The sequence below is a fragment of the Paenibacillus alkalitolerans genome (assembly GCF_016482785.1).
In the GTDB taxonomy this organism is placed as follows: Bacteria; Bacillota; Bacilli; order Paenibacillales; family YIM-B00363; genus Paenibacillus_AE; species Paenibacillus_AE alkalitolerans.
On record NZ_JAEMXM010000003.1, the window covers coordinates 287,305 to 344,975 of the forward strand.

Genomic DNA, 57,671 nt, shown 5'->3' on the forward strand with positions numbered 1-57,671 from the left:
GGCCGTGGGCCAGGAAGAGATTATGATTCCCTGGACGCATTATTCGTTTTCAGAAGGAGTCGAATTCGTGCAAGGTACGGTTATGTCCGTGGATAGTAGGGGAAAACAGATTCGATATGAGGATGCGCAAGGAAATGATGCCCGCATGCATTATGACCTTTTGGTCGTGGCGGTCGGCAGCATCGTTCGGCGACCGGATCCCGATCAGGGCGGCGTCGCCTTGACCGACCTGCAAACCGCGGCGGACATACGGAAGCGCTGGCGCGCCAACCTGCGGAAAGCTGTCGGCGAGACGAACCCTGTGGAACGAAAGCGACTGATGACGATAGCGGTTGCGGGAGCGGGCATCAGCGGCGTTGAGACATCCGCTGAGCTGGCACTTGAGATGCAGAAGGAAGTATCGTCACTAGGACTGAACCCGCCCGATATCTCTGTCTATTTGCTGAGTGGACAGGAACGATTGTTCCTGGAAGGACCCGAGAAAGTTGGACGAAAATTGGATCAGATACTCAGCGAATGTGGAGTGACAGTACTTTACAACCGTAAGGTGATGCGGGAGGAAGCAGGAGTGGTGATGTTCAGCAATGGCGATCGTCTGCCGGTTGGTCTATGTATATGGACGATTGGTCTGATTCCGAATCCGGCCCTTCGCACTATGGGCTTGCCACTTTCTCCTGATGGCCAAGTGCTGGTGGATGAATCTTATCGCGTCCAAGGGGCACCGGGCGTATACAGCATTGGCGACTGTGCCAGAATCGTCGATCCGAGAAACGGCAAGGCAGATCTGATGAGGTGCGCAGAAGGTGGGCTACAGGCAGATCGACTGGGGAAAATCGTGTTGGCCGATCTGGAGGGCCGCCCCGCGCCGGTTCACAAATCCCCCAGCTCGATTATGGATTTATTCTGCATCGGCCTGGGGGAAAATCGCGGATTGGTGTGGGGACGCAAATGGGGACTTAATATGATTGTAACGGGAAAGCCTGCGTGGAAATTCAGGAATCTGGCTTGGGATGCAGGCAGTAAGCTTCGATAGAAACAAGAGACCAAGATTGCAATATGTCTAACAGCCCGGAAAAGGTGGGACAGCGAATGGAGGGACTGTACGATCAATATAGAGCGCTGCTGTTCACGCTGGCTTATCAGTTGACAGGCTCTGCGGCAGACGCGGAAGATGCGGTGCAGGACGTGTTTTTTAAGGCGTGCGACGTACCTATTATCAGGGGAATTATTACTTCGAGTTTGCCCCTCTGAACGGTGAGACAAGTATAGTATTTCGTTCGGGAGACGAAACTCTGGTCGCTATGTTTATACAACTCCACCGCGGAAAGCTTGCCAGAATCTACGCCGTACGAAACCCGAATAAGCTTACCGGGTTGGGTTTAGGTAGTCGACTGCAGATTTTTCATAATGATAAGGAACCGGGAAACTAAGATAAAAGCGTTCCAAGTCCCCTTTAAGTTTGATGAACATTACATCATTGAACTCTAATGGGTACTGATAGTTATAATAAGACGGCGGTCAGGAAGTATGCATCTCCATGACTGCCGTCTGCTTTTTTGAATCGTTTTAGGGTCCGAGATCAAGTTCGACAATCTTCTGCATCTTTAGCTTTTCTTCCATGGCCTTCTCGGCGGAAACCATCACTTTCTGAATCAGGCATTCCTTCTCTCCGTTCAAGCAGCAGTTGAACAAAGAGGCGGTCCCTTCAATCGCATGAATGACATCCAGAAACGATACGTCTTTTCTTTGTGCTCCGAGCGTATACCCGCCGTTAGCCCCGGATACCGAATCGATCAATCCGGATTTCACCAGTTTGGTTAATATTTTGGATAAATAAGCAGGGGAAACCCCCTGCTTCTCCGCTAAATGTTGGACACCTACCGGTTTGTCCGGCGCTTCGGAAATCAAAAAGAGCATGGTATGGAGTGCGTAGTTGGTGGCCTTTGAGAATTTCATTTCTTCTCTCACCTCCATCATAGACTCTATATATCCATGATACAGAGGTGAACCGTTCACGGTCAAGTTGTCCAAACTTAACGGCCAGGTTGGCTAACATGCCCGGCAGATTTGCGGGGCAGCATGCTTGCTACGATCGCAAACAATATGAATAGAACACCAGCAGCTCCGAACGCCCAGGCATAGCCCTGCACCGCATAGGGTTGCGTTGCCGCCACTGCCATAAGCACTGTAAGCCCCACCGTCGGTCCCAACTCCATAGCCATGTTCATAACGCCGCCGGCTAGCCCGGCTTGATGCTGCTCAACGTTCGCCGTCGACTGTACCGCCGATCCGGACAGGACTAACGAGATCCCCGCCGCGAGAAGAATCTGACCAGGTAACAGGATGGCCGCATAAGCCGAATCGCGGCTGATCCAGGCAAGCAGCCCCAGCCCGACAGCCGTGACGAGCCCTCCCGCGGATAAGACGCGTACCACGCCGAACCGAGCGATTAACGGGGCGGAAATTTGGTTTGCCACAATCATTGTGACGGCGAAAGGCAGAAACGAAACAGCCGTTGCCAGTGACGACCATCCCCGAATCTGTTGTAGGTAGAGGGTAAGAACGTATTCGATCAGCATGGAACCCGCAGCGGCCAGGAACATGCCTATAAGCCCGGTGATCCGGCGAGGTTCTGTGATAAACCCGGGCGGAAGCAACGGGTAGCGCACCTTGCGTTCCACGATCAGGAAGACGATCAACAGCACGATGCCGACGATAAACGGTACGTATACAGTGGAGGACGACCATGTATAGTCGCCGCTCGCAATCAAACCATAACTGGTCAACGAGATACCCAATGTGACGAGCACCGCTCCAAGCGGATCGAGCCCCGGCCGGTTGGCGGAAGTCCTGTTATCGTCTGCCGGCAGCAAAGGGCGTGCCACCGCAATGGCAACGGCCGTGACCAGAACCGGAACGACGAACATCCATCGCCACGATATCCAGTTTGTAAGGATGCCCGGCAAAATGAATCCTATGATCGCCCCAAGAAATGGAACCCCACCCCAGACTGCCATCGCCTTGCCGAAATCCGCCGGATTGGGAAACAGCGTTCGCAAAACCGCCATGAGGGCAGGCGCCGTGAGCGCCGCACCAACACCTTGCGAGAAGCGCATGCTGACCAGCATTTCGAAGTTCGGGGCAATTGCTGCAAGGACGGAAGCCGCTCCGAAAATGATCAGCCCCGTTACCAGCATCTGCCGTCCGCGAAAGCGGTCCGCTAGCCGCCCGCCGAACAGCAACAAGCCGCTGAAAGGCAATCCGTAAGCGACCTGCACCAGCAGCAAGTTCGCTGAGCTCAGCGAGAACTCGCTGGCGATCTTGGGTAACGGCACAATGATAAGAGCGATCGTAAAAATCAGGGTCGCCTGCACGAACGCCAAAATGGTGAATGCAGAACGAATTTGTTGCGGCGAGTGCCTCTTGATATCGTCATTCATATTCATTCCCTCCAACTCATCTCGAAGCGGAAAATACATAACGTTCCTTCCCCGGCTGACATTGAATCATGAAGCCCTTGCGGTCACGTCGTAATCTTCGAGTACGGAAGCGAACATTCGGCATGGCAAGCACCAAGATGCCCAGAAGTTGACCAGCGTAAGCCCCTCGCTCCGTAAATCGTGGTTGAATGAGCTGACTGTCGAATGACAAATCATGGAGTTCATCTTCCTTTCCGTACTTTTTCACCGTTTTTGAAATCCAATGATCGCATACTTCATGGATATGTTAAATCTATTATTCGCCGCCACAACCACCACACTTTTTTTAAAAAGGACATAAAAGATATTTAGTGTCTTTGATTTAAGTGAGAAACATTAATTAGAGACATTGTATATCCATAATAGCTACTTAATTTCAATCCGTCAAGCCGAACAGTTGTCAATGTGTGGACCCTCCGGATTCACTCCGCCGTTCCTGGGCACCTCGACGAACTGCCGAATAGTAAGAAATGGTTTTCGAAAAAGCAGAACGATACTATTTACATCTTAAGTAGAACAATAACCCAAGGTAAAAAAGCAGGGATTATGTCGGTAATGGGAATTGCATCTGGGGCGGTATTGCATACTTTAGGAGCGGCTTTAGGTCTTTCTATTATTCTAATGAAATCAGCGATTATCTTTAATCTCATAAACTGGCTTGGCGCTGGTTTATCGGAGGGACCTTCGCAGACCGGAGGAAGCCGAAGCGGACGATGATCTGGTGCGATTTCATGTCGGCGGTCTCCGTGTTCCTCGTGCTTCTGACTGCGCCAGCATGGACCTCCTACGGGACTTAGACTGATAGGATTCGTGAACGAGTAACCTTATGTAGAAGTGACGAAGAACATTTATTTTGGCTGTTTTCTAATAGATTGTTGCTATCAACTATAAAATAAGGGCGTACCCTTATTTATTTAGGTGTACACCGATTTTAATTATAATTTGCTATTTTGTGGTGGAGCTTATTCCATTAAAGCACCTTTTCTGGAATATCGAATACATTCTAATACTTCTCAATTGCGCCCGTTTGCGAAAGATCTTGAAATGCGGCTGTCAACGCATTCATTTATAGATGGATTAAAATATTGACAAGTTTCCCGAACGGATCTCTAACGTAAAAACGCCGCACACCCCATGGTTCATTAGCTGGTCCATACTCAATTGGAATTCCTGCTTCTTTTATCCGAGCTAGTGCATTATCAAGATCATCAACTTCAATCGACAAATCAGGTACCGGTGTCCCGGAGCCACCTTCTGAAAGGAAACTAATTTGAATGTCCATTTTCTCATGCGAGCCGTAGGTTGAAATAAATTCCAGATTCATTAATTGATCAAGTCCAAGTACTTCCTCGTAGAAGTACCTTGCTTTGGTAATATCCTGTGTTTCAACATTGGCAACAATTCGTTTAACCTTCATTCTTACCACCTCCCAGTTGCTATTAATTTCTACAATCACTACAAATAACCCTTGTTAAAGGTCTTCCCAGAGTTGACCTTTCACACTATATTGGGTTACGATATAGAAACTACATAAGATCATGATATAGAGGTGAAGCGATTGAGTAAGACGGAACTGGTCAAAGGCAGTACCGAAGTCATTATCTTATCCCTATTATCCGAACATGCTATGTATGGGTACGAATTAGCTCAAAAGGTTGAAAACGAATCCGAAGGATTCCTCCGTTTTCGGGAAGGTACGTTGTACCCTGCGTTAAAAAAATTAGAAACCCAAGGATTGTTGGAAAGCTATTGGCAGGACTCCAGCGAAGGTCCGCGCCGTAAATATTATAAAATCACCAACACGGGCAAAAAAGCATTATCCGATTTAAAAAAAGAATGGAATGTGTTCCAACGGGTGATGAACAAGATCGTAGGTGTGTCCCATGGCTAAGGAAACGGAATTTACGGATTACGTAAGGTCCTTTACCCAGTCATTGCCTATTAATTCACATGAAAAAGACGAACTGCGGGAAGAATTGGAACGGCATTTGGTTGAACTGATGGCCCATTTTATAGAGCAAGGCCATTCCAAAGAGGAAGCAGTAAAACGAGCAATGGGACAATTCGGCGATCCTGAAGAGCTGCAGCCCGAATTTCAAAAAAGCCATATTCCTTCTTGGAAACAACACATGAGTAAAGAAATCCTGATTTGGCTTATTTGTTCGGTGGCAGCGTCCGTTGGCCCTAGCCTGCTCATTAACGCCCATTTTACACCACTTTTCGTGGTTGCCCCTTTAATGTTTCTTATTATTTGCGCCTTGTTGTACCACGGGGTTATCCAAAGAATACGGCACCCTATTTTATGGATCGCCATGTTTCTTCTGTTGTATGGCACTTTCACGTGGGATATGATTCAAGACCACTCGTTCAATCTCTATATGGAAGAACTCGTAACCGTTCGATTAGGCAATGAAGGATTGGCTACCCTCTCCATCTTCCATCTGTTATGGGTTGGCGTTCTCTTACGATTTCAGCATAAGGGATGGCGCGGCCCGGCACGTACCAGCTATGAGTATTGGGCAATGCTTATCATTGCAGTCTATATGGTAAGAGCCGAGTTTTTAACGAATTCGGGGGAAGGGAAAGTATTACTTCTTAACACCTTTTTGCTGTATGTTTTCTTCCAGCAAATGATCGAAAGAGAAATGGTTGTAAAGATAAAAAATAAAATGAAACATTGGCTGGTTCAAGGATGAAGGAAATATCCGCAAAGGCCTAGCTAACGGATTACGATAGTGGAGCAGCGTGCGTACGGCAGCTGCTCTATCGTTTTATTGAATACGAACGGGTAGATTACTGCAGTATCAATGTATTTTCCTCATTATCGATAAAAGCAATTTTATACAAATTCTATGTTATGCATTAATGGGATAATTATGAAAGCATGGTATTGTTTCTTGGCATCGTCTAATAAAAGACGGAGGTGAAACCAAATGAAGGTTGTAGTTACGAACTATAATGTTAAATGGGAACGCATGTTCCGAGAGGAAGCTGAAAAAATTAAAAATGTTTTTGTCTATGAGTTAATTGAAATCCACCATATTGGCAGCACATCTGTTCCTGGATTAAAAGCTAAACCTGTCATTGATATCATGCCGGTTGTAAAAGATATCGAAAAAATTGATTTGTTTAACGAACAAATGACAGGTCTTGGTTACGAATGTATGGGGGAGTTCGGGATAAAAGGAAGAAGATATTTTAGAAAAGGCGGAGATAATAGAACACATCAGGTACATGTATTTCAGGTAGATAACAAGGAAGATATTAATCGGCATTTGGCTGTAAGAGATTACCTCCGAACACATGCTGAAGAAGCAAACTTGTATGCGTATTTAAAGGAGAATCTCGCCAAACAATTCCCTAAGGATATTGTGTCGTATAATAACGGTAAGGATGCGTTTGTGAAAGAACTTGAACGAAAAGCCTTGAACTGGTATGTGAAATGAATAGTTAAGAAATGCGATGATCTTAAAGAAACAGCGAATAAACAGCAATATATATTATGTCATTCCGCTATCGAATTACAAGAGCACAACGACAGAGCACAGCGATGGAGCCAATCCATCGCTTTTCTGCATTGTTTAACAAACGGGAGAATAGTTAAACAAGGATTGAAACCTTGCTGGTGGGTTAATATGTGAAGTGTAGGAGGGAGTTTTATGTCAAACCATATATTTATTGCAACAATGAAGCCGATTGAAGATTTAAAATATGTATTTGAAAGATACAATTTTGGTATTGGTTCAGGTGAGGATTACCGTATTGGTTGTAATTTACCCTTAACATTGCCATATGTTTATGAGATTTATGGATATGAAAAACTCTCCCTTATATCTTTTTTAGAAGAATTTATGGAGTTTGGTGATGTAGTTGAGATTTATGAATACTGGGAGGGTCAAGCATTACCAGAATCGATAAATGTTCCTAAAGAAGCAAGGACAATCAACCTTTTACAACGTACATATAAGGATGAATTCGGTGAATATCAATTTGACAAAAGGAATTGGATGGAGGAGCTTGCAACTCGTACAGTGGTTTCAAATCGAAGCGTCACAACATTTGTAAAATATTAAATTCACCTCTTCAAGTAATGGGTAACGTTAGTGGAGCAGCATGCCACGGCAGCTGCTCCATCGTTTTATTGAACTATCGGGCAGATTTGCACAATAAATCCCATTTCTCTGTAACAAATGGTGGTATAGTGTTCCATGAACATTATACCAGAGAACAATCAGCATGGAATTAGTCATTCAATACAAAAATAATGTAGAAGATACGGATATCGGTAATCGCAAGTTAAAAACTAATCCAACCCAATTAATTGAAATCTCTAAAAGTAATATCCCTGAAAATGCCGTGAACATGATCAGCAAAATAACTATAGAAGAGTTTCAGGACTGACCGATTTTAGTTGGCGCAGCGCCGAACAAGAGGGGCTCCACTTCAGATGCTTGCTCAACTAACGGGGGCGATAGTTTAGGAGCAGCTTGAAGGTGGCCCCTTTTTGCTTTATTGGAGCAACGGAAAGAAAAAAATGAATAGTAAGTTTTAGATAAAATCTGGTAGAGTTGGCGTTGTGTACTATTGTGGAAGAAAGGGCGTGGTGGCGTTGATAAAAGGCGACATTACACTTGAAGGAAAACGAGTAAGGTTATTACCGGCGTCACATGAACATTTGGATGGGTTGTTCAAGGCAAGTAATCACAGCGAAATATGGAAGTACAGTCCGTCAACAATGAGTAAGCCTGAAGATTTGGTAACGACAATGTATCAGTGGATGAAGTCAAAAGAGCAGGGATTAAGGTATCCGTTCGTGATTTTTGACAAAAGTACAAGTGAGATTGTTGGCAGTACCAGTTACTTTGATATCTCACCGCAAAACAGAAAACTCGAAATAGGTGGAACTTGGTTGGACCCCAAGGTTTGGAGAACCAGGGTTAATACGGAGTGTAAGTATCTATTATTGAAATATGGCTTTGAAGAATTGAACCTCGTTCGAGTGCAATTCCGTACGGATACAAGAAATGAAAGGTCCAATCGCGCAATTCAAAGAATCGGAGCACAGTTCGAAGGAACCTTGCGGCAAGAGTTGATCATGGAAGATGGGCATATTCGGGACTCAAATGTATATAGCATTCTGGATAAAGAATGGGAAGGCGTAAAAGCCAGATTGCTTGGTTATTTGAGAAAAGAATGACTAGACGAAGGGGTCACAAACACTGTTAGATATTGTCTATTATAGTTCAATCAAGGGAGGATTTTTTTAGATTTATCAAGAATGTTATTAGTGAATCAGCTTACTTTGTTTGAGAGGAGAATAGATGGTGGAGCAAATAATAAAGAAAGCAGGACTGACCGGGATAGATGGTGTTTACATCCCTGTTTCCAATCGAAAACAGTCTGAGCATTGGTACATAGAGCATCTTGGGTTGGAGAATGGGGGAGATTATTTACTTGCGGGTAGGCAAGAAGTTTTCCTACGTGAGCGGTTAGATGAGCAGGTTTTAACCTTTCGGACCAACCAATGGCTGGATAGTGGCGAAAACTATGAAATGCCGGTAGTATGCTTTCGAACTTCCGATATTGACGCACTTTATGAGCATGCCCGCTCTAATGGTATTCGTATCGGAGAAATGATTATACATAGCTGGTTCAGAGAATTCGATTTCTATGACCCGGATGGCAACAAGCTCAAAGTATGGCAGCCGAACGAATAGCATTTGAGACTTAAAGTAAGAACGATCAAAAGGCAAAATGATAACATGAGGTCATTTTCACATGACCATTCACCTAACAGAGACGATAATTCAATAAAACAGAAGCGAGGCGGCCGCAGCAAAGATAAAGGTCGCCTCGCTCCGCTAACAGGCACCATAGTTCAATTATAAGTGTTTTCTACTCGTTGCTTGTCTGGAGTAAGTGGTAGACTGGAGTCATTAAGCTTACTATTTGATGCAACGACTGAGCAAGGAGTGCATTGTATGAATTTGTATATTTCAAATGAAACGAAGAGTATGACAAAGATTATGTTATAAACAAGATGATTGAATTTAATTTAATGCATTTTCCCAATGATCTGAAAGGCAGATATCAAGTGATAAATCTTTTTTTAAAAGATGCTGACGGTCGAACTTATGGTGGACTCATTGGTGAAATATGCTGGAATTGGTTGGAGGTACGATATATTTATGTGGACGAAGACCTTAGAAAATTAGGCTATGGAAAAAACCTTCTATTGGAAGCTGAAAAAATTGCAAAAGGAAAAAAATGCGAGTTTATAAAATTAGATACCTTGAGCTTTCAAGCATTAGATTTTTACAAAAAACAAGGTTTTGAAGTGTTTGGAACGATTCAAAATGCAGGTGGGCATACACATTATTATCTGAAAAAGGACCTTTAGAGCCTCGTTGAGAAAATAAGCTAACGGCAGTATAGTTCAGCGTGCAGTTACGCCCACGATTAAAAAATGAAATTGATTAGCGTTCAGAATGACAGAATCGGAAGGTAAAATTTGACGGGTAAAACCTCCTCCGGTAAAATCAAACACAATTTTAGGCCGAGGGAGGCGCGAGTGAAATGGGGGACATTAACGACGGGGAAAAAATGTCGGGCGCATTACCATCAGAAGAGAAATGGTTATGGCTGGCCCAGAGTATTTCTCGATTTTCCAATCCTTTGTATATCGCGCCTCCGTTCTATTTGGTCGTTGCGCTCGCAACTGCTCCGGACTTTATCCTGGGATTATTGTGGTGGGCGCTCATAGGTGCGGGGGTCTCGGCAATTCCGTTTTTGGTCGTCCGGCGGGGAGTGCGTCGCGGTCATTACTCGGACCACCATGTGAGCAAGAGGGAGCAGCGATTGATTCCGTTCTTGATTGCAGTCGGATGTATGGGCATCGTTTTGGCGATTTCGGTACTCTTGAAGGTTTCTAATGAGCTGATTGGAACGATGGCGGCCATGACCATCGCATGTGTTCTTGCTCTTGTGATCACGCACGCTGCACGTTGGAAGATCAGTTTGCACCTCATTGGCATATCCGGAGCGGTTACTTCTCTAGCTCTATTATTTGATCCGTATTTTCTTCTCCTATTTCCATTAATCGTCCTCGTGGGATGGTCGCGTTGGATGGTAAACGCCCACACCCCGCTGCAAATATGCGCAGGTTCTTTGCTTGGCATCGGTGTAACAGCCGTTGTGTACATGTTATTCGGTCTGCTCTAATGTCGAGCCTCGGAGTCTACAGTCAGCCGAGCGTAAAATTGCCGCGAAGCGTGACAACCTCCGTCAAAATCCGTTCCAGACGATCGTCTGTTCCACCGGGAAGCGGGAGGTGGGACGTGCAGGCGCGGCAGCCTTGCCGATTGCGACCAACATGACCGGAACATAACGCGGCGGGACGTTGAACGCCTCGACGAATTGACCGGCGTCGTATCCGCCCATCGGACACGAATCGAGACCTTTCGCCTTCGCCGCGAGCATGAGCTGCATTGCGGCCAGCGATGCGTTGCGAAGCGCTTCATCTCTCGGCACGGCAGGCACGTTGGCGTATGCATTTTCAATTTGACCGATGAGGGCGGACTTGACGTTCTCCGGCATCAGCCCGGCTTGCACGGCGGCTCCATAGACGGCTTCGGCGTTCAGATTAGCCTGAAGGTCTCCCAATATGGCGACGACAACCGAAGCTTCTACGACTTGCTTTTGACCATATGCGATAGGCAGCAGCTTCTCTTTGGCCGCCTGGTCGGTGATGGCGAGAAACTTCCAATGCTGAAGATTCCAGGACGACGGAGCGCCGGCCGCAATCTCCAGAAGCTCTTTGATCTCTTGTTCGCTCAGTTTGTGTGCTGCATCATAATGCTTGACGGAATGACGTTCCCGGACTACAGTGAAAAAATCGGTTTGCGTTACAGGTGGCATTTTGCAATCAGCTCCTTGGAATAATTATCCGTAAAACTTAAATTTTTATCCGACTCATCAAGCCTCGGCCTCGGCGCGGTCTGAATTGAACATTCGCGTCTCCGCTTTCTTTCTCCCCGAAAGGAGATTCGCTCCCGTCACCCCGGCAATAATCAGCACCGAACCGATGATATGGTACGGCATGATTTCTTCTCCGAGGAACATCGCTCCGGCCGCGATGGATACGACTGTAGACAAATTGCCGAACACGCTCATTTTGGAAGCTTCGATTTTAGACAAGGCGTAATTTGCCGTTAACGCCGAGACGAGTGAGGACATGACCCCAAGGTAGAGGACCGATCCGATGAAGGTGCCGCTGCCGATCGGTGTGAGAAGGCGCTCCAGCGTTCCGGCAGTCACATGAGCGGTGAGCGAAGCGGCAAGAAATGCGGCGAATGCGATTCCCAACATCAAATAGGTGATTTCCATGGGAGTATACGTTCTCAATAGTGACCGGGCCAACACGCTGTAACCGGCGATAACAAGACACGACAAGAACAACAGGAAAATTCCCTTCATGTTCGATAAATCGATGCCGCTTCCCTTCATAATAAAAATGAATACAACGCCGCTTACTGAAAGAAATATTGACAGCTTCTGCAGAACGGTTGTCGCTTCCTTCAGAAATATAAAGGCCAGCACCATCGTCAAGACCGGTGTGAAGGCGAACAGGATGCCTCCTTCGGCAGATGTTGCGTGCTGCAACCCGAACGTTTGAAGCGTGAAAAATCCGAGCGGGTACATCGTTGCCAACAGAAGCGCTTTGTACAACGGTTTGCCGCTGTAGTTCAATCGAACCCGGCCGAACATAACCGGAATCGACATAACCGCAAACGCCGCGCCGAAACGGTACATTAACGTATCGATGGGTTGGGCGTGTTCAAGCGCCAGCTTTGTAAACAAAAACGAAAATCCGATGATCGCCGCGTTCAGCACCGCACATAAATAAGCAAATTTCAGTGTTTTTGGTTGTATGACGGTTTTCCCCTCTCTTGTATCCGTTACCTGAATGGTAAAGATAAATGCCGTTGCGTACAATAGCATTTTATCGATACTGTATCGATACAGTTGGCCAGGTTTTATATAATGAGTAAAGAAGAGCGAGGGGAAGCAGCGTGAAAAAATACTTGTCCATACTTTCCGATATGGAACAAAAAATCAATGAAGGACAATACGGCTTCGGAGAAAAGCTGCCTTCCGTCCGAAACGCCGCGAAGCGCTACGGTTGCGGGGTCGGCACGATCATACGGGTATACGCGGAATTGGAGAAACGCCATGCCATATACTCGATTCCTCAAAGCGGATATTACGTAGTCGAAAAACCGGGCGGTCCGGGGGCTGAAGGCAAGGAAAGCAAGTTGATCGATTTCGCTCCGGCGTCGCCGGATATCAACGTGTTTCCGTATTTGGACTTCCAGCATTGTTTGAATAAGGCGATTGATACTTACAAGTACCAACTGTTTACCTACGGCGATTCGAATGGGCTGGACAGTCTTCGTCACACGCTCGCTTCCCATTTGGCCGGCGATCAAGTGTTTGCAAAAGCGGAACGGATTGTAATTACATCGGGAATACAGCAGGCGTTGGAGATATTGGCGAAAATGCCGTTTCCGAACGGGAAGCGGGCCATCTTGGTCGAACAGCCGAGTTACCATATTTTTTTGCGATTTCTTGAGGCGGAGGACATACCGGTATGCGGAATCGCCCGTTCGGCGGCGGGTATAGATTTGTCGGAGCTGGAGGAGAAGTTCAAAACCGGCGGAATTAAATTTTTTTACACCATGCCGCGATATCATAATCCGTTGGGGACCTCTTATAGCGCGGATGTGAGGAAAGCGATCGCCCGATTGGCCGCCAAATACGACGTATACATCGTGGAGGACGATTACATGGCCGACTTAGGCGAAGATAGGGGGTTCGATCCCATATTCGCGTACAGCAGTACCTCGCACGTCGTTTATTTGAAAAGCTTCTCGAAGATTATTTTCCCAGGGCTGCGGTTGGGCGCCGCCGTGCTGCCGGAAAGCTTACTGGAAACGTTCCGGTCATACAAAAGATATGCCGACACCTCGCTATTGTCACAAGCGGCGCTTGAAGTGTATATCAAAAACGGCATGTTCGAGCGGCACAAGCGGAAAATATGCAGTCAATACACGGCGAGGATTCGCGCCTTGAAAGAGGCGGTGCAGCGGTATAACGATGCGGGGTTGATACAAATACCGGATATCGGCTCAGGTATTTACATGCAGTTTAAGCTTCCGCAAACCGCCAACTTGGAAAGTCTTGTAAAGCGGCTTGCGGCGAGGCATGTCACTGTTATGTCCGGGAAAGGGTTTTACTTAACGGACTATCTCGACCGGGAGAAGTTTTTGCGTATCAGCATTTCACGGGCGCAGCCGGAGCAAATAGAGGAGGGGGTAAAGGCGATCGTTGAGGAGCTGAGGCGGGAGTAATCAACCCCCGATCGCAATTGCATTAAAAATGGCGATGTTTATGAATCGGTAAATGTTACGTCCATATTAAGAACAGAGTATACGGCATATCGGCAATAAACTACGCGGCAATCACTGCGATTCGTGTCCGCTAAGTAAAGAAGGCTCTCGCTTATATAAGCTTGAGCCTTCTATTTGGCATATTCATATCAAGGAAGACGATGCAAACGAGCAACTATTAGGCAAAATCAAATTATGGTTGAGCTATTCTCAATACATTCCGGTAAACGCACGGCATTCACGCGCACAGTGCAGACATATGCGTGCACAATGCTGCGATTCGGCGTCCGGGAATCTGGAGCATTCCATGCCGCACGCTTCGCAAATCACTGCGCATAAAGCAGCCGCTTGTCGGGAGAACGCGCTGCCGCGGGCCAAGAAACAAGCCGTGAAATCGCAAACTGTCGCACAATCTCTAAGCAATTGGAATTGCAATTCACGGTTGCGAACATCGTGTGATGAAAGAAGCCGCGTAATCGCGCGCTCGCAGACGGCGGTGCAATCGTTAACGGTTTGAAGCAATGGAGCAAAATCTTTCTTCATTTCAGGTGCGCCGAAAGGCGACACGGCCGATGGCGGCAGGTTTGGCGCAGCAAAAGGCGACACGGCCGACGGCAAGTTGGGCGCGCCGAAAGGCGACACAGCCGACGGCAAGTTAGGAGCTCCGAAAGGCGACACCGCCGACGGCAAGTTGGGAGCGCCGAAAGGCGACACGGCCGACGGCAAGTTAGGCGCACCGAAAGGCGATACGGCCGACGGCAAGTTAGGCGCACCGAAAGGCGACACGGCCGACGGCAAGTTAGGCGCACCGAAAGGCGACACGGCCGACGGCAAGTTAGGCGCACCGAAAGGCGATACGGCCGACGGCAAGTTAGGCGCACCGAAAGGCGACACGGCCGACGGCAAGTTAGGCGCACCGAAAGGCGACACGGCCGACGGCAAGTTAGGCGCACCGAAAGGCGACACGGCCGACGGCAAGTTAGGCGCACCGAAAGGCGATACGGCCGACGGCAAGTTAGGCGCACCGAAAGGCGACACGGCCGACGGCAAGTTAGGCGCACCGAAAGGCGACACGGCCGACGGCAAGTTAGGCGCACCGAAAGGCGATACGGCCGACGGCAAGTTAGGCGCACCGAAAGGCGACACGGCCGACGGCAAGTTAGGCGCACCGAAAGGCGACACGGCCGACGGCAAGTTAGGCGCACCGAAAGGCGACACGGCCGACGGCAAGTTAGGCGCACCGAAAGGCGACACGGCCGACGGCAAGTTAGGCGCACCGAAAGGCGACACGGCCGACGGCAAGTTAGGCGCACCGAAAGGCGATACGGCCGACGGCAAGTTAGGCGCACCGAAAGGCGATACGGCCGACGGCAAGTTAGGCGCACCGAAAGGCGACACGGCCGACGGCAAGTTAGGCGCACCGAAAGGCGACACGGCCGACGGCAAGTTAGGCGCACCGAAAGGCGATACGGCCGACGGAACATTGGGAGCGCCGAAAGGCGACACCGCCGAAGGTACGTTGGGAGCGCCGAAAGGCGACACAGCCGACGGCGTCACGTTCTGTGCGCCAAGTGGGGAAACGGAGGACGGCACGTTCCGCTCTTCAATGGAGGAATCGGCCGAGGCCGTTTTGTCGTTGTTCGCGTTAAAGTCAGACATTCGTTAAAATCTTCCTTCCATGGGTTTTTATTTACATCTTCCGATGACTCTATGCATCATATGCCCACGGCGAATGTCCCGCCCACATAATAAACGCCCAATTTTGCTCAAATCACATCTACACTTCCATCTTTCCCATGCCGCCTCCGGGCATCGCCACGATCATCGAACCGTTGTCTTCGCCGTTGCCCGGAGCCGGGGCAAGCTCCACCGCAGTGCCGAATTTCGGTTTGGCGTACGGAAGATGCGTCCTACCGCGCGCCAAGATATGCAGCGAATTCCCGGACTGCCCCTCGTACGGCTCGCCGTGGCTCCACGGCACCCATGAGCGGGCGTTGCAATAATGGCATACGTACGATCGGCGGAACCGGTCCACGGATTCGTTTCGGTACGACCGATGCAGCAGATGCGAGTGGAAGAAGAGCACGTCCCCCGGCTGCATCACAACGGGCACCGCGAAACCGTATTTGGCGGCGACACCTGACAGGTTGTTGACTGAATCGTCCATGTTGCTTGCATGCTGCGCGTTAAACAATCCTTGAATATGCCGCTCGTCCGCGTGGACGAATCCGCCGCGCGATACCGGAGGGTAGACCGGCTCGTTATGCGAACCCGGCGCCACCCACAGACACCCGTTCTCCTCGTCGGCACGATCGAGCGCCATCCAGGCGCCGATCAATGTATTCGGCTGGGTTTGAATATAGAATGCATCCTGATGCCACCCTTGTCCGCCTTTGCCCGGCGGATTGAAAAACATCATCGATTGAAGCGCCAGTATGTCCGGACCGATGAGCGACTCCAGCACGTCAAGTACGCGCGGGTGCAGCAGTGCCCATTCCGCGATGTCGTTTTGCCGGTGCGGCATGTGCAGCCGCGCGGAAGCAAGCCGTTCGATCTTCTGCCGGTCCGTCATCCAATCGAATACCGGGGACAGATGATCAAGGTCATTGATCCGTCCGTGAAAAATATCGTCCGTCCACTGCTGCATCCGTTCGGTGTCCTCTTTAGACAGAAGCCCCCTTACAACCAAAAACCCGTCTCTCCGGTAACAAGCATATTCGTCAATCGTCACCGGGTATCGTTCTCTTTGCGCTGCGGAAGCCGCCATTTCGCCATCACACCCCTGAAATTTTCTACCTCCATTCTCGGTGAACGGGGACATTTTCACAATGAACACATGCCGAAAAAAGATGGATAAATTTGATATAAAGAGAAAGCGACGACCGGTCCCGATTTAGGGATCGCGATCCGCATCCAGTGCAAAGAAGTGATTGAGCGGATAGAAGCGCCCCCAATCGTCCGGCGGGGCAAGCTCCCGGAACCGGAGGTCCCCATATTTTCGCCGGTGTTCAGTTGCCGTCATTCCCATCCAACGCCGAAACAACCGGTGGAAATAATACTCGTCCCCGAATCCGATCTCGCGCGCGATCTCTTTCACACTGTCGGACCGCTGCAGCAGCAGCTGAGCCGCCCGCTCGATTTTGCGCTTCGTCATCCATGCTTTGGGAGTGTGTCCGACATGCTGCTGGAAGGTGCGGGTAAAATGTTCGTGCGACCATCCGACATGCCGCGCCAATCGCTCGATCTCCATTTTCTCGGCCAAATGGTCTTCCATATATTTCATGGCATGATAAATTTGATGCGGCATCGCCGTTTCTTCCGTGTTCAGCGTCCCGGATTCGGCCTCGCTCTCCAGCTCCTCTAGAACCGACAAGAACAGCATTTCGCACAGAAACCGCCATCTTCCGGGTTGCGTGTGGAAATAATATAGCATCTGCTTCATCATCTGCGGCACAAGTGATTGATTGTGCAGCTGCACTATTGCGGGCGTCCCGCGGCTCAACAGCGGATACCGTTCGTGCAGCGCCTCGTTCCCTACATCGAAATGAATAAAGAGGTGTCTTGTCGGAAGTGCTGGATCGAACGCATATGTGTGAGGCTCCCCAGGGCGGGTAAGCAGCGCGCAAGGCGCATTCAACATATGTTCCATACCGTCAATGTCGTACACCGTCCCGTTCCCGATCGGAAAATAGACTAACTCGAAATCGGCAATCACTCGCGGACCGAGCCTGTGGCCGGCTTTCACGGTAATGTCTCCCGCGTGATGAAACCGTATGAATGAGCAAGCGCTCATCGGGAAGCCTCCTCCATTCAAGTATAAAAGCTATTAAGACTGGCAATCCTGTTGATAGATTACTAGAAAGGGTTGTTCGACATGAAACGTTCTCTTTTCCTTCTTCTGCAAATATTCGTAGTGGTTGCGGCGTTCGCAGGGTGGGCATTCGCCAAACCGTCGTCATCGGTTCCGGTCAACGATCTTCGGCAGCTATCCGCATTGGCGGATGAATTCATCTCTGCGGAAGAGCGGATGCTCGTCGTTACTATTAGAGGAGTAGGGGAGAGGAAAGCGGTGCTCGGGCTTGTCGGCGCGCATCCGGAACACGGCGGCGCATCTTGCGGCGAAATCGGCGGCAAATGCGTATTTGTCCTTCGTCATTCGTCGTTCGGTGCCGGCGCGTTGTCCGAGACGGAAGCTTGGATGGGACGCGCGGCATCCGTTATGGAAGAGTATATGCTGAGCGGAACTTGGAATATAAATGTGCAAGGCTGGCTGCAAGACGGGAAACTGGCTGATTCGGTATGGGAGGTTGTCGAGTCGGCAGCGAGAGCTGCGGAAACGGAGTCGTATGAGGATGCGGCAACGCGCAGTTTGAGTTACTCTTCTCCGCTCTTCCAGTCCTCGATTATAAGCGGAGAAGAACAGATCAACTTGCAGGTTGCGGCGCACCGGGTGACGGACAGCGATCGTTGGCGCGTCACACTCGGGACTCCTGCTATATTAATAGAGTACTAGGAAGAAAAGCGGGCAGGGTGAGTTGTCCAATGACATAAAACTGCAACAATGAATTCCGAATCTCTCCAGCTGTTCGATTGGCCGGAACACTCCCTATTAGGAGGTGTCCGGGCTTTTTATTGTAAAATAAACTTGACATAATGAATACAATTAATTACATTATGTATATCAAACTTAACTTAAGTAAAAAAATGTAAAGTTGGTGTAGTGATGACCTATCAAGAAAAGAAGAGCATCGTATCGTTGATCAGCGCAATAATCATTTTCGGATCTTATTGTGCGTACATGTACCCGCAGTTTCCCAAGGGGGGGCTGGAGTCGACGGAAACCTTTCGTTATTGGGGTTCCTTCGTTCTCATCTTGACTTTGGTTTCAATCGTCGCGCATATCATTATCAGTATTATTTTTAACATTGTCTTTAGGATAACGACCGGAGAAAAGGAACCGACATTTGCGGATGAACTGGATAAACTCATTGACTTGAAAGCGTTCCGAAACTCATTTTTTGTGTTTATCCTCGGCTTTCTTCTTGCCATGGGTTCGCTGGCCATCGATCAGCCGTCACAGGTGATGTTCGTGATCCTGATCGCTTCAGGATTCATTTCCGATGTGACCGGCTCCATAACGAAACTTTACCATTACAGGAAAGGAGTCTAATATGGGCAAAAATCTTGTCGGCAATCACATCCGAAAATTACGGTTCAACCATAATGAAATGACCCAACAGCAACTGGCTGACAAGGTGGGCGTAACAAGACAAACTATTGTGGCCTTGGAAAAGGGTAACTACTCCCCGTCTCTGGAACTGGCTTTCCGCATTGCTCACGCCTTCAACTTACCTTTGGAAGAGGTATTCTTTTACGGGGATAACACAAAGGAGTAAGAACTGCGATTATTTACTTGTACTGACTATGAATTTATGAGATGAAGGAGACAAACAAATGAATTTTTCTATCCAAAAGAGCGCATTCATTGTGGGAGTACTGTTTATACTTGCAGCCGTTACGTCGATTATAGGCGGTCTTATTTTATACAAACCCATCCTTGGTCCCGATTACTTAATTAACGGTTCCGAACACGCCAACCAGGTGATACTGGGAGCGCTTATGGAGTTAATTCTTGTCGTTTCAGCGGTTGGTACTGCAACTACAATGTTTCCAATTTTAAGAAAGTATAATGAAACAATAGCTCTTTGGCATGTTTGCTTTAGGTTTCTTGAAGCGATTATTATTACGGTTGGTGTAATCAGCGTACTGTCCCTAGTGACCTTAAGCCGGGAATTTGTAGCAGCGGGAGCCGTGGATACCGCTTCATTTCAAGCTTCAGGCACTTCGTTGAAAGCACTGCATGACTGGACATTTTTGCTTGGCCCCAATTTCATGCTGGGTATCAATACGATGATGTACAGTTACATATTTTATAAATCCAAGCTCGTACCCAGGTTTATACCCATCTTGGGTATGACAGGGTCAGCATTTATTTTTCTCTGTGCCTTGTTGGTAATGTTCGGTGTAATTGAACAAGTTTCTGTTTGGGGTGCTATTTTGGCGCTGCCAATATTCGCTAATGAAATGATCCTTGCAGTATGGCTCATAATTAAAGGCTTCAACCTAACTGCAGTCAATTACAACATACATCAGGAATTTCCTAAGTCGGATTTCAACAAGTCCCTTTAGTTGCAATACCAATAAGCTTTTGACAAGAGGAATCCTTCTTGGTCATGGCAGCCCTTTCGCTCAACGGGTACGATAGTTAAGGAGTTGGAGAAGAGATCACTTATAGTTTTCAATCAAGTCGCTCATGAAATCGATTGCTTCCTTCTCGTCTTTGCCTTTCGTTCTGATAGTGACAGCCGTGCCCTTGCGGATCGGAAGCAGCATCATGCCAAGTAAGCTCTTTACGTCAATAATGTTAAGACTATCGTCACCTTTATGAAATTCGAGCGTGATGTCGGATGTGAATTGATTGGCTTGCTGAGAAATCGCCTTCAAATCATTAAGCTGAAATTCATATGTAATAGTTAAATGATGGACCCTCATGTTGTACTATTCTCCCCCTATCGAGACTATATCAATATATTATTCCGTTCCGCCGATCATGACCATATATGAGGATAAGTAAGTTCACAATTGAGCATACATCGAAGACGTTCAGGCTGCTGGCGCCGGATATTTGCCACTGTTCGTTAGAGGTATGTCAGTTATCGTACCATTTTTCGCCCCACTGGAACATGAAATCAAACATTGGAACCAATGATTTACCTTTATCAGTAAGGGTATATTCGACTTTTGGCGGCATGACATTATATTGTTCTCTATGGATAATTCCATCTCCCTCCAATTCCTTTAACTGTTGGCTAAGTGTTTTATGTGCGATTGGCGGTAAGAATCCCTTAATTTTTCCATATCTGACCACTTCTTCTTTTGCTATTAAAAATAATATAGCCCATTTCCACTTTCCACCAATCACAGACATGGTGTAAAAAATGGGACAGTTAACTTGTTCGTTATTACAATTATCCATAATTCGCTCCTTTACTAACTTTTTGTTTAGAATATAACAAATATGTGCGTACTATATAATTTTACAACAAAAAGTTATACTCTGCTTAACATCATGAAGGACTACGAAAAATGTTAAGGGAGACGAATTATGGAAACCACAAAAAAGATCATTCTCGTAACAGGCGCTACTGGTCAACAAGGAGGAGCGACAATCCGCAATTTACTTGAAAAGGGCAACTGGTCCATTAGAGCTCTCACCCGTGACCCTAACAAACCTTCAGCGGAAACTTTAAGGAGAGATGGAGTAGAAGTTTTCAAAGGCGATCATAACAATCCAGATTCGTTACTGGAAGCAATGCAAGGAGTATATGGGGTATTCAGTGTTCAACCTACAGAATTCTCCCCAAACATGTCATCGGATTTTGGCTACGAAGACGAAGTTAGATTTGGAAAAAACGTAGCAAATGCGGCGAAGAATGCTGGTGTTCAACATTTTGTTTATTCATCGGTAAGTGGTGCGGATCGATTAATTGGCGGACGAAATTATAGTAAATGGGAAATTGAAGAATACATTCGAAGCCTTGACTTGCCACTGACAATATTACGTCCGGCTTGGTTCATGGATAATTTCTCCGATCCACTCTTTGGACTTCAAACCGGCAAACTTTCTACTGCGATAAAATCAAACATAAAATTGCAACTAATCGCTGTTGAAGATATCGGTGCATTTTCCGCATTAGCTTTTGAGAATCCCGAGAGATACTTAGGCAAAACAATTGAAATCGCCGGGGATTCTTTGACTCCGGTGGCTATATCGAACGCAATATCGCGTGCTATCGGAGGAGATATTCCATATGTAGAGATTCCAATCGATACTATTCGTCAAATAAGTCCAAGTGGAGCGAGAACGTTTGAGTTTATTAATAATGAGGAACTCAAAATTGATATTGCCGAAGTCCGGAGGTTACACCCCGGTTTGTTGACTTTTAATGAATGGTTAGAAAAAATAGGGAAAACAAAAATGGAGTTATTGTTCGCTTCCGGGCATTAAGGGATTCAAATGAAGATCGGAGAGTGCATCGCTGGCAGCGATGAGGTCAGGGGTTTGATCCCCCTTGGCTTCCTAATGCACAAAAAGGACACGATCGGGAAACCTGTTGTGTCCTTTTTGCTGTTTGAGCCGACGAAGGGATTTTCGTTCCGCGTGCAGGAAAAACCGTAAGGCAGACGAATTCGGCCCATCTAATGCAAATGGTTCGATATAAGACTTGTTGGTATTCATCCTCCTTTCATGTATGGATCGACAGACAGAATGGGAATATTGCGAAAGCCAAATGTTTCTCCTGTCGTACACTTTCCGGACTTCTGAATTATTATGTTACGGCCTTTGAATTGTTGTCATAATATAGTCCGAGATTATAAGCTTGTGTCAGGAGCCTTTCGGAAATTTCCGGCCTTGAATCCAAGGTGTCATATAATATCTCAACCTTGCTATTAGAGATTCCGCAGAAACCTGCAATTCCGATGTTCAGGTGATAGTCCATCATCTTATCGTATTGGTATTTCTCATAGTGTTCTTTCGGAGCTGATGCTAGACCGAGCCACAGTACTTTTTTATGATGCAGTTTGTTGGAGCCGTACGCAAAACCATTGTTCCATACACGGTCGATATATCCCTTTAGCATGGCTGGAAAACTGTGCCACCATACGGGGAAAATATAGGCGAGAGCATCGTGTTTCTTCATTCGTTCGATTTCTGTCTCAACTTCAGGCGAATAGATCTTGCTATCAGTTGACGAATCGGGTTCATCTGCCTCCCACAACACAGGGTTAAACCCGCTGCGATGCAGATCAAGCACCTCCGTCTCATGTCCCGCATCAGCGAGTCCCTGTGTAAATCTGGCTGAAACAGAAAAGGTTAAGGAATGCACCCTTGGGTGCGATACAACGGTCAAGATTTTCACAGTCGTCACCTTCCATTTTCTACTTTTCCTTCAAAATGAGGCACGATAAAATTATCTGATATGAAGTGAAAAAAAGGAAGAACGCACTTTTTTGTGCTATAAGAACTAAAAAGTAATATAGGTACCGAAAAGTACCTATTCAAAACAATCTATTAGAGGATGGTTATCCCAAGGAAAGGCAGAAAACACGGACTTATAACATCCCGGTGGAATGTCCGCGCCATTGCTCCCGAGTATAAACTATTCTTTTGCTTATCCTTCTGCATAATGTTTTTTTTCGTGCTACAATGATTAGAACAAATGTTCTAGTTTCTTGAGGGTAGAGGACGGATCGGAATGCGGGATACGGTTCAAATATCCGTAAGAGCGTTGGTTGAATATGCGTTTCGCAGCGGAGACATCGAGTACGGATTCCGACAGATGACACCTCTTGCGGAAGGCATAAAGGCCCATCAAAAAATTCAGCAGCGATATGGCGAACAGGATCGGAAAGAGGTTTTTCTAAAGGCCGATATCGCTTACGGAAATCTCGTGTTCGTGATTGACGGTCGCTGCGACGGCATGCTGGTCACTGAAGAGGGCGGCGTGACGATCGATGAGATCAAATCGACCACCGGCAGGCTACCGAACATAATCGAGGAGACGTACCCCGTTCACTGGGGACAGGTGAAATGCTATGCCTATATGGCGGCGAAGGAGTGCGGGCTCGGCCGGATCGGCGTGCAGCTGACGTATGTACAGGCCGATAGCGGGGAGGAAAAGCGGTTCACCGAGGAGCTCACTTTCAAGGAACTCGAGCGTTTCGTCATGGGCATGTTGGAGAAATACTATCCGTTCGCATCCATTCGGAATAATCATATGCGGTTGCGAAACTCGAGCATTAAGGCGCTGGCGTTCCCATTCCCATCATACCGGGAAGGGCAGCGGAAGCTTGCGGCTACTGCTTACAAGACAATAATGGACGGGAAGAAGCTTTTCGCCAAGGCGCCGACCGGCATCGGGAAGACGATATCGACGATATTTCCGTCAGTCAAGGCAATCGGAGAAGGTTTGCTGCGGCGTATTTTTTACCTGACGGCCAAGACGATTACGAGAACTGCGGCGGTAGAAGCTTTCGCGAAGCTACAGGCGAAAGGGCTGCATCTGCATACGGTGACTCTTACGGCGAAGGAGAAGATTTGTTTCCAGGAGGAAGTCCGTTGCACGAAGGAGAGCTGTGAGTTTGCGGACGGTTATTATGAACGCGTCAACGAGGCACTGCTCGACATGCTTTCCCATGAAACACTGATGACTCGCCATGTGATCGAGCGGTACGCCCGCAAGCACCGGGTATGCCCTTTTGAATTTTCGCTTGACGCCGCGTATGTGTCGGATGCAGTTATTTGCGATTACAATTACGTGTTCGATCCACGCGTCAACTTGAAACGGATGTTCGATGACCAGAAGAGGCAGACAGCGCTGCTGATCGATGAGGCCCATAATCTTGTCGACCGGGCGCGGGAGATGTATTCGAGCGAGCTTAACAAGTCGGATTTTCTGGCGATGCAGCGCGCTTGCAAAGGAGTACGCCCGGAGCTACACGCCGCGGCGAAAGCGGTGAACGAATATTTCATCGCGCTGCGCAAGCGTTACGGCGAATGGGCCGAACAAGTCGAGCACGGGCTGCCGGAGCAATTTGCCGAACTGGTTGAGTCATTCGCCGCCGCAGCTGAGAAAGAGTTAGCCGGAGCAGGTCGCGCCGGAATAGACGATACTTTGCTGGCGGACCTTTATTTCGCATCCCAGCATTTTGTCCGCATCGCCAAGCTCTATGACAAAAGATATGTTACTTATGTCGAATGCCGCAAGAGCGATGTACGCGTCAAGCTGTTTTGCCTCGATCCGTCGCACCTGCTTCGGCATACGAGCAAAGGTTACCGGTCGCAGGTCATCTTTTCCGCTACGTTGTCGCCGCTTTCCTATTATATGGACATGCTGGGAGGTGATGCGCAAGAGAATGGGGATTATGCCGTTTCGGTGCCCTCGCCTTTCGCAAAGGAGCAGCTCGACGTGATCGTTCTGCCGCTTTCGACCCGTTATCAAGTACGGGAGCAGACGGTCGAACCGCTTGTAGGCGTCTTGCATGAGCTTGCAGATAAACAACCGGGGAATATGCTGTTTTTTTTCCCGTCTTATGAATATATGAACCTTATATATGAACGGTTTACTGTCACGGGACCGCAGGTAAGAACGATTATGCAGTCGGCGAATATGACCGAGGAGGAGAGGGAACGATTCCTCGCGGCATTCGATGCGGATAATGAAGAAACTCTTGTCGGCTTTGCCGTCATGGGCGGCATTTTCTCAGAAGGGATCGATTTGGTCGGCGACCGACTGACCGGCGTGGCGGTTATCGGCGTCGGTCTACCACAGCTTGGGCAGGAGCGAAGCGTCATTAAGGATTATTTCGACGCAGAGGGCAAGAACGGTTTCGAATACGCTTATGTGTTTCCCGGAATGAACAAGGTGCTGCAAGCGGGAGGAAGGCTTATCCGTTCGGAGCGGGACCGCGGGACTTTGATGCTGATCGACGACCGGTATTTGCATCCTCAATATAATCGGCTGCTGCCGCCGGAATGGCACCACTATACCGTGCAGCGGATGGGATACCATAAGAATGTATAATTGGGACATGGAGTGCTGCTCCATGGTTGTTATCTATGTCCGGCTTTATTGTGTGTTTTTCACAGGATTAGGCTCACCTCTATGGAATGTATTCTTCCAAGGGAGCTTGTGTCAGAAATTTTAAATCTTTAAGTGGGGAGGAAACGGCAGATGACCACGAAAGAATCCGAATGGCAAATTCCGAAGTCAAACGGGGAGGACATGGCAATGTCGACGACAGGTGGCGGCATCTCTGTTGTGCCCGCGAACGAGGCGTCATGGGAGGACTTAGACGTTGTACTAGGTTCAGCCCGGTGCCACTCAGTACGGTGCTACTGCCAGCGGTTCAAGATCCCAAACTCTCAGTGGAACCAGTTAGAAGACGACGAACGCGCCTTCCTACTGCGCGCCCAGACCGGCTGCGGGAACCCAGAGTCGGGCATAACCAGCGGCCTCGTCGCATACCTCGACCACCAGCCCGTCGGGTGGTGCGCGATCGAGCCCCGGACTGCTTACATAAAGCTGTTAAGCAGCCGGGTCCCGTGGGCGGGACGGAACGAGGTCAAGAACGACGATGGCGTTTGGGCCGTCACCTGCTTCATTATTCGCAACGGCTATCGCCGGCGCGGGATCACCTACGAGCTCACGCGCGCTGCTGTCGAATTCGCTCGGCGGCGGGGCGCCCGCGCTGTTGAGGGGTACCCGATGATCACCGTACCTGGACAGGAGATCACCTGGGGGGAGCTCCACGTCGGCAGTCGCAACGCCTTCGCCGCGGCCGGATTCCGTGAAGTGACCAGACCCACCACGCGCCGAGTCGTGATGCGCCTTGATCTCCAGTAGACTGCCGCGCTAGAATGCGGAGCTTTGGTGACGTCTAGTTTTTCGGGTTTGTAGGTCCAGCAGCAGGTCTTGGTTAAACTGGTCGATTATTGCAGGAGCTGTGTTTCGAGTTCGTCCACCGGGCGCCCATCTTCGACGTCCCAGGCGAACTCCACTTGCTAGTAGAAATGCATTACCTCATTAATCCTCTGGTCGAACTCTAGTAATCATCTACCCCTGAAAAAAAGGAGGCACATGGAATGGTTGAAAAACGCAAGGAAGTTTTACTTAAACTAAGGAACAACAGCTGGGACGAAGAAAGTTGGTTTTTACCGTTGGCGGACGCTCTTGAAAACATCAATGCTGCCCAAGCCGCCTGGCAGCCACCCGGTGGTGGCAACACTATTTGGCAAACCCTCAACCATCTTAATTACTTCAATGAACGCTACCTTGCAGTGATTAAAGGGGAGGTACTCGGTGAGCCATTGGACACCAATGAGGCAACCTTTGGCGCACCTGGAAACGGAGAAGATGAAAGAGGTTGGCGAGCAACCGTTCAGAAAACACGAGACATCATGGACGATTTTAAAGAAACAATAAATCGGCTTAGTGAAGACGATCTGGATAATCGCAACCTCGATGTAAATTTGCCAGACATCATGATGCATGACGCTTATCACATCGGACAAATTGTCCTGATTCGCAAAATGCAAGGTTCATGGACATCAGAGCGAAATATGGGTGAAATGTGGTAAAATAGCGTTGGTCAAAGCTATAGCCTTGAGTTCATAGGGGACTTAAACCGGGGAGAACAGCATCACAAGAAAGTTTGATGTTGACTCATTTAAATACTTATCTAATAACCCAAATGAAACGTACGAATACCTGTAAGGATGTTGGGTTTATGAAGAAAAAAACAAGGAATATTATTGTGGGAGACAAGGAATACGTATATGTGATTAACCAAAAGTACAATCAACATGTAAGCTATATTTCCCTTTCAATATCATTAAAGGGACTAAAGAACATAACATGTTCATTCCACTTTTGTACATGGGATGATCCAGTTACGGGAAGCCCTTTATTAGTTGGTGTTCCCTTAAAGAATATAGCGACGAGAAATATTGAAAATTTTAACTTGCATTATCCAAGAACGGTTAGACAATTTGTTGTGTATGGTTTGGAAAATGGGTGGAATGGAGTAAACAGAATAGAGTTCAATGATGGACTCCAAATAATAAGTAAGCTGGGCTATGACGTTTCATGGCTTAAACCAGAACTCAAACCGCATTAATTATTCGAGGGACGGATACGTTGGCTGAATAAAGAGGGTTTATCGCCGTCATCCTTGACGGCGGTTCTCTTATCTGCCAATTCTAATATACTTTTTCACAAAGGCAATTAAGGTGGTCGGATAATGTCATATTATGATTTGAATAAAACAGGACAGACAAGCCAATTCCTTCAAGTTTTAAAAGATTGTGTTGCCGAAGCCGGAAACACCGGTTTGCTGCATATCGAAAAACAGATCGAGGTCGATTGCAAAGCTTCGCACAAAGAGTTAGTTACGCTTGTTGACCGGCAAAACGAGCAGTTTATCGTGAACCGGATCAAAGAAGCATTCCCTCATCACAAAGTGATGGGAGAAGAAAGCTACACGGGGGAGACGTTCCAATCGGACGATTACGTCTGGATTATCGACCCGATAGACGGCACGACGAATTATGTACACCAGAAGCAATGTTTTGCCGTTTCGGTTGCTTTATACCATCAAGGAGAAGGCATTTGCGGAGCTGTATACAATCCATCCGCTAAAGAACTGTTCTGGGTGGAGAGAGGGGCAGGCGCATATTTGAATGGCCACCGGCTTTTCTTAGACGGACAGCAGTCTCGTTTAGCGGATTCCCTAATCGCAACCTATATTTATTATAATGATGACGAAAAATACGCAGGCTTTGATCAGTTTGTCGACAGAATAGCTCGCACATCCAGAGGCGTCCGAATGATCGGTTGTGGCTCTCTTGAGCTTGCTTATGTGGCCTGTGGGCGGTTTAGTGCGTATTTCAGCTTTGTACAAAAGCCTTGGGATTTTGCGGCAGGTAAATTGCTCATTGAAGAAGCTGGCGGGATCGTGACTGGCTTGAATGGGAAGCCCGTTGATGCTTACAAGTCGGCGAGTATTCTAGCTGGACCCAAAAGTCTTCACGAGGAAATGACGGCGATTTCCAATGCGATATTAGCAATGTGACCCCACCGGAAAGCTCTTCTAATAGTTTGGGGAAGCAGTATGTTTAGCCCTAATCCGTAAAATCAGCCGCGCTTCATTGTTAAATAAATGTTACATGTAATTCAAAGTTTATTCGGCAACTAAACTAACGAGTTACGTTAGTTCAATAAAACAGCGGTAGTTTAGGACCAAAAGCGCGATCCGCCATTAAGCGAACGGTCAGAGATATATTAAAACGTAGAGCTCGTTGAAGCACGACACTTGAGGGGGATGAAAGAAACTATGGAACACTCTGTAGTTATACAAGCAGAACGAATTGCAGGCGATTTTCTTCTGGAACAAGTAAAAACTTCATATCAGATCACAGGTAAAGGCATCACAAATCAGGTTTGCGTAGTCGAAACGGAGAGTCATAAAGTCGTTGTCCGCATGAACGATAAAGATACATTTCCAAGCTTTATCAAAGAAAAATGGTGTATCGAGCAAGCAGCCGCAGTTGGCGTTCCTGGACCTGAGGTGTTGTCCATTGGTATAGTTGATGAAACCGCATATATGATTCAAGTCTTTATTGAGGGAGACAACGGGTTAGACAGTACTGTTCCCAAGTCCGATGTTTGGAGGAAACTGGGCGAATATGCCAAGCTTATTCATTCTATTCAAGTGAAAGGATATGGAGGGAATCTGATTGATCCAGTCCATGGTGAGTTTCAGTCACCTTCTCATGCCGGATCAGACGGCAGTTGGCAAGGGTATGTGCAGTATAATATCAATAGTTTGACTGAGCATGATCGCTTGATTGAGCTTGGAATAATCACTCAGATGGAATCGCAGAGAGTAAGAAAACTGTTTGAAAATTTGAAGAGTGAACCGTTCCGCTTTGGTTTAAACCATGGAGATATCTCTTTAAAGAATACGATTGTCAATCAGGCAAACCAAGTAATATTACTGGATTGGAATGCAGAAGTAAGCGTGGTACCGCATGCAACTGTTGTTCAATTGATGCATTACCAAATCCTAGGACTAGAAGAAAGCGCAAGTGTTGAGGAATTCAAAGCGTTTATGGACGGGTACGGAATAAGAGAAAAAGACCTTTCTGAAATGAGGCATTTGTTGCTATTAAGGGCTTTCGATAACCTCAGGTGGGCTATTGATCAAAGTCCTGATCTGATTGAATCCTATGCTGCGTTCGCGAAACAAGTTGTTGACATGATTATGGATTAGCAGAGATTAGCGATGTTTTTGTATCTCAATCTAACAAGGGTGAAGAAAATGATTGACGGAGACGAGAGCGCAGCGATGGAACCGATCCATCGCTTTTTCTGCATTATCAGACAAATTTACTCAACAAACGGGCACTTTAACGGTGTATCCAGATGAAATCGTTAATTCACTTGAAATTCATCCAAACAGACAAGTATATGTAATTGTTTCAAAACTGTATGGGGAATTTGAGATGAAAAGAGGCAAAGTATTGAATCCTGTAATCTTTTCCCTCTTCGATGCGGAGACAGGTTTTTCGTTTGGTGGAGGATATAGTGGGGAGCCAACCAGATAGCAGAGGAAAATTGTTGAGCTTACGGAGAACGAGAATTACATGAAAGTAGGCTGCCTAATGATCGGGCAGCCCGCTAACCCCTCGTGCAATTCGAAGGTTTAGCGGACATTCGTTTCCGTAAATATGGCGCTGGATGGAACAAGCAGCTAACGGACATCCGGTTCCGTTAGCGCGATAAGGCGCTGCTAACCGGTTGCGCCCGTCGCCGGCGAAGCCGACGCATTTGCGCTTCTTGCGGCAGTTTCCGCCGCCTTGGCTTGCGTCCGCTCCCACAATCGCCGAACGATCGCATACTGTACGATGCCCGCGCAAGCGAGCAAGCCGGCCACTATGGCGAACGTAACGCGCCCGCCCCACAGTTCGTATATGAATCCGAACGCGATCGGTCCAAACCCCCGGGAGAGCTGCCAATTCATGCTGAATACCGAAAAATATCTGCCGCGCATATCGGCGGGAGCGATCATTGAAACGGCCTTCTGCAGATGCGGTCCGCTCAGCATCTCGCCAAGCGTGAATAATAATTCGACGACGATCAACAGGGCGAAGAACGGCGCGAAACCGTAACCGAACGCGACAGCCGCGAACAATCCGTAAGACAGCAGCACCACGCGGTGCGTCGCCCAATTTTCCGTCCAGCGCGCCAACGGAATTTGCAGCAGCATGACGGTGATTCCGTTGATCGTAAGAATCGTGGTAAGGATCGTCTTGTAATCTTCGAATTGGCTTTGCAGATGGAGCGGAAACACCGTCTCCACTTGCGCGTAGAGAATGCTGATCGGAACGGCGAGAGCCGTTATATAAAACAACCATCTGTGCGCGCCGAACGTGAGCCGCGCTTTAGCAACGGCCGGCGACGCCATATCCGATTGCACGTCGCGCTTAGGTAAAGTTTCAGGAATTTTTTTCCACACCAACAATAAATATATTGCAAAAGCTACCGCGGACAGTCCGAAAACGATTTTCGGCTGCCAAGTGAAGAGGAGAAGCCCCAGCACCGGCCCGAAAGCCGCCCCCACGTTCAACGCCGCATGCAGCGCAGCGAACACTTCGGCCCGGCGGTTCTCGGGAACGATATCCGCCACTTGCGCATTCGCGGCGGGGAAGAACAAGCTCATGCCGACTCCGTTCAGTATGGAACAAAGCGCGAACTGCCACACCGATTCCGCGAACACAAATCCGACCATCGCCGCCATGTTAACGGCCAATGCGCCTGCCATCAAGGGCTTACGCCCCCATCGGTCCGAAAGCCCGCCGCCCCACAATCCTACGAGCATTGCGGTGAGCGGCTGCAAACCGACGATCAACATCGGCAGCAGCACCGAGCCTTCCAGCTTATCGTACAAATACAGAACCAAGAACGGCCGAATCATAAACCCTGCGACCGTCGTCAGCGCCGTACCGATGATGCGAATCCATATTGCGGCATCATATCGGGAAAATAACTTGCTCCACACCGTCTCCACCCCGCTGCGTTACCCGTCCATATCTTTGTAGTGCGGGCGTTTTCTACTCATTATATAGAAGAGAGGGGGAAGAAAAAGGGCATATTTTAGTCCTTGCGTTTCACCTTTTTCAGAGACCGCCTATGAATGCTATGACGAACGTAACCGTAACGATGCTAAACAGGGTGGAGGAGAACACTGCTTGGGACGCGAAATCCGGCTCGTTCTCGAACTCGACGGCAAGCAGCACGCTGCTGAGCGACGTCGGCACGGCGCACGAAAGGACGAGCGCTTGCGCGAGTGGACCGTGGTAGCCTAGCAAGAGGACGATTCCGAATCCGATCGCGGGCGATACGAGCAAGCGCAGCGCGTTCGACAGCAGCACATCCGACATGGATATGCTCCATTTCATGTTGCCGAGCTGCGCGCCGAGCGTTACCAGAGCCGTTGCGATGAACCCTTGGGAAATATATTCAAGCGGGATGTAGACCGATTCGGGAACCGGAATTTGCGCAAACTTAAAGAGAAAGGCGAGCGGCACGATGTAGATTACCGGAAACGTTAAAATCGTCCGCAGAATTTGCCGGAGTTCCATCCGATGCGCATTCACGCTGTAAATACCGAATGTGTTCGGTATTACGCTTTGGATCACCATAATGATCAGCTGGACAGACAGCGTGAAAGGGTTGTTCGCAAATACGAGTTGATTCAGGGGAATCGCGAAGTTCGCGCTGTTGTAGAAGATGACGCTGTTTCGCATCGCCCCGCGCATTCCGCCTTGGAAGCCGCGAAGCCGCATCACCGCTTCAACAACAGCAATAAGCGCGGCGTAAAACAATACGAAGAATAAGAGCACTTCAAGCAAAACGGTCACCGTAAACGTGGATTCATAGAGCATGACAAATAGAATCGCGGGAGAAAACAAATAGAAGTTCAGCTTGGACAGCGTGCGGATATCGAGCTTAAACGCGCGCTGCAGCACCGCACCGACGGAGATCATGATCGACAGAGGAATAACGTTGTACAACAGGATGTGTAAAAAATAAGACATTTCGGATTACGCGCCCCCTTAAGCTGAAATCATTATAACTCAAGACGGGTGGAGCGCAATCTGAATGGAAATTAATTCAATTAATATATTTCGTATGGTATAATTTACTAAGTAAAATGTACTAGATTTGGGAGGCTGTCGTACTATGACCAATTTATTTACGATTATTGCTTCACCCGCCAAAACGTTCGAACGTTTGCGGGACAAAGGAGGCTGGGTGCTTCCTTTCGTCGCGTTGACGGTTTTGTCCGTCATACTCATGTATATCCAGTGGCCGTTGCTGCAGCGGTTGATGGAGGAGCAGATTGCGAACTCCCAGCAGCCAATGACGGAAGAGCAGATCAATATGGGGAAAATGTTCGGGCAAATATCGGCGTATGCCGGAGCTGCTATCGCGCCGGCGATTTCCATGTTTCTCGGCGGTTTGCTTCTTCTGCTGGTGAATTTGATCGTACGAGGAGAAGCGACATATATGCAATTAGCGAAAGTTTCGCTTTTCTCAAGCGTTCCGGCGTATATCGGAGGCATCATTACGGCGGTGATGGCGTTGACGCTAAATCCGGACAGCTTATACGACATTATGCTGACAGGGGGAGCGTTTTTCGATGAGAAGAAAGGCTTTCTGTTCGGCGCGGCGAGCAACATTTTGGATCCGTTCGGACTGTGGAGCTTAGCTCTGTTAATCATCGGAACCTCCGTCATGACCCGCCGTTCGAAGGCTGCGGCAGGTATTTGGATCGCGCTCGGTTGGCTTGTCGTGAAATTGGTCTCTTCGTTTACCGTATAGAACGCTGGCGGATTATATACATAGAAAGGTTGAATAAGGTGCGGAGCAAATGGTTGTGGGGAGCGGCGCTTGTTCTGGTAGTAGCCGGGCTTGTGTATGTAAACGTCATGCGGATGGGGATAAGCCAAGAAGTGACGCTGGCGAAGGCGGAGGAAGGTGAAATATCCGAATCCGTATTCGCCAACGGACGCATACAGCCGGCTGACGAGACGGAATTGTACACGAACGTCGACGGCAAAGTAAAGGAAGTGTTTGTGAAAGTCGGCGACACGGTTGCAAGAGGCGATGTCGTTATGTCGTACGACACGTCCGACTGGGAACGGCAAATCGAGCTTGAGCGCAACAGGATCGAAATCGAGAAGCTTCAACGGCAAATCGACAGGAAGCGGAACTACGATGCCGCAAAGCAGGGCGAGAAAGATGCCGAGCAAATACTTGCATTGGAATCGGATGCCCAGAAGCTGCATGAACTGCAAATTCGCGGCACGGAAAATACGATTGCTCAACTGCGGGAGAAAATTGCGCAAAGCGTTGTGAAGGCGGATTCGGACGGCGTCGTTACGAAGCTGAACGTTACTGAAGGACAGACCGTGCCGTCAGGGTTTATGGCGGCGGTATTTGCGGATGTGTCTTCTTTAAAAGTATCCGCGGCGCTGAACGAGCTGGATGCGGGCAAAGTTCAGGCGGGGATGAAGGCGATCGTAACGGGAGACGCGTTCGATGACCGGTTGGACGGAGAACTGACGTACATAGCCCCCGAAGCGGCGCCAGCCGGCCCCGAATCGCAAGATTTCCAAGTCGGAATCGAAGTGACGTTGGCGAAAGGAGATTTGGACATCATACCGGGGTTGGCGGCAATGATAGAATTTGTATTGCCCGGAGAGAAGCGGGTTCTGGTTCCGATCGACGCGGTCGTTTATAGAAATCAAGAAGCTTTCGTATATAAGGCGGAGGACGGTAAGGCTGTCCAAGTCGCTGTCAAGACGGGGAAGGACAACGGGGAGCGGGTTGAAATTCTGGAGGGGCTCAAAGCCGGAGAAGAGGTCATATCCCCGTTGCCTGAAGGGCTTCGCGACGGAAAGAAAGTAAAGGCGGCGCAATCCGAATGATTCGATTGGAAGGCGTAACCAAAACATACCGCAACGGAGCTGTCGAAGTACAAGCGTTGAAAACAATGGACGTAACGATAAACAAAGGCGAGTTCGTCGCCATTATGGGCCCTTCGGGTTCGGGCAAGTCCACTCTGATGAATATATTGGGCTGCCTGGATGTGCCTACGACCGGTACCTACGTGCTTGACGGGGAGCAAGTGGAATCGCTGGACGAGGACCGGCTGGCTGCGATTCGAAACCGCAAAATCGGATTCGTGTTTCAAAACTTCCACCTTCTTCCGCGCCAATCGATACTCCGCAATGTGGAGCTCCCTTGCGTATATGGCGGGGTCAGCCGTCAAGAGCGGATGGAGAGAGCCAAAGACCTTCTTGAGAAGGTGGGGCTTGGCGAGAGGGTTCATCACCGACCGAACGAGCTGTCCGGCGGCCAGCGTCAGCGGGCCGCGATTGCGAGAGCGCTTGTGATGGATCCGGCCATATTGCTTGCCGACGAACCGACGGGAAATTTGGACGCGAAATCGTCGGAAGATATCATGCGACTGTTCGGACAGCTGCATGCGGAAGGGGCGACGATCATTATCGTTACCCACGAACCCGACATTGCGGCTCATGCCAAGCGGGTCATTCGTTTCGGGGACGGGGACATCGTCCAGGACACCGCATCGGAGAGGCGGGAGGCGCTATGACGCTGTGGGAAAACTTGCTCATCGCCCTCGATAATTTGAAGGGCAACAAGATGCGTTCATTGTTGACGATTATCGGGATCGTGGTCGGCATCGCCGCGGTGGTGACGGTCGTATCGATCGGCCAAGCGGGCCAGACGTCGCTTGTGGCGGAGGTCGCTCAGTATGGCGACGGATATTTTGTTTTATACCCGGCTAGCCGGGACGGCAATGTTGATATAAATTTGTACATTACCGACGCCGACTTGCAGCTGCTGCGCAAGATGGAAGGTATCGTTGCGGCGATGGGAAGCATGGAGCGCAGTTTTGTTGCGAAGATCGGCACGAAGGAAGTCAACGTGCGGGTAACCGGCACCGCCTCTTCGTATTCGAAACTTTCCAATATGAAGATGTCTGCGGGGCAGTTTTTTTCTTCGTCGGAGGAACGGTCGCGCCAGCGCGTGTTGGTTGTCGAATCCAAATTCGCGGAAACGTATTTCGGATCGGCCGGCGCGGCTTTGAATCAGAAGGTCAATTTAGGCGGAAGGCTGTTCCGAATTGTAGGTGTGACGAAGACGGAGGAGTCGCTCTTTAGCGGTTTAGGCGGCGAGAGCTATAGAGCGTTCGCTCCGATGAATGCCGTTCCCGGCGCGGACGCAAGCTCCGCCCGGTTCGGCTTCATCGAGGTGAAAGCTTCCGCCGCAAACGAGGATGAGCTGAAAGAAATTGTGCGGCAGGTGAAACAATGGATCGCCAAGCGCCACAATACGGAGCCGGACAAATATATGGCGCAGACGGCGTACGAAGTGCAGGGGCAAGTGAAGCAAGTGTTCTCGATTCTTCAAGTCATTATCGGTTCCATTGCGGGAATATCGCTGTTTGTCGGTGGAATAGGCGTTATGAACATCATGCTCGTTTCCGTAACCGAACGAACGCGAGAGATCGGCATTCGCAAAGCGATCGGCGCGACACCCGGCTTGATCATGGCGCAATTCATCATCGAAGCGGTCATCTTATCGCTAGCCGGGGGTGTCATAGGCGCCGGAATCGGATTGCTGGGCTCGTGGATCTTTTCTATTATAACCCAATGGCCGTTTCTTATTTCGTGGTGGGCGCTGCTGCTTGCCGTCGTGTTTTCTACCGCAGTCGGAGTATTTTTCGGATTGTATCCCGCGAACAAAGCCGCTCGCATGCAGCCGATCGAATCGCTGCGCTACGAGTGACGTCTCCTCCTGTGAGTGACGGCATCTCCGACACGGTGATCAGCAACACTTCTGGTTACTACATACGTTAATTATCGCACCAGCGCCGCCCACTTCTCGAACGTGCGATGCGCTTCCCCCGAGTCGAGCGCCGTTCTCGCCGCGTCGAGTCCTGCTTCAATGCTTCCGGCCGCATTCGCCAGCCAAAGCCGCACTGCGGCATTCAAGACCGTAATTTGCCGGAAAGCGGGCTCGCATTCTCCGCGCAGCACGGCAACCGCCGTTTGCGCTTGCGCCGATGCGGTCCACTCCATGTCCGGTACTTCTTCATATAAATTATACAATTCCGGATCGATCACAAGAAGCTCCGGAACTCCGTCGTCAACTAGGTACGCGCGAGTTCTCTTGTTGACCGGCAAATCCTCGGAGCCTTCCATTCCTTGTGTAATGAGCGCCCGTTTCACTCCAAGCCGCGTCACCAGCTCGGTCATCTTCTCGAACACCGTGCCATGGAACACGCCGAACGCCAAGTATGGGGCATCCGAATAACGAAGCAGCTTCTCCGCGGTGTTGAAGACGGTCCGAAGACCGAGCTCTTCGCGCAATTGCCGCATTGCGGCAAGAGGGGGGCATGCTTCTTCGGCCGGTGTAAACAGTACGCCGGTTTCGGCGGCCGCCTTGTGAAACGTGTCTATATCCGCATGAATGCCCATTTCGAACAAAACGTCGGTTAAAGTGACGCCCCATTTCGGCGGAAGAGACCGGCTTGCGTGCAAAGATACCGGCACTCCGCATGAGGCCAAAACAAACGCGACGGGCAGAGCTGCCATGAACGATTTGGTTCTGCCGTCGTACGGTCCGGCGCAATCCAAGGAACCGGGAAGCGGATGGCGGCGGCTGAACGGACGCAGAACGTCGACGAACGCCATAATTTCATCGGTGCTTTCCATCTTTATCCTCTCGGCGACAAGGAACGCCCCCGCTTGCGCGGGCGTCGCTTCGCCGCCGACGATCATTTCTGCAGCACGAACCGCTTCTTCATAGGTCAGATCCCGGGCGCCCCGTTTTCCTCGGCCGACTTCTTTGAGTAGTTCTTTCATTTAGTGCGCCCCCTAGGGTTTTGTTCTTTTAACAAAGAATACACTTTGACAATGGACACGGCAACGTCGACGAGCCGCCGCCGTTCGTTCATCGCTTGCTTGCGGAGAAACTCATACGCTTCCGCTTCAGAAATATGCTTGATTTCGCTAAGAATAGATTTAGCCCGGTCGATCCACTTGCGGTCCTCCAATTTGGCGAGCAGCTGCTCTCGTTCCTGCTTCCACTGCGTGCGGCGCAAATAATTTTTTGACGCAAGCGAAACATACCAGTGCAATTCGTTCACCGTCAAGCCGGGGGACAAAATGACGTCAATTTCAGTTGCTATATTGCAATTGTGCAGCACCGGCTCATCCTCGCACCACCAAATAGTCGGCAATGACTGAAGATGAGTGAATCTCGCAAGAGCGGAGAACGGAAGATGTAAAATAATTGCGTCAATATTTCTTACGTTAATATGGGTTTCTTCTTTAATTTCTTGTAAAATAATACGGTAACCGGCCGCCGTAAATAATTCGACCGGATCGATATACCGTTCGGCGACTGGCTTCACTTCCGAGTCTTCATCATGCGTGACGGTCGCATTCGCCGGCGGGGCCGGATGTTCCCGCAGGATAAGAAACGTTTGCAGCACAAGTAGTCACATCCTATCCATGACCCCCACATGTTCACAAACCTAACATGTGATAGTATTATATTGCACAAATATAACACAGAAAAGCGAATTTTTGAACCAAAAACTTTTTTGTGTCAGTATTATTGACATAATCCGAGTTTGCTGAATATAATACGGTTAAGAAGAAAACCTCGAACGATGGAAATGCAATGGAGCATGACCGCCACCAATGGAAGGTTTTCTAATAATTAATGAAGAAGAGCGTCTGCCGAAGCACCTTCAATGAAGAGGGTCCTTCGTTAAGAGGAAGCTTTTCTTACATCACTGAAATTGCAAAGCAAATTATGAAGGCGAAGCACAACGTCGTGCTGAGTCTTAGGCAAAGAGGCCGTGTCTCACACCTAGTATACGTGTGGGGTTCGGTCTCTTTTTTACTTTTAAATCTAAAAAAAAAATGTAGAGGAGAGGTTGCGGATGGAAGCCAAAGGATTTTTGCACAGCGGTCATAAGGGGTCTTTATTCAGCTCATTTTTGTACTTTGATGTCAGCTTTATGATTTGGGTGCTGCTCGGCCCGCTGGCGGTCATTATAGCGGGCGAATTCGAAATGGACGCGGCTCAGAAAGCGAACCTTGTCGCTCTTCCTGTGCTCGGCGGCTCGATATTGAGACTTGTGCTCGGTTGGATGACCGATTACATCGGACCGAAGCGGACGGCGCAAATCGGGATGGTGCTTACGATGATCCCGCTCATCTGGGCATGGCAATTCGCGACTAGCCTTAATGAGCTGTACTTCGTCGCGCTGCTGCTCGGTATTGCCGGCGCCAGCTTTGCTGCCGCTCTCCCGCTTGCCAGCCGCTGGTATCCTCCGCAATACCAAGGTCTTGCGATGGGGATCGCCGGCGCGGGCAACAGCGGCACCGTGTTTACGACGCTGTTCGCGAACCGGATTGCGCAGCACTATGGAGATTGGCACATCGTGTTCGGTTTCGCGCTCATCCCGATCGTAATCACTTTCATCGTGTTCTCCATCCTTGCCAAAGACAGCCCTAATCAACCGGCGCCGAAGAAGTTTGCGGATTACGCCGCCGTGTTGAAGATGTCCGATACCTGGTTGTTCTGTATCTTATACAGCGTAACGTTCGGCGGATTTGTAGGCATGGCAAGTTACCTCACTATCTTTTATAACACGCAGTACGGATTGGATGCGGTGCGGGCAGCGGATTTCACGACCATTCTCGTCATCGCCGGCAGCTTCTTCCGTCCGGTAGGCGGATGGCTTGCGGATAAACTGGGCGGCATACGGATGCTTCTGGTGTTATACGGAGTCGTTGCTCTGATGATGGCAGGCATTTCGACGCTTCCGTCGATCGCACTTACAACAGTTATGCTCTTCGTGGCCATGATGTCCCTCGGTATGGGGAACGGTTCGGTGTTCCAGCTCGTGCCTCAACGTTTTAAGAAGGAAATCGGCGTCATTACCGGTATTGTCGGCGCCGCAGGCGGGTTGGGAGGATATTTCCTTCCGAAAATTCTCGGCAACTTAAAGCTATCGACCGGTTCCTTCACGCCGGGCTTCCTTGTCTTAAGCGTGATCGCGCTCACCTGCATCGTCATACTCGCAGTGGCGCAAGGCCGCTGGAAGCGTTCTTGGATCGGCGAAGGCGGGCGCGTGTTGAAGTCGTCTGACGGTACCGCACTGGAGGCTTAATTTTTTAAAATATATAAAAGGGTTGTGAGTGAGTTATGGCAAAACAAAAGCTAGTACTAATCGGTAACGGCATGGCCGGCATGAATGTAATCGAACACTTGAGGAAGCTCGCTCCGGATAAATACGAAATTACGGTGTTCGGCGCGGAGCGTTATCCGAACTATAACCGAATTATGCTTTCCTATGTGCTAGCCGGAGACACGAAGACGGAAGAGATCTACATCAACGACTACGACTGGTATGAGCGTAATGGAGTGAAGCTCTATACCGGGCAGCAAGTGACGGCGATCGATACGTCGGCAAAGACAGTCACAAGCAGCGGCGATGCGGGAGATTTGACGGCAGCATACGACAAGCTCGTGATCGCGACCGGCTCGAACGCGTTCGTGCTTCCGATTCCTGGCGCGAACCTGCCTGGCGTCATTGCATACCGGACGATCCATGATACGAATCTCATGAAGGAAGCCGCGAAGAAATACCGTAAAGCCGTCGTTATCGGCGGCGGCTTGCTCGGGCTTGAGGCGGCGCGCGGACTGCTGAATTTGGGAATGAAAGTGGATGTCGTTCATATCATGGACAGCTTGATGGAGCGGCAGCTGGACCCGACGGCTTCGAAGATGCTGAAAGAAGCGTTGGAGAAGCAGGGTATGAATTTCCTGTTGGAGAAGCAAACGGCGGAAATTCTCGGCGAAGACAGGGCGGTCGGCCTGAAGTTCAAGGACGGCACGTGGACGACGGCGGATTTGGTCGTCATGGCGGTCGGCATCCGTCCGAACGTGCAGCTCGCGAAAGCGGCCGGAATCGAAGTCGTTCAGGGCATCACGGTGAACGACTGGTTGGAAACGAGCGCACCGGACGTATATGCGGTCGGCGAATGCGCGCAGCACCGGGGCGTCGCTTACGGGCTTGTCGCGCCGCTTTACGAGCAAGGCGCCGTACTTGCGAAGCGTCTGGCGGAAGTTGACACGGCTCCATATGAAGGCTCCGTCGTTTACACGAAGCTGAAGGTGTCCGGAGTAGACGTGTTCTCGGGCGGCCAGTTCATGGAGAGCGAGGATACGAAAGCGATTCGGGTGCATGACGACTGGTCCGGCATCTACAAGAAAGTGCTTGTGCGCGACAACAAAGTGGTCGGCGCCGTCCTGTTCGGCGAAACGTCGGAGAGTACGCGCTTGATGCAGCTCATCAAGAGCCAAGCGGATATTACGAAGATGGAGATCACGGCGCTGCTGAAGGAGTCCGGCGAGGCCGGCGCAAGCGGCGGCGGCACCGAAGCGGTCGTCGCTTCGATGGCGGACGATGCCATCATCTGCGGCTGTAACGGCGTCAGCAAAGGGACGATTTGCTCCGCGATCAAAGAGTGCGGGCTTACGACGGTTGAAGGCGTCCGTGACCAAACGACCGCTTCCCGTTCTTGCGGCGGCTGTAAGCCTCTGGTGGCTGCGCTGCTGAAGACGACGCTCGGCGACGAGTTCGACGGAGCGGCGGCGAAGACGACGATTTGCGGATGCACGGACATCTCCCGTGAAGAGCTTGTGGAAGCGATCAAGGAGAAAGGATTGACCCACGTTCGCGAAGTCATGAATGTTCTCGGCTGGAAAAATCCTGAAGGATGCTCCAAGTGCCGTCCGGCCGTCAACTACTATTTGTCCATGATCAATCCGGATACTTATGTCGATGACCGCACTTCCCGCTTCGTAAACGAAAGGATGCACGCCAACATTCAGAAGGACGGCACATACTCGGTCGTTCCGCGCATGTACGGCGGAGTTACAAACCCGTCGGAGCTGAAGCGCATCGCGGAGGTGGCGGAGAAATACAACGTTCCGACCGTGAAATTGACGGGCGGACAGCGGATCGATTTGCTCGGAGTGAAGAAAGAAGATTTGGTGGCGATGTGGGCGGATCTCGACATGCCTTCCGGTTATGCATACGGCAAAGCGATCCGTACGGTAAAGACTTGCGTCGGAGAAGAGTACTGCCGCTTCGGCACCGGGGATTCGATGGGCATGGGCATTGCGATGGAAAAAAGGTTCGAGCGTCTCAACACCCCGGCGAAAGTGAAAATGGCGGTGTCGGGCTGCCCGAGAAACTGCGCGGAATCCGGCATCAAGGATCTGGGCGTCGTCGCCATCGACGGCGGCTGGGAGCTGTATGCCGGCGGCAACGGCGGCGTGAAAGTAAGAGTCGGCGAATTGCTGGCGACCGTTAAGACGGAGGCGGAAGTGATTGAATACACTGAGGCCTACTTGCAGTACTACCGCGAAACCGGAAATTACGGCGAGCGGACGTCCGAATGGGTGGAGCGGGTCGGCATCGGCCATATCCGGGAGGTCATCGGCAATCCGGAACGCAGAGAAGAGCTGTGCAAGCGTATGGATAAGGCGTTGTCCGTCACGAAGGATCCTTGGAAAGAAGCCATTCAGAACGATTCGATCAAGAAGGACTTATACGAAACGATAGAGCGTCAATAGGAGAAGGAGGGTGACGAAACCATGAACACGCGATATGAGTCCGCTGCTGCGGAAACTTTGGAGTTGGCGAAGCTGGACGATCTTCCGGTCGGAATGGGGAAGACGGTTCGGGTGCGCGAGTTGGAGTTGGCCGTGTTCCGTCTGGCGGACGGCACCGTCCGCGTCATCGAAAACCGCTGCCCTCATAAGAACGGCGTACTGGCGGAAGGACTGGTGAGCGGATCGTTCGTCTTCTGCCCGCTGCACGACCGCAAGATCAGCTTGGATGACGGTATGGTGCAAAAGCCGGATACAGGATGCGTGCGCACGTTCCCGATCAGCATTCGCGACGGGGCAGTGTGGTTGGAATGGGATTGATCGAACATTTTGACGGAGAGACGGGGTTGGAGACGCACTGCTGCTTCTGCAGCATGCAGTGCAGAATGGAGCTGCACGTCACGGAAGAGCAACCGGGATGGGCGGTCAAGCCGAGCCAGACGTTTCCCGTAGCGACCGGGAGGCTGTGCCAGAAAGGATTTCACTCCCCCCGGCACGCTTTCCACCCCGACCGCATAACCACGCCCGTTGTTCGCTTAGGGACCGGGGCGGCTCCGATCGAATCGGTGCCTTGGCAGCCGGCGGGCTGGAACGAGGCGTTCGAATCGATCGCCAAGCAAATACAGGAATTGCAGGCGCAGTATGGGCGAGATTCGGTGGCGGTGTACGGCGGAGGGTCGCTCACCAATGAGGTATGCTACCTGCTTGGGAAATTCACACGTGTGGCGCTCGGCTCGCGGTATATCGACTACAACGGGAGATACTGCATGTCCTCCGCGGCTGCGGCCCAAAACCGCGCCTTCGGAGCCGACCGCGGCTTGACGATGCCGCTTTCGGAAATTGTTAACGCGAAATATATTATATTGGCGGGTACGAACATTGCCGAATGCCAGCCGACCATGATGCCGTATTTGCTCGCGGCCAAGAAGAACGGCGCGGTCATTGTGACGATTGACCCGCGCCAAACAATGACGTCGAAGATCGCGGATATTCACGTTAAGCTGCAGCCCGGCTTTGATTCGGTATTCGTTAACGGGCTTCTCAATGTAATTATCAGTGAAAGCTTGTACGATCAACGTTTTGTGGCAGAGCGCACCGTCGGATTCGATTCCGTCGTCGAGGCGGTGCGGGATTTTACGCCGGAGCGCGTATCCGCGATCACGGGCATTTACGAAGAGAAAATTCGTGCGATCGCGAGAGGATTCGCGCGCGCCGAGTCGGGAATCGTGATGACGGCGCGGGGGCTGGAGCAGCAGATCAACGGCGTGGAGCATACGCTCAACTACATCAATCTTGCGCTGCTGTGCGGTAAGATCGGCCGGCCCGGTTGCGGGTTCGGGGCGGTTACCGGCCAGGCGAATGGGCAAGGCGGCCGGGAGCATGGCCAGAAGGCGGATCAGCTGCCGGGGTACAGACTCATCGAGGACCCGGAGGCGCGCCGCCATGTGGCGGAAGTGTGGGGCGTCGAGCCCGACTCTCTCCCCGGCAAAGGCGTATCCGCGTACGAGCTGTTCGACAAAGTGCTGGAAGGCGAAATCAAGGCGATGATCGTATTGGGTTCGAACCCGCTCGTATCGAGCCCGAACAGCGGAAGAGTGGAAGAAGCGCTTCGAAAATTGGACTTATTGGTCGTTATAGATATGTTTGAAACGGAAACCGCGCGTTTCGCGCATTGGCTGCTGCCCGGATCGTCGTTCCTGGAGGCGGAAGGCACACTTACGAACGTCGAGGGACGCGTGTTTCACCGACCGAAAGTTTGCGAGCCTCCGGGGAACGCAAAGCTCGATATGGATATTATTTGCGAGTTGGCTAAGCGGCTTGGGAGCGGTAAATATTTTGCGTACGGTACTCCTGAGCGGGTGTTTGACGAGCTTCGGCGCGCTTCCGCCGGAGGAAAGGCGGACTACTCCGGGATCACGTACGAACGGTTGCAGGAAGAGCAGGGCATATTTTGGCCTTGCCCGTCCGAGGGCCATCCGGGCACGCCGTTGATGTATGCCGAACGGTTCGAGCATGCCGACGGCAAAGCACGCCTTGTCGGCATTAATCCGGGTAAGCCCGCCGAAACGATGAGCCGGGAATACCCTTATTTATTAACGACGGGAAGAGTCGGCAGCCATTATTTGAGCGGCGCGCAAACTCGGCGCACCGAGGCGCTGACGTCGAAGTCTCCGGTGCCGGTCGCCGAAGTGCACCCGACGCTGGCTGCGAGAATCGGATTGCGTCCCGGCGATAACATCAAGCTGACGAGCCGGCGAGGCACGGCGGTGTTTCCGGTGCGAGTGACGGAAGATATTCACCCGACGTCCGTGTTCGTGCCGTTCCATTGGGGCGGCGAACGCTCGGTCAACAGGCTGACGAGCGACGCGCTGCATCCGGTCAGCCGTATGCCTGAATTCAAGATTTGCGCCGTGCGCGTGGAACGAATCGAGGGGAGGGATCGTGAACATGAAGGTGCAGGTGCAGGAGCAGCATCCGAAAGTGGTGGTCGTGCGCGAAAGTAAGGATTGGACGTTGTTAAACGATCTTGACGATGTGGTGGCCGTCGTTGCATACGATTGTCACGCGGACGGGGAGGAAGCATGCGGACTGCCGGTGTTTCATCCGGATGATCTCTCCGAAGCGTTCGAGTACGCAGAGGGGCGTTACGGTTTCTTCGTCGGGGAAGAGGATGCGTGGTAGTTAAAACGGCAGAGCATTCCGCATGAAGCGGAAATGTCTGCCGTTTTTTTGGTGCAATAGCGGTGCCGCTGCGTTTCAGGGCTCGATCGGCCACCCCTTGTTTCACTGCGGCACAACGTGGTTCATCCGTGCATCACCGTGTTTCAATGTGAAACAAACCGGCTCGATCGGCCACCTCTTGTTTCACTGCGGCACAACGTGGTTCATCCGTGCATCACCGTGTTTCAGAGTGAAACAAACCGGCTCGATCGGCCACCTCTTGTTTCACTGCGGCACAACGTGGTTCATCCGTGCATCACGGTGTTTCAATGTGAAACAAACCGGCTCGATCGGCCACCTCTTGTTTCACTGCGGCACAACGTGGTTCATCCGCGCATCACGGTGTTTCAGAGTGAAACAAACCGGCTCGATCGGCCACCTCTTGTTTCACTGCGGCACAACGTGGTTCATCCGTGCATCACCGTGTTTCAATGTGAAACAAACCGGCTCGATCGGCCACCTCTTGTTTCACTGCGGCACAACGTGGTTCATCCGTGCATCACCGTGTTTCAGAGTGAAACAAACCGGCTCGATCGGCCACCTCTTGTTTCACTGCGGCACAACGTGGTTCATCCGTGCATCACGGTGTTTCAATGTGAAACAAACCGGCTCGATCGGCCACCTCTTGTTTCACTGCGGCACAACGTGGTTCATCCGCGCATCACGGTGTTTCAGAGTGAAACAAACCGGCTCGATCGGCCACCTCTTGTTTCACTGCGGCACAACGTGGTTCATCCGTGCATCACCGTGTTTCAATGTGAAACAAACCGGCTCGATCGGCCACCTCTTGTTTCACTGCGGCACAACGTGGTTCATCCGTGCATCACCGTGTTTCAGAGTGAAACAAACCGGCTCGATCGGCCACCTCTTGTTTCACTGCGGCACAACGTGGTTCATCCGTGCATCACGGTGTTTCAATGTGAAACAAGGCCGCGTGTTCGGCCAAACGGCACAACGTGGTTCATCCGTGCGATTGAAGCACCAAATACCCGTACGCCGGCAGCTCGAGCTCGAGCATACCATGGCGACTCGAGACGGCGGCGCCCGGTTCGCCCGTCAGCGCGTCGAGCCATTCGCCTGCACCAATCTCAAGCTCGAACGACGCCGGCTTCTTATTCCGGTTCATCAAAATTACGAACCGGTCCTTCTCGTCCGCGCGTTCGTAAGCGAGGCGCCCTTCGCCCTCCTTCGCCAGAAGGAACCGGAACGTGCCCGTTCGCAGAGCGGCGTGCCTATGCCGAAGCGCGATGGCGCCGCGATAGAACTCGAACAGCTCCCGATCCTGCTCCGCCGGATCCCATACCATGCAGCGCCGGCAATCGGGGTCTCCGCCGCCGGTCATGCCGACTTCGTCGCCGTAATAAATGCAAGGCGCTCCCATGAATGTCAACTGAAACACGACAGCGAGCCGCATCAAACGAACGTCGCCTTCGCATATGGTGAGCAGGCGCGGCGTATCGTGCGAATCAAGCAGGTTGAACATCGCTTCGTTGACCTGACGCGGGTAAGAGGCGAGCTGGCGGCTGAGGGAGTCCGCAAACCCTCTCGCATCGAGCTTGCCGCGAGCGAAGAAATCGAGCACGGTGCCTGTGAACGGGTAGTTCATCGTAGCGTCGAACTGGTCGCCCTGCAGCCACATCATCGCGTCGTGAAACATTTCCCCCAATATATAAACTTCCGGTTTCACAGCCTTGACCACACGCCGGAACTTCCGCCAAAACTCATGATCCACCTCGTTCGCCACATCGAGCCGCCATCCATCGATACCGACCTCTTCGATCCAATAGCGGGCCACTCCGAGCAAATACTCCTGAACTTCCCGATTCGCTGTATTCAGTTTCGGCATATGCTGTTCGAACGCGAACGCGTCGTACGTCGGAACGCCATCCACCTTGTCCAACGGGAACGACCGCACATGGAACCAGTCCGCGTATTTCGATTCCGCGCCTTTCTCCTTCACGTCGAGGAACGGCGCGAACGTGCCTCCCGCATGATTGAATACGGCATCGAGCATAACTCGGATGTCCCGCTTATGGCATTCCTCCACCAGCCGCTTCAACAGGGCGTTGTCGCCGAAGTGAGAGTCCACGCGCAGGTAATCCTCCGTATCGTATTTATGGTTCGTCTGCGCTTGGAAGAGCGGAGTAAAGTATATCGCGTTCACGCCAAGCTCGCTCAAGTGGTCCAGGTGATCGAGCACCCCTTGCAGATCGCCGCCGAAATAGTTGAACCACTCCGGTTTATCGCCCCACGGCTGCACATTTTCCGGATCGTTCGACTTGTCCCCGTTCGCGAACCGCTCCGGGAAAATTTGGTAAAACACCGCGTCTTTCACCCAAGCCGGCGGCCGAAAAACTTCGGACGCATGCAGGAACGGAAACTCGAACATGCCGAAGTGCTCTAAGGGACGTTCCGCCGAAAATCCGCGTTCGCTAAACCATATTTCCTTCTTGCCCGAGAGCAATCGGAACGCATACGCCAAACGGCGGTATTCCGGCCGGACGGAAACTTCCCAGTAGTCAAACAACTCATCCGACAACGAACAAATCATCGCCGCCGATTTCATCTTCTCGAACGGTTCGAACTTATCCCCATAGAACGCTTCAACGCCGTCCAAATCTCCCCGCTTTGCGCGCAGCCGCAGAGCGACGGTCTTCTCGTCGTAAGCAAACGACCAATTGAGCTTCGGACGATGGTAAACCGCTTCTAATAACATTGAAATTACCTCCTTTGCAACATAAAAAGGCACAACGCCCGAGACGGAGATCCCGAGGTTGTACCTTTAAGACAAGGTATCATTGCCTTCCTGTTGCAAAATATTTTAACACAGGCTCCTTAGATTTCAAAACCGGCAAAAGGAGGGCTTTTGTTTTATCGACGTACTGAGGCGCAGGTGCTAAAATAAGGAAACAGATTGAAGCTAAAAACTCAAACTGCAAGGAGGGAATATTAGTGAGCCCGGAGCAATTGCTGATCCAGATCGACCTGATACGTTCCATAACACTGAAGGCGGTGGAAACGGTTACCGACGAGGAAGCCGACATGCAGCCGCCCGGTTTCAACAATACGATCCGCTGGCATTTGGGACATATTTATCTTGTACAGGAACGGTTGGCGTTCCATTTCGCCGGTTTTCCCGTATATGTGCCTCCGGAATATATCGACTTGTTCTCCAACGGCACCAAGCCGTCCGATTGGAAGAAGGAAGCTCCGTCCCTTGCAGAGCTCACGGCCCGGTTGACCGAACAGCCGGAGCGGATCCGGACGCTTCTCGGCGACAAATTGAAGGAAGAGCCGGCTATACCGTGCCCTCTCTTTGACGGAAAGCTGACGACGATCGGAGCGATCATTAATTTCAGCCTGTTCCATGAAGGGATGCACAACTCCGCTTTGCACCGTCTAAAGCGGGCCTTGCATTTATTGCGGGCGTAACGTGAACGCTTCGTAATACGGCAACTTGTGAACGGCATCTGTTTGTGCTACTTATAGAACCATTATACATACTACCGGTCTCGGAAAGGATGTCGTTTTTATGCCGGATAACTGGAAAAAGCTGCTGCATAAGGCGGAGAAGGCTGCGGTGTTGAACTCGCCGGTTACGAACGTTTCGCTCGAAGAGACATGGTCCTCGCTCAGATTCCGCCGGGTATCGGAAATTAAAGTGATGACGCGCAAAAGCATCGTTCCCGGAATCGATCGATAGGATGGAGAGGACAAACGAAATTCCCGCGGAAAAACTGTGGACCCGGGATTTTATTTTGCTTGCGGCCGCAAACGGAATGATGTTCTTCGGGTTTCAGATGCTGCTGACGACATTGCCGGTATATGTGAGGGAGTTCGGCGGCAGCAATGCGGAAGTCGGCTGGATTATCGGCATATTCACATTCGTGGCTTTGTTGGCGAGACCTTTTGCCGGGTGGGCTTTAGATACGGTGCCGAAGAAGAGGGTGCTGCTGTTCGGGCTTGTTTTTTGTTTGATTGCCGTCGGATTGTACGGATGGGCGGGCGCGGTGGTGTTTGTACTGCTGGTGCGCGTAGTTCACGGGTTCGGCTTCGGAATCTCCACGACAACATTCGGAACGATTGTTTCGGATATCGTTCCGCCTTCCCGTCGGGGGGAGGGGGTCGGTTATTTCGGGCTGGCGGCGACATTGGCGATGACCGTAGGCCCGGTCGGCGGATTAACGATTATGGACATGTACGGATTCGATGCGCTATTTGCCGTCTCGTTCGGAAGCACCGCCGCCGCGCTGTTGATGTCGACGCTGCTGCACGGGCCGGGGAAAGCGACGGATGTTCATACCGCACCGGCGGAAACGGCGGCGGCGGTCTCCGCCGATGCCAAACCGGTTAATTGGACGGAGCGCATTGTTGAACGACGCGCGCTGTTCCCTGCGCTGCTCATGCTTCTTATCTGTTCGGCATATGGAGGCGTCGTCACTTTCATTACGCTTTACGGAGAGGAGCGCGCTCTTGAGAACGTGGGCTGGTTTTTTACGACGAATGCGCTGTGCTTGTTCCTCGTACGCCCTGTTGCGGGGCGATTGTTCGACCGGCAAGGCCATATTTGGGTGCTGCTGCCGGGAGCCGTATCCGGTTTCATAGGAATGCTGATACTATCTTATGCGACCTCCACATGGATTTTGATCATGAGCGCTGTGTTTTTCGGCATCGCGTTCGGAGCCATTCAACCGTCTTTACAGGCGTGGGTCATTAACCGGGTGCCGGCTCACCGCAGAGGTACGGCGAATGCCACATTGTTTTCCGCTGTGGACCTCGGATTCGGGGTCGGCTCGGTCGTGCTCGGGCCGGTCGCGGATTTGACCGGAAGCTTTGCCGCGATGTACCGGATCTCGTCTTTGCCGTTCGTCGTCTTCATTGCGGTTTATCTCTTTTATAACTCTAGAATTAATAAGTTATCCCGAAAATAACAGCAATTCTAGAGTTTCAAGAAAAACTTCCTTTAAAGGACGTACCCGCTTCCTCGAATTACGTCGATAGAAGTTTTTCTTATAATATCAGGAAGTATAAGTTTTAGTTAATAAAACTGCCTTGTTGATATTTCAAGAAAAACTTCCTCTAAATCGCGGTCGCTCATCCTTGAATGTACGTCGATAGAAGTTTTTCTTATAATTTTAGGCAAAAAGGACGCTAAGCCGTATCTTTTTTCGATGGTTATCCGTTAATACGGGTGAAAAGTACTTTTCAACAGGAGGACTCCGATGCTCTTATATGGCGCCATAGACAAGGAGCGCGGCGGTCGGCCCGATGATACGTTCGAACGGGCGCTTGTGCCGCTGAAGGACGATCTGGGCAAATACTGCCGTTCCGTAACCGGCAACCGCTGGGACGCGGACGACTTGCTTCAAGAGACTGTGACGAAGGCATACGTTCGGTACGTGCACACCGGACGTGCGGAATTCAATAAAGCGTACCTGTACCGCATCGCGTCGAACGCTTGGATCGACCGGATCCGTAAGGACCGCCGGGAAGTGGCGATGCCGTCCGATTGGTTTGTGCGGGATGAGCAAGACATGCCCGACGGTTCGCAGTTCGAAGATACCATCGACGCCCGTTGGGCGCTGCAGCGAATCGTAGGCTGGCTGCCGGAGAAGCAGCGCACCGTGTTTTTGCTGACGGAAGCGTTCGATCTTTCGCTTTCCGAGACGGCTCGTTACATGGGCGTCACGGAAGGTGCGGTGAAATCGCTGCTCCGGCGGGGCAGGGACCGGCTGGCCCGGTTTCGGGAAGATGAGACCGAGTGCTGCGCTGCGGATGAGGCTCTGGTGCAAGCGTATTTGCGTGCGCTTCGAACCGGGGATGTGGGCGCAGTCGTATCCTTGGGCCGCATTTCTCCGGTTAATCTTGCGGGAGCTGTCCGGCCGGGTTCGGGCGCCTCTGCTCGCGTGAAGCCGGCCATTGCTGCTCGTGCGGGATTAGGCTTCGCCGCCGTGCCGGAAGGAACTTCCACCTTCGCGGTGCTGGACCGGACCGGGGGACGGCCGGTCGTCCGGATCGTGACGGCCCGGGCGGGAGACGCGATCGCGGTGTAGGCGCTTCGATCAGGGGGCTGCACTGTATGGCATACGTGCCGGTGGTAGTGGAACAAACAAACCGCGGAGAGCGGTCGTACGATATTTATTCGCGGCTGCTGAAAGACCGCATTGTGTTCTTGGGGAGCGAAATCGACGACAACGTGGCGAACGCGGTCGTTGCGCAGCTGTTGTTTCTAGCGGCTGAGGATGCCGAGAAGGATATTCATCTGTATATAAATTCGCCGGGCGGGAGCGTTTCTGCGGCCTTCGCCATGCTCGATACGATGAACCATATCGGGCCGGATGTGTCCACGATATGCATCGGAATGGCTGCTTCGGCGGGGGCGTTGATGCTGGTCGGCGGGGCCAAAGGGAAACGGTTCGCGCTGCCGAATTCGGAAGTCATGCTGCATCAGCCGAGCGGGGGCACGCGCGGCCAGGCGTCGGATATGAGAATTCATACCGAGCGCATCCTAAAGACTCGCGAGCAGCTCAACCGAATCATCTCGGAGCGTACCGGCCAGCCGTTCGAGAAGGTGGAGCGGGACACGGACCGCGATTTCTACATGAGCGCGCAAGAAGCGTTGGAGTATGGGATCGTCGATAAAATATTGGTGCGGTAAGATGCGTGAAGAGGGATATTCGGAGTGGTTCGTTCCGGATATCCCTTTTTTGTATATAAAGCTTGGTCGATCCCGCCGTGACATCCGTTTCGAACTCCCTTATGAGCACTGCTATACCCATGGTTCAGGTAAACCGATTGACCGATTTGGCTATGACCTTTATTTCGACCCCTTTTGCAGGTCCTATCCCTATGTTACAACTAAAGCAATTTGGCCGCGGCTCCCTCCCAATACTACCGCTCTTGCGGGCACTATCCCGTTCGTTTAGTAAAATGACAAAGGACGTTCGTTCAGAAAATTGCGAAGGTGGCGGCCGAAGCAGGAAGTGCGACTTTATTCTACAATGTAAATCCCAACAAGATCTATACCGCTAACAATACGGAATATTGAAAGGCATATGAGCGGCGGGTCTGCCCCGACGGAGCGAATGTGAGGGTGCTTTGGATGATAAGCTCAATAATTGACCTTAAACGTAAAAATAAGGTCAACATTTGACCCTATGCTAAATGAATGCGCTTTGTTTTCAAGGGAATACAAAGGAATAAGGTCAAAAATTGACCTTATTCCTCCCTAATTCACTCTACCAACCGGGTCCTAGAGTCAAAAAGTGACCTTATTCACATAAATAGGCTCAATTTTTGACCTTATGGAATGCGCCTGTGCTGTGAAGCTTGCTCACCGCGGCTGACCATTGGCTGACCCGCCGCCCCTACGTGCTTGGCCTGCGGCGCGCCACGCCGCTGTCGACCGCCGCTTGGACGACGGCTTCCCGCACTTTATCCGCCACGTTCTGGTTAAATACGCTCGGAATGATGTAATACTCGTTCAATTCGTCCTCGGTTACGACGGAAGCGATCGCCCGCGCGGCGGCCAGCTTCATCTCTTCCGTAATGTGAGACGCCCTGCAGTCGAGAACGCCCCGGAACAAACCCGGGAAGCACAATACGTTGTTGATTTGGTTCGGATAGTCGGACCGCCCGGTCGCCATGACGCGCACAAACCCTTCCGCTTCCTCGGGAGCGATTTCGGGCGTCGGATTCGCCATCGCGAACACGATCGGATCCCGAGCCATCTTCCGGACGTCTTCAACCTTCAGCACTCCGGGACCCGACACGCCGATAAATATATCCGCGCCGGCAATGACATCGCTCAGTACACCGCTCTCCATGTTCGGGTTCGAATGTTCCGCATACCAATTCCATGCATCGTGCTCGTACTGCAAGCCCCGAACCAATGCGCCGTGACGATCCACGCCGATAATGTTTTTCGCCCCGGCGGCAAGCAATATTTTGGTGCAGGCGATACCGGCGGCGCCGATGCCGCAAAGGACGATTTTACAATCCTCGAGCCGTTTGCCGACCAATTTCAGCGAATTATAAATTCCCGCCAACAAAACAACGGCAGTGCCGTGCTGATCGTCGTGGAACACCGGAATGTCCAGCTCCTCGATCAGCCGCCGCTCGATCTCGAAACAACGGGGGGACGATATATCCTCCAAGTTGATCCCTCCGAACGCGGGAGCGATCAGCTTGATCGTGCGAATGATTTCTTCCGTGTCTTGCGTGTCCAAGCAAATCGGAAACGCGTCGACTCCGGCAAGCTGTTTGAACAGCATCGCTTTGCCTTCCATAACGGGCATAGCCGCTTCCGGTCCGATATTCCCGAGCCCCAATACCGCAGAACCATCCGAGACGACGGCAATTGTGTTGCGTTTGATGGTCAAAGAATATGCGCGGCGGGGCTCCTCATGGATGGCCATGCATACGCGGGCAACTCCCGGCGTATATACGCGCGACAAGTCGTCCCGTGTCTTAATCGTCATCTTCGGCGTTACTTCGATTTTCCCGCCAAGATGGGCAAGGAATGTTTGATCCGACACTTGCAGCACTTTCACGCCGTCAAGAAGCTTTAGTACGGATACGATCTTCTCCCTGCTCAGCGTGTCCAATATGTTCACCGTGATGTCGCGAACCGTGGTTGTTTTTCCCGCACGATTCAAGTCGACCGCAACGATGTCCCCGCCGGCATCGCCGATTGCCGTGGCGATTTGTCCGAACGTCATCTTTTCTTTATCAATCTCAAGCCGCAACACAATGTTCGTGCTGGCCGCCGCAGGCGTCGCCATATGTCCACGCTCCCCGTCGCTGAATAGCTGAATAGCTCACGATAATGACTATCATCGTATCCGCTTTCATGGGTGGGCGTAAAGATTTTGGCCATTTTGTTATTTTTGTTCATTTTGGTCGCTGAGCAGACCGTAACGGTTCACCGGTCTGCCGATGCCGCCGTAGTGCACATCCAGCACAATATGGCCCTGTTTCTCCAAATAGTCCAGGTAACGCCGCGCCGTCACGCGGGCAATGCCGATGCCGTCGGCCACTTCCTCCGCCGACAGCAACCGGTTTTGCTTCCGCATATAAAGAATAATTTGCTTTAATGTCAGCGCATTCAATCCTTTGGGAAGAAGCTCCTGCGATATCGACAAACCCGGAAGGGCGCCCGGATCGTCGGGCAAATGCAGTGTCTGAACCGCTCCGGCCCGTTTTTGATGAAGAATAAGATCCAACTCCGCTTGCGTCAGCTGTTGATCCATATCGAAGGCTTCACGGTTCAATCGGAACCGCTCCAACGTTTCCCGCACCCGCTCGAACTTGAAAGGCTTGATGATGTAATCCATTGCGCCGTTGCGCATCATCGTGCGGACCGTTTCCGCATCTCTCGCGGCCGTCACGACAATGACATCTACAGGCGTATCGGAGGACCGCAGCCTCCGAATCGTTTCAATACCATCCAATACAGGCATGAAAATATCGAGAAATACGAGATGCGGCCGCAGCTCCCGCACAAGCTTGATCCCTTCGGCGCCGCTGCCGGCAATGCCGGCGACTTCAAAGCCTTCCACGCGCTCAACGAACATGCGGTTCACTTCCTGCACCATCGGATCGTCTTCAATGAGAACGACCCGGAACGTCTGCCGATCCGTCACAGTCTCTTCCTCCTCTCATCGGAAAACTGATCATAAACGAGGCGCCTTGTCCCGGCGACGATTCGCAGCGCAGCTCTCCGGCCGCTTTCTGCACGATTCTGTTGACGAGGTGCAGCCCGACGCCCCGGTTTTCCGATTGCTTGGTTGAATAACCTTGCTCCAGCATCCTTGCTTTCGTCTCTTCCGTCATGCCGATCCCGTTGTCTTCGACCAATACGGACAGAACCTCGTCGTCTTGCTCGATGCTGACATATACCTCTTTACGATCCTGCTCCGCCGTTGCCAATGCATCGAACGCATTTTCGACCAAATTGCCGATAACAATGACCAAATCATGATGGTCGAGATCGGCGGGAAACCGCTTGATTCCGCTTCTGCGGTCAAGCTCCACATGAATCCCGAGTTCTTTGCCCCTGCTGATCTTGCTCAACAACAGACCTGCAATGCTGTCGCTGCAAAAATGTTCCTGCAAAAAGCCCGAAAGCTCCTCCTGATACTCCGACACCTCAAACACGTATTGCAGCGCCTGTTCTTTCTTATCGAGTTGAATCAATCCCGCTATCGTATGAAGCTTGTTCATATACTCGTGATTTTGCACGCGAAGCGCGTCGACAAACGCGCGAACTCCGGTCAATTCCTCCGCCATGCGGGTCACTTCCGTCCGGTCTTGGAAGATGGCGAGCGCGCCGATCGTCTGCTGCTGCTCGCTAATCGGGATCCGGTTGCTCCATATCAGCGCGTTGCCGACCCGAAGCTCTCGGTTGTATACCGGCGTCTTCTGTTCCAATATTTCCGGCAACCGTGTGTCGGGCAGCACGTCCCGGATGGGAAGGCCGATGACATCGCCGGAAATGCCGAAAATTTGCTTGGCCCGGTCGTTAAATATCGTAATGTTCTCCTTCGTATCGATCGCGACGACGCCTTCATGCATCGCTTGGAATGCGGCGCTCCGCTCCCGGAACATGCGCGCGATTTCCTGAGGCTCGAGATTGAACATCTGGCGCTTGATATGCCGGGCCAACTGCCATGACCCCCAGATGCCGAAGGAAAGCGACAGAAGCATGGTCACTATAATAAAATGCCGCTGATTTGAAATCATTTCGCCGAGAGTGGGGAGAAGCTGCCCGGCAACGACAACCCCGACCTGCCTGTGCTGCTCGTCTATCACCGGCACATACGCGCGCACCGCGGTGCCCGCTTCTCCGCTCGCCCGCGATAGGTAAGTATGCTCGGCAAACGCCGCATCGGCGTCGGCATCCTCAAACTTCTCCCCGATTCGAGCCCATATCGGGTGAGATAGCCGATTTCTATTCATATCCAAGACGACGATATAAGCCACGTCGTTGATGATTCTAATATTATCCGCAATGGGAGCGATCTGTTTCCACCCGTCCGGAGCGCCGACGTATTCCTGCACGACAGGCAGATCCGCCACCGTGCGGGCGGTGATCATAACCCGACGGCCTAGCTCGTCTTCCCTCAGCCGCGCTACGCTTCCGAGAATGATAATACCGCCGATCAGAAGGGAAAACAGCACAAGGCCGAACGAGAGGATCGTAATTTTCCAATGAATACGCAGCTTGTCCATACTCATGCTCTCCCCTCCGGTTGAAGTTTACGTTGTTCCTGTATTGTGAAATAATAAACGTTAAATATCAACGGGGGAGGGAAAAAAACTTGAAACCGATATACGGAACTTTCTTGATCATCCTGTTCGGTTTGGTTACCGCGGTCTTGATCGGTTTTCGCCCGGGCCTTTCGGAGTCCCTTCCCGTCGATCATGAACAAACCGGCTTGCGCGACCGCATCATTATCAAATTCAGCCATGTCGTGGCCGAAAATACGCCGAAAGGCTTGGCGGCCGAGCATTTCGCCCGTCTTGTCAAACAAAAAACGAACGACCGCGTCGAAATTCAAGTATTTCCGAACGGCATGCTGTATTCCGAAAACACGGAAGCCGAAGCGTTAAAACGCGGCGACATTCAGATGATCGCACCGTCTTTCTCTAATATGTCCAATATCGACCCCGCTTGGCTCGTTATGGATTTGCCTTTTGCTTTCCGTGACCAAGCGGCGGTGGACGAAGCGTTGAACGGCACCGTCGGCGAAGCCCTGTTTCAAACGGTGGAAGAGCAGAACATGCACGGTGTCGCCTTTTGGAAAAACGGCTTTAAACAAATGACGAGCAACCGCAATCCGCTCGTTGTACCGGAAGACTTTCGCGGTCAAACGTTCCGCATCCTGCCCAGCAAAGTGCTGGCAAGCCAATTTAGCGCGCTCGGTGCAAAGACGGTCAATATTCCGTTCAATGAGGTGTACCGCAGCCTGCAAAACGGTATCGTCGACGGGCAGGAAAACACCATCTCGAACATTTACACCAAGCGGCTTTACTTGGTGCAGAAATATATGACAATCAGCAACCACGGTTATCTCGGATATGCGGTGATCGTGAACAAGCCTTTCTGGGAACGGATGCCTGACGATCTTCGCTCGGCGGTTCAGGCGGCCATGGTTGAAACGACCGCTTGGATCAACCGGGAAACGATTGCGATGAACGAGCGGCAGCTCCGGCAAATAAGAGAATCGGGAGCCATCGAAATCCGCGAGCTTACCGATGAAGAACGCAAGCGGTGGGCAGAGGCTGTGCAGCCGATCTACAAGCGGTACCGCGATGTCGTCGGCGGCGGTCTGGTCGATCAAGTCATAAAGATGCAACATCAATGATACCAAAATGACCAAAACAAACACTATGACCGAATACTTGTTTGCAAGCGTTTTCTTTTTTACAATGGGGTCACCTTAAGGGCTTCACTAATGCGAAAGCGAGGTTGACTCCATGAAGATTAATTTTAAAAATCTTACGGTTCAAGTTGTTATTGCGATTATTGTCGGTATCCTGCTCGGTCATTTCTTCCCGGCAACCGGCGAGAAGTTGAAAGTGTTGGCCGACATATTCATTAA

At 50.9% G+C, this 57,671-nt stretch carries 59 protein-coding genes and 3 pseudogenes (2 of these 62 only partly in view); 42 read left to right on the forward strand and 20 right to left on the reverse strand.

The features are described from left to right. On the forward strand, positions 1-1,033 hold the 3' portion of the coding sequence (locus JET16_RS08055; RefSeq protein WP_199615285.1) for an NAD(P)/FAD-dependent oxidoreductase. It extends 164 nt beyond the left edge of the window; 1,033 of the gene's 1,197 nt are visible here — the last part of the coding sequence; its start codon lies off the left edge, out of view; it ends in the stop codon at positions 1,031-1,033. 56 nt (positions 1,034-1,089) lie between these two features. Continuing rightward, positions 1,090-1,212, forward strand: a pseudogene (locus JET16_RS08060) (sigma factor); the annotation flags it as partial. 354 nt (positions 1,213-1,566) lie between these two features. Here JET16_RS08060 and JET16_RS08065 read toward each other — a convergent pair. From JET16_RS08065 to JET16_RS08075, 3 genes are all read right to left on the reverse strand, one after another. Beyond that, a complete protein-coding gene (locus tag JET16_RS08065) occupies positions 1,567-1,956 on the reverse strand; it encodes an Rrf2 family transcriptional regulator (RefSeq protein WP_199615286.1) in 390 nt (129 codons plus the stop codon). A 77-nt stretch (positions 1,957-2,033) separates the two neighbouring features. Then, positions 2,034-3,479, reverse strand: a complete 1,446-nt coding sequence (locus tag JET16_RS08070) for an MFS transporter (RefSeq protein ID WP_325176638.1) — start codon at positions 3,477-3,479, stop codon at positions 2,034-2,036. Positions 3,480-3,506: 27 nt separating this feature from the next. Beyond that, entirely contained in the window at positions 3,507-3,665 is a 159-nt protein-coding gene (locus tag JET16_RS08075) for a thioredoxin domain-containing protein (RefSeq protein ID WP_407673109.1), read from the reverse strand. 219 nt (positions 3,666-3,884) lie between these two features. Between JET16_RS08075 and JET16_RS30530 the strand changes: the two are divergent. Then, a pseudogene (locus tag JET16_RS30530) lies at positions 3,885-4,133 on the forward strand (LysE family translocator); the annotation flags it as partial. Positions 4,134-4,545: 412 nt separating this feature from the next. Here JET16_RS30530 and JET16_RS08085 read toward each other — a convergent pair. Then, positions 4,546-4,896 carry a VOC family protein gene (locus JET16_RS08085; RefSeq protein ID WP_199615289.1) on the reverse strand — a complete coding sequence of 117 codons (351 nt, stop codon included), beginning with the start codon at positions 4,894-4,896 and terminating at the stop codon, positions 4,546-4,548. Between the two features lie 141 nt (positions 4,897-5,037). Between JET16_RS08085 and JET16_RS08090 the strand changes: the two genes are divergently transcribed. The 9 genes and pseudogenes from JET16_RS08090 (at position 5,038) to JET16_RS08130 (ending at position 10,700) form a co-directional block, all read left to right on the forward strand. After that, positions 5,038-5,370, forward strand: a complete 333-nt coding sequence (locus JET16_RS08090) for a PadR family transcriptional regulator (RefSeq protein ID WP_199615290.1) — start codon at positions 5,038-5,040, stop codon at positions 5,368-5,370. Beyond that, on the forward strand, positions 5,363-6,175 hold the full coding sequence (locus tag JET16_RS08095) for a permease prefix domain 1-containing protein (protein ID WP_199615291.1): 813 nt from the start codon (positions 5,363-5,365) through the stop codon (positions 6,173-6,175). Before JET16_RS08090 ends, JET16_RS08095 begins: the two co-directional genes overlap by 8 nt. A 237-nt stretch (positions 6,176-6,412) precedes the next feature. Further along, entirely contained in the window at positions 6,413-6,925 is a 513-nt protein-coding gene (locus JET16_RS08100) for a GrpB family protein (RefSeq protein WP_199615292.1), read from the forward strand. Between the two features lie 213 nt (positions 6,926-7,138). Then, positions 7,139-7,552 carry a hypothetical protein gene (locus JET16_RS08105; RefSeq protein WP_199615293.1) on the forward strand — a complete coding sequence of 138 codons (414 nt, stop codon included), beginning with the start codon at positions 7,139-7,141 and terminating at the stop codon, positions 7,550-7,552. 163 nt (positions 7,553-7,715) lie between these two features. Next, the gene (locus JET16_RS08110) at positions 7,716-7,880 is read left to right on the forward strand and encodes a hypothetical protein (protein ID WP_199615294.1); all 165 of its coding nucleotides are present in this window, start codon (positions 7,716-7,718) and stop codon (positions 7,878-7,880) included. 199 nt (positions 7,881-8,079) lie between these two features. Continuing rightward, entirely contained in the window at positions 8,080-8,676 is a 597-nt protein-coding gene (locus tag JET16_RS08115; RefSeq protein WP_325176639.1) for a GNAT family N-acetyltransferase, read from the forward strand. A gap of 124 nt (positions 8,677-8,800) precedes the next feature. Continuing rightward, on the forward strand, positions 8,801-9,196 hold the full coding sequence (locus JET16_RS08120) for a VOC family protein (RefSeq protein WP_199615295.1): 396 nt from the start codon (positions 8,801-8,803) through the stop codon (positions 9,194-9,196). Positions 9,197-9,460: 264 nt separating this feature from the next. After that, positions 9,461-9,879: pseudogene (locus JET16_RS08125) on the forward strand (GNAT family N-acetyltransferase). Positions 9,880-10,055: 176 nt separating this feature from the next. Beyond that, a complete protein-coding gene (locus JET16_RS08130) occupies positions 10,056-10,700 on the forward strand; it encodes a phosphatase PAP2 family protein (RefSeq protein WP_199615297.1) in 645 nt (214 codons plus the stop codon). Positions 10,701-10,763: 63 nt separating this feature from the next. Here the strand turns inward: JET16_RS08130 and JET16_RS08135 are convergent, their stop codons facing one another. Both JET16_RS08135 and JET16_RS08140 read right to left on the reverse strand, forming a co-directional pair. Beyond that, a complete protein-coding gene (locus JET16_RS08135) occupies positions 10,764-11,396 on the reverse strand; it encodes a nitroreductase family protein (RefSeq protein WP_199615298.1) in 633 nt (210 codons plus the stop codon). 57 nt (positions 11,397-11,453) lie between these two features. Then, positions 11,454-12,410, reverse strand: coding sequence for a DMT family transporter (locus JET16_RS08140; protein ID WP_325176647.1), 957 nt, complete (start codon positions 12,408-12,410; stop codon positions 11,454-11,456). A gap of 140 nt (positions 12,411-12,550) precedes the next feature. Between JET16_RS08140 and JET16_RS08145 the strand changes: the two genes are divergently transcribed. Continuing rightward, on the forward strand, positions 12,551-13,888 hold the full coding sequence (locus tag JET16_RS08145; RefSeq protein WP_199615300.1) for an aminotransferase-like domain-containing protein: 1,338 nt from the start codon (positions 12,551-12,553) through the stop codon (positions 13,886-13,888). Between the two features lie 249 nt (positions 13,889-14,137). Here the strand turns inward: JET16_RS08145 and JET16_RS08150 are convergent, their stop codons facing one another. Continuing rightward, positions 14,138-14,581 (reverse strand): four-helix bundle copper-binding protein, encoded by a 444-nt coding sequence (locus JET16_RS08150; RefSeq protein ID WP_233531231.1) that lies wholly within the window; start codon positions 14,579-14,581, stop codon positions 14,138-14,140. Here JET16_RS08150 and JET16_RS08155 point away from each other — a divergent pair. Continuing rightward, entirely contained in the window at positions 14,547-15,593 is a 1,047-nt protein-coding gene (locus JET16_RS08155) for a hypothetical protein (protein WP_199615301.1), read from the forward strand. The two genes, JET16_RS08150 and JET16_RS08155, sit on opposite strands and share 35 nt — an antisense overlap. A 111-nt stretch (positions 15,594-15,704) precedes the next feature. On the opposite strand, the gene JET16_RS08160 is transcribed toward JET16_RS08155, so the two are convergent. After that, positions 15,705-16,694: a phytanoyl-CoA dioxygenase family protein gene (locus JET16_RS08160; RefSeq protein ID WP_199615302.1), complete on the reverse strand. Its 990-nt coding sequence runs from the start codon at positions 16,692-16,694 to the stop codon at positions 15,705-15,707. A gap of 126 nt (positions 16,695-16,820) precedes the next feature. Continuing rightward, positions 16,821-17,720, reverse strand: a complete 900-nt coding sequence (locus JET16_RS08165; protein WP_199615303.1) for an AraC family transcriptional regulator — start codon at positions 17,718-17,720, stop codon at positions 16,821-16,823. A gap of 81 nt (positions 17,721-17,801) precedes the next feature. Between JET16_RS08165 and JET16_RS08170 the strand changes: the two genes are divergently transcribed. The 4 genes from JET16_RS08170 (at position 17,802) to JET16_RS08185 (ending at position 20,116) form a co-directional block, all read left to right on the forward strand. Further along, positions 17,802-18,440, forward strand: coding sequence for a YwmB family TATA-box binding protein (locus JET16_RS08170; protein WP_199615304.1), 639 nt, complete (start codon positions 17,802-17,804; stop codon positions 18,438-18,440). A gap of 210 nt (positions 18,441-18,650) precedes the next feature. Continuing rightward, positions 18,651-19,097: a hypothetical protein gene (locus tag JET16_RS08175; RefSeq protein WP_199615305.1), complete on the forward strand. Its 447-nt coding sequence runs from the start codon at positions 18,651-18,653 to the stop codon at positions 19,095-19,097. Position 19,098: 1 nt separating this feature from the next. After that, on the forward strand, positions 19,099-19,323 hold the full coding sequence (locus JET16_RS08180; protein WP_199615306.1) for a helix-turn-helix transcriptional regulator: 225 nt from the start codon (positions 19,099-19,101) through the stop codon (positions 19,321-19,323). 58 nt (positions 19,324-19,381) lie between these two features. Next, a complete protein-coding gene (locus tag JET16_RS08185; RefSeq protein ID WP_199615307.1) occupies positions 19,382-20,116 on the forward strand; it encodes a DUF4386 domain-containing protein in 735 nt (244 codons plus the stop codon). A 96-nt stretch (positions 20,117-20,212) separates the two neighbouring features. On the opposite strand, the gene JET16_RS08190 is transcribed toward JET16_RS08185, so the two are convergent. Both JET16_RS08190 and JET16_RS08195 read right to left on the reverse strand, forming a co-directional pair. Next, a complete protein-coding gene (locus JET16_RS08190) occupies positions 20,213-20,479 on the reverse strand; it encodes an HPr family phosphocarrier protein (protein ID WP_199615308.1) in 267 nt (88 codons plus the stop codon). Between the two features lie 157 nt (positions 20,480-20,636). After that, a complete protein-coding gene (locus JET16_RS08195; RefSeq protein WP_199615309.1) occupies positions 20,637-20,963 on the reverse strand; it encodes a winged helix-turn-helix transcriptional regulator in 327 nt (108 codons plus the stop codon). Positions 20,964-21,092: 129 nt separating this feature from the next. On the opposite strand from JET16_RS08195, the gene JET16_RS08200 reads away from it, so the two are divergent. Next, entirely contained in the window at positions 21,093-21,995 is a 903-nt protein-coding gene (locus tag JET16_RS08200; protein ID WP_199615310.1) for an NmrA/HSCARG family protein, read from the forward strand. 322 nt (positions 21,996-22,317) lie between these two features. Here the strand turns inward: JET16_RS08200 and JET16_RS08205 are convergent, their stop codons facing one another. After that, positions 22,318-22,908, reverse strand: a complete 591-nt coding sequence (locus JET16_RS08205) for an NAD(P)H oxidoreductase (RefSeq protein WP_199615311.1) — start codon at positions 22,906-22,908, stop codon at positions 22,318-22,320. 336 nt (positions 22,909-23,244) lie between these two features. Between JET16_RS08205 and JET16_RS08210 the strand changes: the two genes are divergently transcribed. The 7 genes from JET16_RS08210 to JET16_RS08240 all read left to right on the forward strand — a co-directional run bounded on the left by JET16_RS08210 (position 23,245) and on the right by JET16_RS08240 (position 30,155). Further along, a complete protein-coding gene (locus JET16_RS08210; RefSeq protein ID WP_199615312.1) occupies positions 23,245-25,572 on the forward strand; it encodes an ATP-dependent DNA helicase in 2,328 nt (775 codons plus the stop codon). Between the two features lie 150 nt (positions 25,573-25,722). Next, the gene (locus tag JET16_RS08215; protein ID WP_199615313.1) at positions 25,723-26,394 is read left to right on the forward strand and encodes a GNAT family N-acetyltransferase; all 672 of its coding nucleotides are present in this window, start codon (positions 25,723-25,725) and stop codon (positions 26,392-26,394) included. A 239-nt stretch (positions 26,395-26,633) separates the two neighbouring features. After that, complete coding sequence (locus tag JET16_RS08220; RefSeq protein WP_199615314.1) at positions 26,634-27,128, forward strand: DinB family protein; 495 nt, start codon at positions 26,634-26,636, stop codon at positions 27,126-27,128. A gap of 149 nt (positions 27,129-27,277) precedes the next feature. Continuing rightward, entirely contained in the window at positions 27,278-27,667 is a 390-nt protein-coding gene (locus tag JET16_RS08225; RefSeq protein ID WP_199615315.1) for a hypothetical protein, read from the forward strand. 123 nt (positions 27,668-27,790) lie between these two features. Continuing rightward, a complete protein-coding gene (locus JET16_RS08230) occupies positions 27,791-28,621 on the forward strand; it encodes an inositol monophosphatase family protein (protein WP_199615316.1) in 831 nt (276 codons plus the stop codon). A gap of 261 nt (positions 28,622-28,882) precedes the next feature. Continuing rightward, positions 28,883-29,821 carry a phosphotransferase gene (locus tag JET16_RS08235; protein WP_199615402.1) on the forward strand — a complete coding sequence of 313 codons (939 nt, stop codon included), beginning with the start codon at positions 28,883-28,885 and terminating at the stop codon, positions 29,819-29,821. Positions 29,822-29,873: 52 nt separating this feature from the next. Continuing rightward, positions 29,874-30,155 carry a hypothetical protein gene (locus JET16_RS08240; RefSeq protein WP_199615317.1) on the forward strand — a complete coding sequence of 94 codons (282 nt, stop codon included), beginning with the start codon at positions 29,874-29,876 and terminating at the stop codon, positions 30,153-30,155. 185 nt (positions 30,156-30,340) lie between these two features. Here JET16_RS08240 and JET16_RS08245 read toward each other — a convergent pair whose 3' ends face one another. Together JET16_RS08245 and JET16_RS08250 are read right to left on the reverse strand one after the other, a co-directional pair. Then, complete coding sequence (locus JET16_RS08245; RefSeq protein WP_325176640.1) at positions 30,341-31,609, reverse strand: MDR family MFS transporter; 1,269 nt, start codon at positions 31,607-31,609, stop codon at positions 30,341-30,343. A 118-nt stretch (positions 31,610-31,727) separates the two neighbouring features. Then, positions 31,728-32,648, reverse strand: coding sequence for an AEC family transporter (locus tag JET16_RS08250; protein ID WP_199615318.1), 921 nt, complete (start codon positions 32,646-32,648; stop codon positions 31,728-31,730). Positions 32,649-32,793: 145 nt separating this feature from the next. Between JET16_RS08250 and JET16_RS08255 the strand changes: the two genes are divergently transcribed. Genes JET16_RS08255 through JET16_RS08270 form a run of 4 tightly spaced genes read left to right on the forward strand, consistent with a single transcriptional unit; the run spans position 32,794 to position 36,432 of the window. Continuing rightward, positions 32,794-33,435: a YIP1 family protein gene (locus tag JET16_RS08255; RefSeq protein WP_199615319.1), complete on the forward strand. Its 642-nt coding sequence runs from the start codon at positions 32,794-32,796 to the stop codon at positions 33,433-33,435. A 38-nt stretch (positions 33,436-33,473) separates the two neighbouring features. After that, the gene (locus JET16_RS08260) at positions 33,474-34,544 is read left to right on the forward strand and encodes an efflux RND transporter periplasmic adaptor subunit (protein WP_199615320.1); all 1,071 of its coding nucleotides are present in this window, start codon (positions 33,474-33,476) and stop codon (positions 34,542-34,544) included. Next, a complete protein-coding gene (locus tag JET16_RS08265) occupies positions 34,541-35,233 on the forward strand; it encodes an ABC transporter ATP-binding protein (RefSeq protein WP_199615321.1) in 693 nt (230 codons plus the stop codon). The genes JET16_RS08260 and JET16_RS08265 overlap by 4 nt, the downstream gene beginning before the upstream one ends. After that, entirely contained in the window at positions 35,230-36,432 is a 1,203-nt protein-coding gene (locus tag JET16_RS08270; RefSeq protein ID WP_199615322.1) for an ABC transporter permease, read from the forward strand. Before JET16_RS08265 ends, JET16_RS08270 begins: the two co-directional genes overlap by 4 nt. 71 nt (positions 36,433-36,503) lie before the next feature. Here the strand turns inward: JET16_RS08270 and JET16_RS08275 are convergent, their stop codons facing one another. Continuing rightward, entirely contained in the window at positions 36,504-37,511 is a 1,008-nt protein-coding gene (locus tag JET16_RS08275) for an anthranilate phosphoribosyltransferase (protein WP_199615323.1), read from the reverse strand. After that, positions 37,508-38,143, reverse strand: a complete 636-nt coding sequence (locus tag JET16_RS08280; RefSeq protein WP_325176641.1) for an ANTAR domain-containing response regulator — start codon at positions 38,141-38,143, stop codon at positions 37,508-37,510. The genes JET16_RS08275 and JET16_RS08280 overlap by 4 nt, the downstream gene beginning before the upstream one ends. Positions 38,144-38,599: 456 nt before the next feature. On the opposite strand from JET16_RS08280, the gene JET16_RS08285 reads away from it, so the two are divergent. The 5 genes from JET16_RS08285 to JET16_RS08305 are packed head-to-tail and all read left to right on the forward strand — an operon-like array spanning position 38,600 to position 45,027. Beyond that, positions 38,600-39,835, forward strand: coding sequence for a nitrate/nitrite transporter (locus JET16_RS08285; protein ID WP_199615324.1), 1,236 nt, complete (start codon positions 38,600-38,602; stop codon positions 39,833-39,835). Between the two features lie 35 nt (positions 39,836-39,870). Beyond that, a complete protein-coding gene (nirB, locus tag JET16_RS08290; protein WP_199615325.1) occupies positions 39,871-42,309 on the forward strand; it encodes a nitrite reductase large subunit NirB in 2,439 nt (812 codons plus the stop codon). 21 nt (positions 42,310-42,330) lie between these two features. Next, a complete protein-coding gene (gene nirD / locus JET16_RS08295) occupies positions 42,331-42,666 on the forward strand; it encodes a nitrite reductase small subunit NirD (protein ID WP_199615326.1) in 336 nt (111 codons plus the stop codon). Next, positions 42,657-44,849 (forward strand): molybdopterin oxidoreductase family protein, encoded by a 2,193-nt coding sequence (locus JET16_RS08300; RefSeq protein WP_199615327.1) that lies wholly within the window; start codon positions 42,657-42,659, stop codon positions 44,847-44,849. The genes nirD and JET16_RS08300 overlap by 10 nt, the downstream gene beginning before the upstream one ends. Continuing rightward, positions 44,794-45,027 carry a P-loop NTPase family protein gene (locus JET16_RS08305; protein ID WP_199615328.1) on the forward strand — a complete coding sequence of 78 codons (234 nt, stop codon included), beginning with the start codon at positions 44,794-44,796 and terminating at the stop codon, positions 45,025-45,027. Before JET16_RS08300 ends, JET16_RS08305 begins: the two co-directional genes overlap by 56 nt. 1,000 nt (positions 45,028-46,027) lie before the next feature. On the opposite strand, the gene JET16_RS08310 is transcribed toward JET16_RS08305, so the two are convergent. Continuing rightward, positions 46,028-47,782, reverse strand: a complete 1,755-nt coding sequence (locus JET16_RS08310) for an alpha-glycosidase (RefSeq protein ID WP_199615329.1) — start codon at positions 47,780-47,782, stop codon at positions 46,028-46,030. A gap of 236 nt (positions 47,783-48,018) precedes the next feature. Between JET16_RS08310 and JET16_RS08315 the strand changes: the two genes are divergently transcribed. From JET16_RS08315 to clpP, 5 genes are all read left to right on the forward strand, one after another. After that, a complete protein-coding gene (locus JET16_RS08315) occupies positions 48,019-48,498 on the forward strand; it encodes a DinB family protein (RefSeq protein WP_199615330.1) in 480 nt (159 codons plus the stop codon). A gap of 100 nt (positions 48,499-48,598) precedes the next feature. Next, the gene (locus JET16_RS08320) at positions 48,599-48,769 is read left to right on the forward strand and encodes a hypothetical protein (protein WP_199615331.1); all 171 of its coding nucleotides are present in this window, start codon (positions 48,599-48,601) and stop codon (positions 48,767-48,769) included. Between the two features lies 1 nt (position 48,770). Next, entirely contained in the window at positions 48,771-49,997 is a 1,227-nt protein-coding gene (locus JET16_RS08325; protein ID WP_199615332.1) for an MFS transporter, read from the forward strand. A gap of 291 nt (positions 49,998-50,288) precedes the next feature. After that, positions 50,289-51,119: an RNA polymerase sigma factor gene (locus JET16_RS08330; RefSeq protein ID WP_199615333.1), complete on the forward strand. Its 831-nt coding sequence runs from the start codon at positions 50,289-50,291 to the stop codon at positions 51,117-51,119. Positions 51,120-51,145: 26 nt separating this feature from the next. Continuing rightward, on the forward strand, positions 51,146-51,724 hold the full coding sequence (gene clpP, locus JET16_RS08335; protein WP_199615334.1) for an ATP-dependent Clp endopeptidase proteolytic subunit ClpP: 579 nt from the start codon (positions 51,146-51,148) through the stop codon (positions 51,722-51,724). 709 nt (positions 51,725-52,433) lie between these two features. Here the strand turns inward: clpP and JET16_RS08340 are convergent. The 3 genes from JET16_RS08340 to JET16_RS08350 form a co-directional block, all read right to left on the reverse strand. Further along, positions 52,434-53,849: an NAD-dependent malic enzyme gene (locus JET16_RS08340; protein ID WP_199615335.1), complete on the reverse strand. Its 1,416-nt coding sequence runs from the start codon at positions 53,847-53,849 to the stop codon at positions 52,434-52,436. Positions 53,850-53,948: 99 nt separating this feature from the next. Beyond that, positions 53,949-54,662: a response regulator gene (locus tag JET16_RS08345; protein ID WP_233531293.1), complete on the reverse strand. Its 714-nt coding sequence runs from the start codon at positions 54,660-54,662 to the stop codon at positions 53,949-53,951. Between the two features lie 10 nt (positions 54,663-54,672). Beyond that, the gene (locus tag JET16_RS08350) at positions 54,673-56,298 is read right to left on the reverse strand and encodes a sensor histidine kinase (protein WP_325176648.1); all 1,626 of its coding nucleotides are present in this window, start codon (positions 56,296-56,298) and stop codon (positions 54,673-54,675) included. An 89-nt stretch (positions 56,299-56,387) separates the two neighbouring features. Between JET16_RS08350 and JET16_RS08355 the strand changes: the two genes are divergently transcribed. Beyond that, the gene (locus JET16_RS08355) at positions 56,388-57,434 is read left to right on the forward strand and encodes a TRAP transporter substrate-binding protein (RefSeq protein WP_199615338.1); all 1,047 of its coding nucleotides are present in this window, start codon (positions 56,388-56,390) and stop codon (positions 57,432-57,434) included. 112 nt (positions 57,435-57,546) lie between these two features. Continuing rightward, positions 57,547-57,671 carry the beginning of a dicarboxylate/amino acid:cation symporter gene (locus JET16_RS08360; RefSeq protein ID WP_199615339.1) on the forward strand. Its footprint extends 1,180 nt past the window's final position, so only the first 125 of its 1,305 coding nucleotides appear in the window; its start codon is at positions 57,547-57,549; the stop codon falls past the right edge of the window.

Coding starts and splice junctions, on each gene's coding strand:
- JET16_RS08065 (WP_199615286.1), bottom strand. CDS start 1,956: ATGAAATTCTCAAAGGCCACCAACTACGCACTCCATACCATGCTCTTT.
- JET16_RS08070 (WP_325176638.1), bottom strand. CDS start 3,479: ATGTATTTTCCGCTTCGAGATGAGTTGGAGGGAATGAATATGAATGAC.
- JET16_RS08075 (WP_407673109.1), bottom strand. CDS start 3,665: ATGAACTCCATGATTTGTCATTCGACAGTCAGCTCATTCAACCACGAT.
- JET16_RS08085 (WP_199615289.1), bottom strand. CDS start 4,896: ATGAAGGTTAAACGAATTGTTGCCAATGTTGAAACACAGGATATTACC.
- JET16_RS08095 (WP_199615291.1), top strand. CDS start 5,363: ATGGCTAAGGAAACGGAATTTACGGATTACGTAAGGTCCTTTACCCAG.
- JET16_RS08100 (WP_199615292.1), top strand. CDS start 6,413: ATGAAGGTTGTAGTTACGAACTATAATGTTAAATGGGAACGCATGTTC.
- JET16_RS08105 (WP_199615293.1), top strand. CDS start 7,139: ATGTCAAACCATATATTTATTGCAACAATGAAGCCGATTGAAGATTTA.
- JET16_RS08110 (WP_199615294.1), top strand. CDS start 7,716: ATGGAATTAGTCATTCAATACAAAAATAATGTAGAAGATACGGATATC.
- JET16_RS08120 (WP_199615295.1), top strand. CDS start 8,801: ATGGTGGAGCAAATAATAAAGAAAGCAGGACTGACCGGGATAGATGGT.
- JET16_RS08130 (WP_199615297.1), top strand. CDS start 10,056: ATGGGGGACATTAACGACGGGGAAAAAATGTCGGGCGCATTACCATCA.
- JET16_RS08135 (WP_199615298.1), bottom strand. CDS start 11,396: ATGCCACCTGTAACGCAAACCGATTTTTTCACTGTAGTCCGGGAACGT.
- JET16_RS08160 (WP_199615302.1), bottom strand. CDS start 16,694: ATGGCGGCTTCCGCAGCGCAAAGAGAACGATACCCGGTGACGATTGAC.
- JET16_RS08165 (WP_199615303.1), bottom strand. CDS start 17,720: ATGAGCGCTTGCTCATTCATACGGTTTCATCACGCGGGAGACATTACC.
- JET16_RS08170 (WP_199615304.1), top strand. CDS start 17,802: ATGAAACGTTCTCTTTTCCTTCTTCTGCAAATATTCGTAGTGGTTGCG.
- JET16_RS08175 (WP_199615305.1), top strand. CDS start 18,651: ATGACCTATCAAGAAAAGAAGAGCATCGTATCGTTGATCAGCGCAATA.
- JET16_RS08180 (WP_199615306.1), top strand. CDS start 19,099: ATGGGCAAAAATCTTGTCGGCAATCACATCCGAAAATTACGGTTCAAC.
- JET16_RS08185 (WP_199615307.1), top strand. CDS start 19,382: ATGAATTTTTCTATCCAAAAGAGCGCATTCATTGTGGGAGTACTGTTT.
- JET16_RS08190 (WP_199615308.1), bottom strand. CDS start 20,479: ATGAGGGTCCATCATTTAACTATTACATATGAATTTCAGCTTAATGAT.
- JET16_RS08195 (WP_199615309.1), bottom strand. CDS start 20,963: ATGGATAATTGTAATAACGAACAAGTTAACTGTCCCATTTTTTACACC.
- JET16_RS08200 (WP_199615310.1), top strand. CDS start 21,093: ATGGAAACCACAAAAAAGATCATTCTCGTAACAGGCGCTACTGGTCAA.
- JET16_RS08210 (WP_199615312.1), top strand. CDS start 23,245: ATGCGGGATACGGTTCAAATATCCGTAAGAGCGTTGGTTGAATATGCG.
- JET16_RS08215 (WP_199615313.1), top strand. CDS start 25,723: ATGACCACGAAAGAATCCGAATGGCAAATTCCGAAGTCAAACGGGGAG.
- JET16_RS08220 (WP_199615314.1), top strand. CDS start 26,634: ATGGTTGAAAAACGCAAGGAAGTTTTACTTAAACTAAGGAACAACAGC.
- JET16_RS08225 (WP_199615315.1), top strand. CDS start 27,278: ATGAAGAAAAAAACAAGGAATATTATTGTGGGAGACAAGGAATACGTA.
- JET16_RS08230 (WP_199615316.1), top strand. CDS start 27,791: ATGTCATATTATGATTTGAATAAAACAGGACAGACAAGCCAATTCCTT.
- JET16_RS08235 (WP_199615402.1), top strand. CDS start 28,883: ATGGAACACTCTGTAGTTATACAAGCAGAACGAATTGCAGGCGATTTT.
- JET16_RS08250 (WP_199615318.1), bottom strand. CDS start 32,648: ATGTCTTATTTTTTACACATCCTGTTGTACAACGTTATTCCTCTGTCG.
- JET16_RS08255 (WP_199615319.1), top strand. CDS start 32,794: ATGACCAATTTATTTACGATTATTGCTTCACCCGCCAAAACGTTCGAA.
- JET16_RS08265 (WP_199615321.1), top strand. CDS start 34,541: ATGATTCGATTGGAAGGCGTAACCAAAACATACCGCAACGGAGCTGTC.
- JET16_RS08270 (WP_199615322.1), top strand. CDS start 35,230: ATGACGCTGTGGGAAAACTTGCTCATCGCCCTCGATAATTTGAAGGGC.
- JET16_RS08275 (WP_199615323.1), bottom strand. CDS start 37,511: ATGAAAGAACTACTCAAAGAAGTCGGCCGAGGAAAACGGGGCGCCCGG.
- JET16_RS08285 (WP_199615324.1), top strand. CDS start 38,600: ATGGAAGCCAAAGGATTTTTGCACAGCGGTCATAAGGGGTCTTTATTC.
- nirB (WP_199615325.1), top strand. CDS start 39,871: ATGGCAAAACAAAAGCTAGTACTAATCGGTAACGGCATGGCCGGCATG.
- nirD (WP_199615326.1), top strand. CDS start 42,331: ATGAACACGCGATATGAGTCCGCTGCTGCGGAAACTTTGGAGTTGGCG.
- JET16_RS08300 (WP_199615327.1), top strand. CDS start 42,657: ATGGGATTGATCGAACATTTTGACGGAGAGACGGGGTTGGAGACGCAC.
- JET16_RS08305 (WP_199615328.1), top strand. CDS start 44,794: ATGAAGGTGCAGGTGCAGGAGCAGCATCCGAAAGTGGTGGTCGTGCGC.
- JET16_RS08310 (WP_199615329.1), bottom strand. CDS start 47,782: ATGTTATTAGAAGCGGTTTACCATCGTCCGAAGCTCAATTGGTCGTTT.
- JET16_RS08320 (WP_199615331.1), top strand. CDS start 48,599: ATGCCGGATAACTGGAAAAAGCTGCTGCATAAGGCGGAGAAGGCTGCG.
- JET16_RS08325 (WP_199615332.1), top strand. CDS start 48,771: ATGGAGAGGACAAACGAAATTCCCGCGGAAAAACTGTGGACCCGGGAT.
- JET16_RS08330 (WP_199615333.1), top strand. CDS start 50,289: ATGCTCTTATATGGCGCCATAGACAAGGAGCGCGGCGGTCGGCCCGAT.
- clpP (WP_199615334.1), top strand. CDS start 51,146: ATGGCATACGTGCCGGTGGTAGTGGAACAAACAAACCGCGGAGAGCGG.
- JET16_RS08340 (WP_199615335.1), bottom strand. CDS start 53,849: ATGGCGACGCCTGCGGCGGCCAGCACGAACATTGTGTTGCGGCTTGAG.
- JET16_RS08345 (WP_233531293.1), bottom strand. CDS start 54,662: ATGGTGCAGGAAGTGAACCGCATGTTCGTTGAGCGCGTGGAAGGCTTT.
- JET16_RS08350 (WP_325176648.1), bottom strand. CDS start 56,298: ATGGACAAGCTGCGTATTCATTGGAAAATTACGATCCTCTCGTTCGGC.